Source organism: Acidobacteriota bacterium (genome assembly GCA_039030395.1).
Lineage (GTDB): Bacteria > Acidobacteriota > Thermoanaerobaculia > Multivoradales > JBCCEF01 > JBCCEF01.
Genome location: JBCCEF010000030.1, coordinates 1 through 47,916 on the forward strand (window position 1 = coordinate 1; position 47,916 = coordinate 47,916).

Consider the following 47,916-nt stretch of genomic DNA (forward strand, 5'->3'; position numbering starts at 1 on the left):
TCACCGTCTCCGGGCCCACCGGCACGCGGTTGCGCGGCGACATCATGTAGTTGATGCCCGGCCGCCGGGGGGAACGTAGATCGCCCTTCGCCCATGCCGCCGCCACCTGGCGATTCACCTCTTCGGCAGAGGCGCCGCCCATTTGCAGCTCACCGCGCATCAACACCTGCTGGAGCAGCGTTGCGGAGCCCTCGGCGTCGAAGCACTGGGGCTCGAACGCGTCTTTCTGACTGCGTTCGATGAGGCAGTGGAATTCGTTCTTGCTCTTCCGGACCAGTTCATAGCCATCGTCCGTCAACACGTAGACGCCGGCGCCGTCTCGGATCGAGTCCGGCGCGGCGGCGAGTGCCTCGGACATCTCGTCGGCGCGCTCGAGAGGCGTCGGTTTCCAGCCCTCCGGGGCGGCAGCGGCCAGGCCGGTGCCCGCGACCGACCCAAGAAGGCAAAGCATCACCACCAACGTCGGGAAGCACTTGCACTCAAGACATCGATTTCTCATCGGTATTCTCCTGGGAAGTTGGATGACACCCTATGAGTGGCGAGAATCGGCAAGAGGGTTCGGGGCCGCCGACCGAACCCTTCGCGGCACAGACCTCACCCAGGGATATGGAGCAAAATGAAGCGATGACCACCAGCCAAGAGGAGAAGCGAGCACTGGAGCACTTCGTCGCCGATGGCTCCGAGCATGCCTTTCGCCGGCTCTATCGGCGACATACGCCTTTTCTCTTCGCTCTCGCCTTGCGCCTGACCGGGGGCCATCGCGAGGAAGCCGAGGACGCTCTCCAGGAGGCGTGGATCCGGGCCGCTGAACGCCTGGTTGAATTCCGCGGCGCCTCGGCGCTTCGCACCTGGCTGGCAGGCTTCGTCGTCAACTGCTGCCGCGAGCGACGGCGCGGTCCTCACCGGGTGGTGGCCGGTCATCCGCCGCAGGACCCCGGTGCCGTGCCCGCCGCTCGCGGCGGCGACCGCCTTGACCTCGAACGCCAGATTGCTGCGCTGCCCCCGAAACAGCGCGAAGTGCTGGTGCTCTACGATCTCCAAGGCTTCACACACGAGGAGGTGGGATCGCTGCTCGCGATACCCGTCGGCACGTCCAAACGACGGCTGTTCGACGCCCGCCGCAACCTTCGACTGCGCCTCTCTTCCGCTTCGCCGAAGCTGCGCGCCGGAGACCGACTATGAACCGTCCTGTCGAGAACTCTTCTCCCCTTCGCGAACTGGAACGCCTCGCCGCCACCGAGACGCCGCCGCAGGAACTCGAAGAACGAGTCGTGGCAGAGCTGCGCGCGCGGCGGCTGATCGAACCGCCGGCGCGGCGAGGGATAGCGTCCGGATGGCTGGTGGCGGCCTGCCTGTTGGCGGCGATGGGAGGATGGCTGGCCCGCGGCGGGCTGAACTGGACGACCGGCGCCCCGCCGGAAGCGAGCGCGGCGATCGAAAGGGCGGTCGGCGGCGAGTACCTGTTGCTGCTCGTCGAGCCGCGACCGCTTCGCACCTCCAAGGCGATTCCGGTACTGGTGGATGAGTACCGCGCCTGGGCGGCCGGTGTTGCCGATCGAGGACAGCTCGTGTCGGCGGGTCACCTACGGCCCGGCGGCCCCTACCTGGCCGACAGCGCGGCGGAGCCGGCCGGAATCGATGCCGTGACGGGTTTCTTCATCGTCCGCGCCGGCAGCCTGGAGGAAGCCGAGCGGCTGGCCGGCACCTGCCCACACCGCACCTACGGCGGCGAGATCAGCATCCGACCGCTGGCCGGCACCAGCGACCCGCCGCAAGTCTGAGAGGACCCCACTATTCGAAGATGACCTCCCGCTCGGTCACCTTGCCCGTTTCGACGGTGACTTCGACGGACCGCTCTTTCTTCGACTCGAGGTTGCGGAGGTCCACCCGGTAGGAGCCGGCTAGCAGAGTGAAGTCCTTCACGCTGTCGTAGGTCCGGGCCGTCGAGATCGCCTGGCCGCCGTGTTGGTTGAAAACACGCACCGTGGCGTCCACCGGCTGGCCGCCGAGAGTGGCGCTCAACCGCAGCACGCCGGTGGCGAACTCGTGATCGCGACGCACGCTGCCGCCGGCCGCCACCTCGACCCCTTCAAAGACCACCTCCGGCCGGCCGGCGATTTCCACCGACTTCAGTTCCACGTCGTAGAGGCCGGGCGGAACGCGGAAGGAGCGCGGATTGCTGTCCGGCCGCCCGTAGGTCCGGCCGACGGTCTGCTGATTCCCCGAGGCGCTGTGGCGCACCCGCACCGTCGCATCGCTCAACTCGCCGTTGCGGGTTACCCCCACGGTCAGTTCGCCGGACGAAAAGTCGACCGACCGCTCCACCGTTTCACCGCTGACGATCACTACCGGCTCAAGGGTTCGCGAGGAGCTACCGTCGAGGGCCAGCGCCCGCACGGTCACCTCTAAGGTGCCGGCCGGCAAGGGAATCCGGCTGGGATTGGTCTCGGTCTGGGTGTAGGTGCGTGCCGTGGCCACCACCTCGCCGTCGGCGTCGCGCACCCGCACGCTGACGTCCGTCAGCTCACCGTCGGCGGTCGCTCCGAGGCTCAGATAACCGCCGTCGAAATCCGCCGGCAACTCGACCACCCGGCCGAGGGCAGCGGACAGCTCAGCGCCGTTCTGCGCGTCGAAATACAGGCCGCCGCCGGCCTGGGCGGCGCATTCGAGCTGAGACACGTCGTCTTCTTCAATGCCGAAGCCCACCACATGCACCACCAGGCTGGCCCCTTGCCGGGCCGCCACCGCCTTGCAGGGATCGCCGCCACAGGTCTCGAGCCCATCGCTGATCAGCAGCACCGTGGCCCCCTCGGGTGCCATCTCGAAGGCCTTTTCGAGGGCGTCGGTGATCGGCGTCTTGCCCTTCGGGGCAATGCCCTGGACCCGCTCCCGCAGAGCCGCCTTGTCGAGCGGACCCAGGGGGACCAGGGCTTCGATGTCGGCGCAGTCGCCCTCACGCCGATGGCCGTAGGCGATCAGACCTACTCGGTCGCTGCCGGGCAGATCCGCAATCAGCTCGTCGAGGGCCTCCCGGGCAAGGACGATCTTATTCGTGCCGTCGATCTGCCCCCACATCGAACCGGAGGCATCGAGCACCAGCACCAAGTCACCGGCGCCGGCGGGAAGGGCCAGCCAGCCGGCCAGCATGACGAGGCAAAGCCTGTTCCAGATTCCACTTTTCATCGCAACTCCTCCCGAGGGTCGAAAGACATTCCAGTGGCGCGAGGGGTCTCTACTTCCTCGACCACGCCGCGGCGCCTCGCGCGAACTTCAATCTAGGTATCCTAGTGGACGGGCGGGGAGAAGATTTATTTTAAGTTTTCCTGTAGCATTGTCCTTGGCGTCCGAATTCCGATCGGAAATCCACTCCTCCAGGGGTCCTGTCGGATGTCGCCGGACAGCCTGCGCTGAATCACCGAAAAAGCTTGCCAGTAGGTACTTTTTTCATTCGTCGCGGGGGTTCTGCGGGCCGTCCGATTAAGACGCTGTCCTGATAGACTGAAGTCGTTTGGTGAGCGGGAAGTTTCTTCTTCCGGCTCTGCCAATTTTCAATGTAATGATTGAACTTGCCGTCACGGCCGTTCGGAGGCCTCGGTACCTTGCACTTCAGAGATCGTAAATCGCGGGGTAAGAAGCGGACTTCGCTCCTTACCATCGCCGAACTCGTCGCTGAAAGCGGCGTCCCTTTCCCGCGCGTGTTGCGCTTACTCGACCGCTTTCCGGAGCGAATTCCGACCAGCGGCAAGGATGCGATGCACCGCTTTCCGCCGCGGGCCGTCAAGATCGTGCAGCGCCTTGACGAGAACGAACCGAGCGCGGCCCCGGACACCGGGCGCCGGCTGATGAGCATCACCGCGCAACGCCGAGCGGCCGATGACTCCGCCGGCGAATCAGGAGCCCAGGGTCGCGAATCGAAGGGATGCCGGCCCAAAGGCTCGGCGAGGCGATCCGGCCGACCTGCCCAGGGTCGGGCTCCCAAGAGCCGACCCCCTGGGCATCGGTCCGCCGAGGCACCACCGCGCGATGGGACGCCCAACGGGCCACCTCGCAGCCCTCAACCTCCGCCGGCACGGACCCCGGTTCGACAACAGGCACTCACGACGACGGACGACCCTATGAGAAAGAAAACCAAAGCAGGCAAAAGTTCATCGGACGCGAAGACCTCTCGTCAGGGGAGCGGGCGCACGGCCAAGAGCACCCCCGCCCAGGGCGGAAAGAAAACCGCTGCTCAAGAGCAGATGGAACGCTACCGCCAGGCGATGGAGGCGCCAAAAAGGAAGGTCGAGAACAACGAGACGCTCTACTCCCTGCTCAGCCTGTCGGCACGGCTGGGCATCGACTACCCCACCCTGCGGCAGTACGCGGAAGAGCACGCCGACCGCATCCCCACCCAGGGCCGCAAGCGGCAGCGCTTCCCGGAAGCGGCCATCGCGGTACTGGAGGAGATCCATCGCGAGCGGAGCGGACGGTCTGGCGCCAAGGCTACGGCAGCGAAGAAGCAGGCGGCCTCGGGTCCTGCGCGGCCCACTACCCGACGCATCCGCCGCCGGAAGGACAGCGAGGTTGGAGGTGCTTCGGATCGCGAGGCGCTGCTGGCGGCGAAGCTGTCGGAACGCCGAGCGGCCGGCCGGCGAGCAGCGGTTCAGGCGGCCCGGGCGGCGGCCAATGAAGCCGCCCGCAAAGAGGGCAAGGGCCGCAACACCGGCGCCCGGCGCCCGGCCCAGAGCCGGGAAGGGGAAACCGACGAAAGTGCTCCGGGCGGGCCACGCCCCACCCTAGCGCCCCGCCTCAACGCACTGGAGGCGTCCCAGAAACGTTTGGAGGAGGAGATCCGCAGCCATCTGGAGCTCCTGCGCTCTCCCCTTTCGGGGGTGGCCGAAGAGTAGCCGCCGCCACCGGCGGATGGGTCAAGCCCGGCTATCCCACAGGGGCTCGGCGACTCCCTTGACCCGGTTCTCGTAGCGGGACATGGTAAACAGCAGATCCGACAGGCGATTCAGGTAGCGGACATTTTCCGCCGCCACCGTCTCCAGGCGCGCGAGGGTGACCACCCGCCGCTCCGCCCGTCGGCAAACGGTACGCGCCAGGTGGAGTTGCGCCGCCGCCGCCGTTCCCCCGGGAAGCACGAAGTTCGACAGCGGTTCGAGGGCCTCCGCCAGGCGGTCCTGGCACTCCTCGAGGGCGTCGACGTGGCGGCCCTCGATGCGGGGTCCCGGAAAGCGCTCCTTGTCTTCTTCCGGGATGCAGAGATCCGCCCCCAGGTGGAACAAGTCGTTTTGCACCCCGGCCAGAAAGGTGCGGATCTCATCGTCCACGTCACTCGCCACCACCACTCCGATGACCGCGTTCAGTTCGTCGACGGTGCCGTAGGCGCTGGTGCGCGGCGAGTCCTTCGACACCCGCTGGCCACTTCCCAGGCTGGTTTCTCCGGCATCGCCTTTCTTGGTGGTGACCTTGGTGATTCTGGGCATCTTTCTCGGCTTTCTCGTAGTGACGTCACGAGGCCAGAACCGACGGCAATAGCCGGGCCACCGGTTCGGACCAGGGGATATCGTGATGGGCATTGGCGGCGAACTGCCGAACGATGAGAATGGAGCGCGGCTGCTCGATCAACTCTTCGATCCGCCGATCGGCGCGCAGGTAGGTGGTGTGAAAGTAGGCGTCGTCCGTCCAAACGAAGGCCCGCCCCGGCCGCAGTAGCGGAATGTCATCGGCAAAGGGCAGCAGGCCCTCGCGCATCTGGGGCTGCACTGCATCGATCTCGGAGTCGCTCATTTGCCGGAAGTCCAGGTTCTGCTGCTGAAAGAGGTGGCGGTACTCCCCGGCGACCCGACCCGCCTCGTCCAGCAGGGCGGCGCGGCGCACGAAGTGAACGTTCAACACCTCGGCGCTGCGCTCCAGCCCGAGATCCCACACCGTGCGGTAGCTCGACGGCACGTCCCGGTCGCGATCGATCTCGTCGACGGACGAGTGCGAGTCGCGATGGAAGAAGCGCGGGAAGGTGCGGTCCTTGCGCACCGAAGGGACCACCGACAGCAGGATCTCTTCGTTCCCCTGACGGGTGGCCTCGGCGAGGGTGGTGGCGGCGGCCAGGAAGGTCCCGAGCAGCGGCCGGTTCTCGACCACCACCGGCACCGCCCCCTCGCCCTCCGCCGTGCCCCAATTGAACAACGCGCCGCCGGACCCCACCAGGAGCTGGCTATAGGAATCTACGTGCCGGTCGAGGTGCGCCGCCTGCAGTTCGGTGATCTCGTCGAGCAAGGCGCCGGCGCCGGCCGCATCGAACAATTCGACCTGCAACAGCTCACCGGACCGCAGGCGGGTCGCGGCGCGGGCCGCGGTCGACGGTTGGAGGGGCTGGTGGATCAGGTCGAGGGTGTGCACGGTCGGCGCCGAAGCGGTGGAGGTGGCGATGAATCGCTATTCGAAGGTGCGACTCTACCCCATGGCCGAGAACCGGGAGACCGGACCCGGCGGAGCATCCTTTGCTAGACTCCCGACCGGCCGTTCCGAAGTACCTCCCCTTGGTTGACGAAAATCTTCACGAGCCCAACCGCGATGTTGCCGACCGCCCCTTTCTCCGTCCGAATGACCCACAACCAGGCAGCGAAACGGTTCCGGGCGGCGGTCCAACACGCCTTCCTCACGGCGCTTTTCCTGGCATCGCCGCCCGCCGCGGCGACGGCCGCGGAAACGCCCGACATTCTCCTGGTGACCGTCGATACGCTGCGGGCGGATCGCCTCTCCGGCTACGGCTATTCGCGACCGACGAGCCCCAACCTCGACCGTCTGATGGCCACCGGAGCGCGGTTCACGGAGGCCCGCACCGTCGAGCCGCTGACCAATCCCGCGCTTACCTCGCTGGTCACCTCGTTGTATCCCCACGAGCATGGCGCCACGCGCAACGGCTTGCGCATGCGGCCGGAACTTCAGTCCTTGCCAAAGGTGCTCGACGAGCGCGGCTACCGCACCGCGGCCTTCGTCTCGAACTGGACCTTGAAGGACTCCATTTCCGGCCTGTCGGAACATTTCGAACGCTACGAAGAGGTGCTCACCAAGAAGCGTTGGTTCGGCTTCTTCAAGGGCGAGGCGACGGCCGAAGACGTCAACGAGGCGGCCCTCACTTGGCTCTCCGAAACGGCCGGCCGCCGGCGCCCGGTGTTCGCCTGGGTCCACTACACGGAGCCGCACGCTCCGTACCTCCATCAGCGCGACCAAGGGAAGCGCCTCGGCATCGACGGATCGACCAAGGAAAACCGCTACGACTCCGAAATCGGATTCGTCGACGAGAAGATCGGCGACCTGCTCGAGGCCCTGCCGCGCTCCCGCCGCGGCACCCTGGTGGTCTTCACTTCGGACCACGGCGAGAGCCTCGGCGAGCACGACTACTGGGGCCACGGCCGGAACCTCTACGAACCGGGCCTGCACGTACCGCTGTCCATTTCGTGGCCGGGAGTGATCGACCCGGCAAAGATCACCGCTCCAGCACTGCTGACGGACATCGCCCCGACGGTCCTGGGCCTCCTCGGCCTGGACATCCCACAGAGTTTCCGGGGCTACGACTGGAGCGCTGTGTTGCGCCACGGGCAAGCACCGCCGGAGCAACGCACCTCGCTCTTCCAGGCCCACAAGGGGGCGGTCCTCTCCAACCAGGAGGCGGGCAACGCCCGGCGAGCGGGCCTCCTCGAAGTGGGCATCCTGCGGGACGGCAACAAGGAAGTGCTGCGCCTGACCAATGATCGCCATCGGCTGTTCGACTTGGCTGAGGATCCGGGGGAACGGTCCAACCTGAGCGAGGAAGGCATCGATGAGTCCGAGGCGCTCCGCCAGTGGCGGGACCTAGTGATCTCGGGCCTCGAGCGCACCGAGGGGCTGCCGCCGGCGGATGTCGATCCGGAAAGCGTCGAGAAGCTGAAGGCCTTGGGCTACATCAACTAGCAGGGTGCTGAATCGGCTTCGCCGATGATTTCAGCACACTTGCCAACTAATTCGTCTCTAGGGGGCTGGGCACCCCCTCGCCCGAAGAGATGAACTCTTCGGGCTCACCCCATCCTCGGCGGGGGCGCCCAGCCCCTTCGGGCTCGGGATCGCTTGATTGACACTCTCTTCGCACTCCACCAAGGTTTACCTTTCCTGTCGCTGTACCCGAATCGGCAGGGTGGCGGCAAAGTGCGGCAGGAGCGATCGCTCGCCAAAGGGTCCCTCGCGGTCCTCGTCGACCAGTTCCGGCGCCTCGAGAAGCCACAGATAGCCGTTCGGTGCGTGCTGCTCGTCGACCTGCGCAAGCCACGGCTGCCCCTCGGAACTCTGGCCGGGCAGCGGAATCTGCACCCCGCGCAGGATCCGCTCCCCCACCCGCCGAGGAGACGCGAAGCGCTCCGACGGCGGGAGGGCCCGCAACCGATCCTCCGCCTCGCCGAGGACGGCGCGCATGTCGAGAGGCGCCGCATCGCCGGCCCCCGCCGCCAGATCGTTAGGAATTCCCTTCCGCACCAGATCATCCAGGCGCGCCCAGACGTAGGGCACCGTGTCGTAGGGATTGACCACCCGGTAGCTCGCCGCACCGATCGTTTCCTCGACCCAGTCTTCGAAGACCTGGTTGCCGATACTCGGTGCCCCGAAGGCCCAGGAGGTGATCTCGCGCTCTGGGTCCCCTTCGTGCCGGGCCCATTCGAGGTGCAACAGAATCGCCACCGCGCCGCTCAATCCATGGCCGGTCGCCACCCACGGAACGTCGCTCTGACGCTCCACGAATTCCATCAAGGCGCCGCGGCGGGGGTCCCGCATGGCTAAGAGTTGGTGCAACCCCTGCAGGGCGCCGCGCGACACCCGGGCGCCGGCCGGCCCGTGCGGGTAGGGCACCGTTTCGATCCACTCGCGGTCCGTCAGGTGAGCCAATAAGCTCCAGCGGGGGCTGCGCAGGGCAACCGCCAGGCCACCTTCTGCGTCGGTACCTTCATCGTCCTCCGGCCGGCGGCGGGCCGCATAGGCCATGATGCCGGCGGCGTTGTCCGGCGGTGGGTTTTCGCGCGACAAGCCCGGCCCCCACACCCGCTGCCAAACCCCACCGGTGGCGTAGGCCTTCCTTCCGAGCTGTTCGTCAACACCCTCCCGCACGAAATCCCGCGGCTCGCCGGGACGCACCGAGGCGATTCCTGCCAGAGTCAACACCTCGGCAGCACGGGCCTTCTCACCCGGCTTCCACTGCCCTGCAGCCATCGTCTTCTCCCAAAACCCCAACGTCCACACCAAAACAGACGGCCAGCAATAACCCAAAGATTCGAAAATATTAACGCATCCGAGGGAACAGGCAACCTTCCGTTGGAAAGTGCCGCGGCAAGAGGCAAACGTTTCAGATAGCGTGGAGCGATGCTCGAACCGGTGACGGTCCAGTGCCCCTACTGCTTTGAGACGGTCGAAATCCTCCTCGACCCGGAGAGTCGCGGCGAGATGGTCCACGATTGCGATGTGTGCTGCAATCCGTGGCTGCTGAGGGTGGCCGGCGACGGGACGGACGGCCTGTCGGTCACCGCCGACCGGGCACAGTAGACGCTCTCTAGAAGTCGAGGCGGCCGATCCGCACGTGGAGCGGCCAGCGGATCGTCCGCGCCGCGTCCGGATCGCCCCAGGCGATTTCGAGGTCGCCGCGGATCCGGTCGAGAGGGTCGGTGCCCTCGGCAGTGCGGTAGCGAGTGGTGGCGGACCAGGTGCCGAGATAGCCGACGAGTTGCTCCAGGGTCCAGTTCTCGCTCATCTCGAAGTCCGGCACGTCCTCTTCGTCGAAGGGAAACGGCACCGTCCGATAGCCGGCCTCCAACAGGCGCCGCTCCGGCGGCCAGTAGGGGCCGACAACTTGGCTGTAGTAGCGGTTGACGACGGCGTTGATGCGCGGCTCGACCTGCAACATGTTGTAGCACCAGCAGGCCAGAGCGCCGCCCGGCGCCAGTACCCGCTGGACCTCACGATAGAAACCTTCGAGTTCCAGCCAGTGCAGGGCTTGGGCCACCGTCACCAGATCGACGGAGGAATCTTCCAGGCTGCGTTCGTCGGCAGCCACCGCCCGGTATTCGACCCTGGGGTGAGCGATAGCCTTGGCGATCTGACTGGCGGAGAGGTCCGTCGCCACCACCTGATCGAAGTGCTCCGCCAGCTCCACCGCCGCTTGGCCGTTGCCGGTAGCGCAGTCCCAGGCCAGGCGCCGCCGCGAACCTAGATCCGCCAGGTAACCAAAGAGCGCCGGCGGATAGCCCGGCCGATAGCGGGCATAGCCATCGGCCACAGCCGAGAAGTGATCCGATCGAGACATTGTGAAAGTGGGATTCTACTCGCTTCCCACTTCGGCCGGTTCGGCGAGCAGCCTCCAGGCGCCGGCCACCCGCTCGCCGGTTTCCGCCAGCCAACGTCGCGCCTGCTCCACCTGCCGGCGAACCGGCGCCGGATCGAGCGCCCCGGGTGCGCCGAGGTGGGTGCGCAGGCGCCAGCTCTCCGCCGGATCGCCATCGACGGCGCCTTCCGGGTCCTGGGCGACCGCCTGGTAGGCGCTGCGGAAGGGTTCGCCGCGGCCGACTCGCCGGAACACCTCGTCCGTTGCGCCGATGGAGCGTTGGAAGGCGGCGCGGCAGCGCTCTTCGTCGACGGTCAACGTTTCGAGTACCGGCAACATCGCGGCCAACAGATCGCCCGCCCCCACCATCCCTTCCAGGAAAGGCTCCTTGGTGAGCTGCAGGTCTCGGTGGTAGCCGGACACCAGCGGCCCGACGACGGCGGCGACCTCCGCCTGCCGTGCCCGCAGCCGAGCGGAGCCGGCCCGCACCAACTCCAGCACGTCCGGATTGCGCTTCTGCGGCATGATGCTGGAGCCGGTGGTGACGCTTTCATCGAGGCGCAGGTAGCGCAACTCGTCGCTGGCGAACCAGATCAGATCCGCCGCCAGGCGCCCCAAGTCGAGCACCGGTCCGAGGATCGCCCCGAGCACCAGAAACTCCGTCTTGCCGCGCTCGTTCTGCACCGCCAGGGTATTGCCCTGCACTTCACCGAAGGCCAGGCGGCGCGCCACGTCTTCGCGCGCCAGGGGCAAGGGCACGCCGTAGCCGGCGGCGCTGCCGAGGGGTGAACGGTCGAGGTGTTCGAAGGCAGTGCGGAGCCACGGCACCGCCGCCGCCAACCCTTCCGCGTGGGCGACAAAGAGGAACCCCAGGGTCGAGGGCACTGCTTGCCGGGCGTGGGTGTAGCCCGGAACGGAAACCTCGCGGTGGCGCTCCGCCAACGCCACCAGGCGGTCGGTCAGGGTGAGGAGGGTGTCCATCTGATCAAGGAGCGCCTCACGCCCGAACAGCCGGGTGGCGGCGATCACTTGATCGTTGCGACTGCGGCCGGTGTGGATGCGCTTGCCGGCATCCCCCAGACGTGCGACCAGGCGGTTTTCGATCGCCGTGTGGCCGTCCTCTTCGTCGCCGGTGATCGCGAAGCGGCCGGCCCGGACGTCGTCGGCGATGGCCGCCAGTTCCCGGCGCAAGGCCTGGAAATCGCCCTCCGAGAGCAGCCCGATGGAGACGAGGCCAGCCGCATGGGCGGCACTCGCCAGGGCATCGTAGGGCACCAGGCGGAGGTCGAGTTCCGGATCGCGGCCGACGGTGAAGCGGTGGATCCGCTCGTCGATCCGCTGACCGCGGTCCCACAGCCGGGTCATCGCTGCTTCGCCCCGCCGATGATCACCTTGTGGGCGCCCAAGCGCAGAGCGTTGATGCGGATGAAGCCGCGGGCATCCTTCTGGTCGTAGCCGCCCTCGACGTCCATCGACGACAGCTCCTGATCGTAGAGGGAGCTGGGAGACTCCCGGCCGCGGACATGCACCGCACCCTTGAAGAGATCGAGCCGCACGGTACCGTCGATCAGCTTTTCCGCCTGGGCGAAAGCGGCGCGCACGAAGTCCATCTCCGGCGAAAACCAGAAGCCGTTGTAGATCAGCTCCGAGAACTTCGGCGACAGGGAGTCGCGCAGGCGCAGCACTTCGCGGTCCATGGCAATGCCTTCGAGGTCGCGCAAGGCGTGGTGCAGTACGGTGCCCGCCGGGGTTTCGTAGACGCCGCGCGACTTGATACCGACGAAGCGGTTCTCGACCATGTCCACTCGTCCGACGGCGTGCTCACCGGCGAGATCGTTCAACGATAGATACAGCTCCAGCGGCTCGCTCCAGGACTCGCCGGAATCCCGATCCGTCACCCGTACCGGTGTGGCGTCTTTGAATTCCACCTCCAGCCGCGCCGCAAGATCCGGCGCCGCCACCGGCGAGCGGGTCAGCCGGAAGATGTCCTCCGGCGGCGTGAAGGCCGGATCTTCTAAGTCTCCGGCCTCGTAGCTCTTGTGCATCAGGTTCTCATCGGAGCTGTAGGGCTTGGAGGCCGTGGCCTCGACCGGAATGCCGCGCTCGGCGGCAAAGTCGAGGAGATCCTTGCGACCCTTGAAGCGCTCCAGGAAGCCTTCTTCCTTCCACGGAGCGATGATCTCGAGATCCGGAGCCAGAGCGGCGAAGGCCAGCTCGAAGCGCACCTGATCGTTCCCCTTGCCGGTGGCCCCGTGAGCGATCGCCGTCGCTCCTTCGGCGCGCGCGATCTCGACGTGGCGCTGGGCGATCAGCGGCCGGGCGAGGGCGGTGCCGAGCAGATAGCGGTTCTCGTAGATGGCGTTGCCGGCAATCGCCGGGAAAATGAAGTCCGTGACGAATTCGCGACGCAGATCCTCCACGAAGACCTTCGAGGCGCCGGTGGCCAGGGCGCGTCGCTCGACGTCGTCAAAATCTTCCTGCTGGCCGACGTCGGCCACGTAGGCGATCACCTCGTAGCCGCGTTCCTGCAGAACCTTCAGAATGCAAGCGGTATCCAAGCCGCCGCTGTAGGCCAGTACCACCTTCTGTTGCGCCATCGAGAGACTCCCCGGGGGTGAAGAAATGAGCGCCGATCCTAGCAGTCCAAAGTGAACAGGAAGCAACGAAAAAACCGCCGCCCGAAGGCGGCGGTTCGGTCGGTCACGAGTCGGCGCCGGTCGCTACCCAGAGCCACCTACGGTCATCAAGACTCCCCAGGCATCGGGCCGGCTAGGAGGCGCCTGATTCCAGTCGCCGAAGGCATGGCTGCCGTCGGTCTTGTAGTGCACCGTGTAGCGACCCACCGGCAGGGTGACACTGCCGCGAAACATTCGGTTCTTCGAAGCGCCGCCGGCCGGCTCCGTGTCGTCGTAATCCATCTCCCACACCCGCTCGCCCGCCGGCCGGGTCTCGATCCAGGCGTAGTCGTACATCCTCCCGGAGCGGCCCTCGCCGATCACCACCAAATGCAGCCGCGTCTCCTGCTCCAGGGCAAAGTCTTTGGAGGAATGGGCGCGGCTTCCCACCCGCTGGATCTGGGCCACCACCCCTTCACCGCCCTCCACCTGCCGCTGCCGGCGAAAGACGCCGCGGTCGAAACCTTCGTCCGGCGCCAGCAGGGTCAAGCCCCAGCGCTCCGGATTCGGCGGCGGTCCGGCGTTCCAGCTCCCCATCGAGTGGGAACCGTCGGTGGTGAAGTAAGCCGTGTAGCGACCCGCCGGGAGCGCCAGCACCTCGTCCGAGCGGCGGTTCTTGGCAGCGCCGCCGGCGGCGACGGTGGTCTCGAAGCGCTGTTCCCACACCCGTTCGCCGGTCACCTGATCGATCATCCAGCCGTAGTCGTACATCTGGCCGGAGACCCCTTCGCCCACCGCCTGCACCCGCAGGGACGCACCGCGGCTGAGAACAAAGGACAGGTCCCGCGTTTCGCTCGTCGCGTCGCCGGGAAGGCGGGCCAGCGTACGTTCCTCGAACAGCGAGGCGGGATCGAACTCGGTGATCTTGGCGCGGTCCTCGGGCGAGTCCGCGGCGAGGACCAGACCCCAGCCGGTCGGATCCCACGGCGGCGGCGCGTTCCAGGCGTCCGTCGCATGGCTGTCGTCGCTGACGAAGGCGGCGATGTAGCGGCCCGCCGGAAGGTCCACTGAGCCGTCGAAACGGCGATTCTTGTCGGCACCTCCGCCTTGCCTGGAGGCCGCCCGATCGAGCATCCAGTACACCTCGCCGGAATCCGCGTCGGCCACCCAGCCGAAGTCGTAGAGACCGCGATCGGTCACTTCGCCGATCGCTTGGAGGCGCAGAGTCACGGGCTCCGAAACCTCGAGGCCGCGACGCCTGTGCTGTTTGTCCTCCACGCCGGTGAAGTCGACCACCCTCGAGGCACGGCGCTCTTCGGCCCAGCGCTCCCGCTCGACGGCGGAAAGGGACTCTCCGGGACCGGTCAGCCGCACATCGATCACCTCGACGGCCTTTTCGTGGGCCTCCAAACCGAACATCCAGCGCGCCGCCTGATCGACCCAGGAGTCGGAGTTCGGGTTGTCCCAGTTGCGCTCCGCAACGGTCGCCACCCAGATTTCGTAACGCCCGGCCTGGAGGGTGATGTCCTCCGTCACCTCGAATCGGTTGCGGCTGGTGTCGTCGGCGTCCTCCTGGCGCAACACCCATACCGGTTGGCGGGTCTCGGCATCGAGGATCCAGGCGGCCGCCGCCTCGCCGAAGCGGATAGACTTCGCCGGCATCACCGCCTCGATTCGCACCTCGCCGACCGTCGAAAGACGGAACCCTTCGGAGGCGGTGGCACCGGCTTCGAGATTCCGCAGCCGGGCCAACTCTTCCGCCGCCGCGGCACCGGCCATCCAGCATCCGATGCCGGCGATGGTGAACACCCACAGGGCCTTGCCGACCCGAGAATTCCCCTTGGTCTTCATGACACTCCTCATCGGTAATGGTGGTCTTCGCGCATCTGAGACGAGGTTTTCCCCCGATCGGACTGCCCTACGAGTCTGGAGCCACCGAAGTTTCACCGCTCGCCCGGACGCCCCGCGGCGCCCCTGCCGCGGATGACATTTGTCACGACCGATCGGTGACAGACCTCACTGGCGAAAGCGGCCCACCGGGGCGCAAGATTCGTTCATGATGAGAAAAAAACCGGACGGAACGAGACTCGCACCGGCGACCGCCGGACCCCCAGCCCACCCGATCGTCGAAGCGCGGCAGGCGACCAAGCGCTACGGCGACGTGACCGCCGTCGACGCCGTGGACTTCTGCGCCCAATCGGGCGAAATCGTCGCCCTCCTCGGCCCCAACGGCGCCGGCAAGACGACTCTGGTGAGCCTACTCCTCGGCCTCGACCGGCCGGACGGCGGCACCGCCCGGCTGTTCGGCCTGGAGCCGGCGTCCCGCGCCGCCCGCCAGCGCACCGGCGCGATGCTTCAGATTTCCGGGTTGCCGGAGACGCTGCGGGTGGCGGAACACATCCATCTCTTTTCAAGCTACTACGAGCGGCCCCTGAGCCTCGACGAGACCCTCCACCTCGCCGGTCTCGAAGCCCTCCGCGATCGGCCCTTCGCGCGGCTGTCCGGCGGCGAGAAACAGCGGCTGATGTTCGCCCTGGCGATCTGCGGCGACCCGGAACTGCTCTTCCTCGACGAACCCACCACCGGCCTCGATGTCGAGTCCCGGCGCGGTCTGTGGCGGCGCATCCGGCACCTCGCGGAGCAGGGCCGCACCGTCGTCTTGACGACCCACTACCTGGAGGAGGCGGATGCCCTGGCGGACCGCGTGCTGGTGCTCGATGGCGGCCGCTTTATCGCCGATGGCACCTCCGACGAGATCAAGGCGCGGGTCGGGGTGAAGACCATCCGCTGCCGGACCGCCCTGCCGGAGGAGGCGCTGGCGGCGCTGCCGGGAGTGCAGTCCGTCCGGCTCCGAAAAGAAGCAGGCGACGGACGAGTAGAGCTGATCTCGAGCAGCGCCGAGGAAACCGTGCGGCAGCTCCTCGAACGAGACCCGCCGATGGCCGACCTGGAGATCCAGGGAGCCGCCCTGGAAGACGCTTTCCTCGCCCTGGTCGACGCCCAGCGGGCGGACACCGAAAGGAGTGCCGCATGAGCGTTCAAACCTTCGCCCTCGAAACGCGCTACGAACTGCTGAAGACCTTCCGCATGCCGGCCTTCGTGCTGCCGACCTTGGCCTTCCCCTGGATGTTCTACATCCTCTTCGGCCTGGCCTTCAAGGCACCCGGCGCTGCCCTGTCGATGCCCACCTATCTGCTTGCCACCTACGGGGTTTTCGGGGTGATGGGCGTGGCCCTGTTTGGCTTTGGCGTCACCACCGCTACGGAGCGCGGCCAGGGATGGCTGCGGCTCAAGCGAGCGAGCCCCATGCCGCCGGCCGCCAGCACCTTCGCCAAGACGGTTATGGCGACGGTCTTCGGCACCCTGGTCTACCTGGGCCTAGCGCTGCTCGCCGCCGGGGGCGGGGACGTTTCCTTGGGCGCCGGCAACTGGCTTCTCCTGGGCGGGGTGTTGATCGGCGCGATGCTGCCCTTTGTCGCCCTGGGGCTGACCTTCGGCTACCTGTGCGGTCCGCACGCGGCGCCGGCGGTGATCAACCTGATCTACCTGCCGATGGCGTTTCTTTCCGGCCTGTGGATGCCAATCAAAATCCTGCCGGGGTTCATCCAGAAGATCGCTACGTTTCTTCCGTCGTACTATGCGGCTCAACTCGCCCTTGGCGTTGTCGGAATGCCGATGCGGGAAACGGCGGTCCGCTCTGTGCTCGCCCTCGCCGCCTTTGCGGCGGTGTTCCTGACCACCGCTTGGCTCGCCCAGCGGCGGGACCGGAGCCGATCTTGAGCCCTTTGAGGAGAAGAACGACCATGGCCAGAATCATCCGCTCGCCGAGCTCCCTCGCCTTGTCGATCGCCCTGATCGTCTTCGCAGCGGCCGCCGTTGGCCAAGAGCTGCCGAAGGAGCGCTTCGCCATCACCGATGTCCGGGTGTTCGACGGCACCGGGATCATCGAGCAGACCACTGTGCTGGTGAACGGCGGAACCATCGCCGCCGTCGGGTCGGAGTTGCCGATTCCGGAAGGAACACCGGTGATCGAAGGCGCCGGCAAGACGTTGCTTCCGGGACTGATCGACTGCCACACCCACACCTGGGGTTCGGCTCTCACCCAGGCGTTGACCTTCGGCGTGACCACCAGCATCGACATGTTCACCCAGCCGGACTACGCGGCGGGGGTCTACGCCAAGCAAGCGGAGAACGGAAATCCCGGCGAAGCGGACCTCTACTCGGCGGGGATTTTGGCAACCGCTCCCGGCGGCCACGGCACCCAGTACGGATTCGAGATTCCCACCCTCACCCAGCCGGAGGACGCCGACGCTTTCGTCGCCGACCGGCTGGCCGAAGGGTCGAAGTTCATCAAGATCGTCCATGAGGACGGCAGCGGCTGGGGGCGCAGCATTCCGACCCTCGACCTTCCGACGGTCGAGGCCGTGGTCACCGCAACCCACGCCCGCGAGCATTTAGCGGTCGCCCATATCGGCACCCTGGACAGCGCCGAAAAGATCATCCCCACCGGCGTGGATGGACTGGTGCACCTGTTCACCGACCGGCCGCCGAGCGATCGCCTGATCGAGGCCGCCGGGGAAGCAGGTATCTTCGTCATCCCCACCCTCGCGGTGCTCGCCCAGAACGGCACGCCGGTACTCGAAGACGCGAATCTTTCTCCGTTCCTCGAAAGCGACCAGGTGCAGGGCCTCAAACGCAGCTTCGCCGGCGCAACGCCCCAGGAGAAGCTAAAGAACGCCTTCGACACCATCCGCCGCCTGCACGAGGCATCGGTACCGATCTTGGCCGGTACCGATGCCCCCAACCCCGGCACCGCCCACGGCGCCAGCATGCACCACGAACTGGCGCTGCTGGTGGCGGCGGGACTGACGCCGGCGGAGGCCCTCGCCGGCGCCACCGCCCACGCCGCCGAGGCCTTCCGGCTGCTGGACCGCGGCCGCATCGCGCCGGGCCGCCGGGCGGACCTGCTGCTGGTGGAGGGCAATCCGCTGGCGAACATTGCCGCCACTCGCGACATCGTGGGTGTGTGGAAGCTCGGCGTTCCGGCGGCGCGCCAGGAGGTCGCAGCGACGGAGACGCGACTCCCGCCGCTGGCGGCGACGACCATCTCCACCTTCGACACCGGCGACGGCGACGAGATTCCTTCCGCATTCGGCTTCGGCTGGCAACCGACGACGGATGAGATGGCGGGCGGCGCCTCGCAGGTGAACCTCGTCCTGGTGGAAGCGGGCGACGGCAAGGCCCTACAGGTCACCGGAGAGATCCTCACGGGCTTCGCCTTCCCCTGGGCCGGCGCCATGTTCTTCCCCGCCGACCAGCCAATGCAGCCGGCCAACCTTTCGCACCGCGCGGGCATTCGATTCCGCACCCAGGGCGATGGCGGGACCTACCGGCTGATGGTGTTCGCTCAGTCCCGCGGCGCCATGCCGGCACAGGCCACCTTCGAGGCGGGCGACGGCTGGCAGACCGAAGAACACACCTTCGAGAGTTTCGGCGTGGACGGGTCGGACCTGGTCGGCATTGCCTTCACCGGCGGTCCCGGACTCGGCACCTTCCGCTTCGAAATCGACGACGTGACCTTTTATTGATCCAGTGATCGATCGACCCCTAGGGCACCGTCCATGAGGCTCCGCCTATTCCCCGAGAACCCCACCATCGGCTGGACGCCCTACGCCTGGCTGATCTACCTGGGGTTTTACTGGGCCCGGCCGCTGGTGGTCGGCGATCCCTGGGACCTCGTGCGCACGGCGCTGGTGACGGCGGCCTTCCTGCCGCTCTACTTCCGCACCTACTGGGTGACCGGCAGGCAGGCGGTTCCGCCGGCCGTCGGCATCTTGGCGCTCGCCCTGGTGGCGGCGCCGGGCAACGGCGGCGCGGCCTGCTTCCCGATCTACGCGGCGGGGGCCGTCGGCCAGTCTCAAAAGCGCCGGGTAGTGGTCCTGTGGGTCGCCGGCATCGTCGCCATGGTGGCACTCCAGAGCTGGTTCTTCGACCTGCCGACGATCTACTGGGCGGTCGCCTCGGCGTTCTCGGTGGTGGTCGCCGCCATCACCTACCACTTCGCCGAAACCTCCCGCCAAGGCCGCGCCCTCGCCCGCTCCCAGGAGGAAATCGAACGCCTCGCCACCCAAGCGGAGCGCGAGCGCATCGCCCGCGACCTCCACGACCTGCTGGGGCACACCCTGTCCGTCGTCACCTTGAAGGCGGAACTCGCCAGCCGCCTGGTGGAGCAAGACCCGGCCCGGGCCGCCGAGGAGATGCGCGCCGTCGAGGGAATCTCCCGACGCGCCCTGCGGGAGGTCCGAGAGGCGGTCACCGGCTATCGCGCCACCAGCCTGGTGGAAGAGCTGGATCGCAGTTCGCCGGCCTTGCGCGCCGCCGAGATCGAGCTGATCCGCGAAGAACCCCTGGTCGAGCCGGACGATGGGCTGCGCCCGATCTTCAACCTCGCCCTGCGGGAAGCCCTCACCAACGTCGCCCGCCACTCCGCCGCACAGCGGTGCCGGGTGCGCTTTGAGCGCGTCGCCGACGATTGGCGCCTAGAGGTCGCGGACGACGGCCGCGGCGGCCAGGCACCGGAGGGCGCCGGCTTGCGCGGCATGCGCGAGCGGGTAGCGGCGGTCGGCGGCACGGTGGAGCGCAACGGCGCCGACGGCACCCGACTGGTGGTCACGGTGCCGGTCACCACAGCGCCGGTCGCCCAGGCCGCTGAACCGGTGGCGGCGAAGGGTCTCGAATCGTGATCCGGGTGCTGCTGGTGGAGGATCAGGCGATGGTGCGCGGCGCCCTGGCGGCGCTGCTCTCGCTGGAGGACGACCTCGAAGTGGTCGCCCAGGTCGACGACGGCCGCCAGGCCCTCGCGGCGCTCGACACGGCAGCGGTGGACGTGGTGCTGACGGACATCGAGATGCCCGGGATGACCGGTCTCGAGCTAGCCGGCGAGATCCTGCGGCGCAGCGAAGAAGACCGCGAGCCGGATTGGGGTGGAGGACCGCGAGTGGTGATTCTCACCACCTTCGCCCGCCGCGGCTATCTGCGCCGCGCCCTCGACGCCGGCGCCGCCGGCTACCTGCTCAAAGACGCCCCGTCCAGCCAGCTCGCCGACGCCATCCGCCGGGTGCACGACGGCCGGCGCGCCATCGACCCGGAACTCGCCTCCGCCGCCTGGGGCGAGCCGGATCCGCTAACCGACCGCGAGCGGCAAGTCCTCCGCCTAGCCGGCGAAGGCAAACCCACCGCCGCCATCGCCACCACCCTCCACCTGTCGGAGGGCACGGTGCGCAACTACCTTTCGGAAGCGATCAGCAAACTGGACGCTTCCAACCGCACCGAGGCGGCCCGCATCGCCCGGCAGCAGGGTTGGTTGTAGAAGGTTTCGACGACCGAGGCTGTCAGCCGGCGGCGAGGGTGGCTTCGAGGTGATCGGCGATGGCCTTGGCGATCACCAGCTTGCCTTCCATGCGCAGCGGCTCGGCGCTGTCGTGGGTCAGCCAGGCGACCTGCTCACCGTCCGGCCCACGCTCTTCGCCGCGGTTGGCGATCACCGTCTGGTAGCCGCGGCGGCGACGATCGGCGGCGATCTCCATCAATTCATCGTGACCGATGTCTTCTTGGTACTTGAAGGTGACCATGTGGAGCTTCGGATCGCGCTCGCGCACCAGCTCCACCACCTTCTCCGTCGGCACCAGGTCAATGCGGGCGAGGGCGCCGCCGCTGGGAGTCTTGCCGGCCAGCACCTTCTTCGCCCGGTAGTCCGCCACGGCGGCGGTGAAAATCGCCGCCCGGGGGTGGTTCTCGGACACCTCCTCGAGCACCGCCTGGCGGTACTCGTCGTAATCCATCACCAGTTTCCAGGGCAGATGCTCCGGCGGCATGTAGGCGCCGGCGCCGTGGATCAGCAGCACATCGGCGCCGCGCCAGTACAGCTCCTCGGCCACCCGGCAACCCAATTCGCCGCGGAACTTGTTGGTCAACCGGCGCACCGCATCGATCGCCACCGGAGTGGGTCCGCCGGTAACCATCAAGCGCACGCCCTTGAGGGGCGAGCGGCTGACCGCCCGGCACACCTCCGCCACCAGCACCTCCTCCGCCGGTAGGTTGTGCTTGCCGTAGCCCGGCCGCGGCGGAATCACCCGCACCCCGAGGCGGTCCAGCCGTTCGAGGGACTCGGTGAGGATGCGGTTGTGCAGGGTGCCGTGCATGGTCGGCGCCACCAGCACCTCAGTTTCGCCCCGTTCCTGCCGACCGAGGGCGGACGCCAGGGTCGAGGTGATCACGCCGTCGGCGACGCCCAAAGAGAACTTGTTGAGGCTGTTGTAGGTGGCCGGCGCCAGCAAATAGGCGTCGAACGGTTGATCGTCGCTCAGGTGCTCCGCCGCCGGGGTCAGCTCCTTGACCACCGGCCGGACGGTGCTCCAGGCCAGGGTCTCCTCGGTGACGTAGCGCAATCCCTCGCGCGAGGCGAAGGCGGTGACCGCGGCCCCCTGGCGGCGCAGGGCACGGGCCACCAGCGGCGCTTTCATGGCGGCGATGCCGCCGGTGACCAGCAGTGCGACGTGCCGCCCGGCGAGCTGATCGCCCAGGCGCGGCACATCGTGGTCACCCAAATCGGAAGGCTCCGGCGGCGTAAAGTCCCATTCCCCAGAAGGCTTGTCGGGCAACGAAGCTACCCTCGCTGACGCCGGCGCATGGAGCGATAGCGCTCCAGGATCTCCGAGCGTTCCGGACGCGGTCTCCGCTGCGCCTTGGCCGACGGCCCAGGTGAGGCCGCTTGAGGTGCAGACGGCTGAGGCGGGACCGCCTGAGGTGCGGCCGGCCGAGGTGCGGCCGGCCGAGGTGGGGTTGGTTCGGACGATTCTGCTTTGGCCGGCGCCGGCTGGGGTGCAGACGGTTTGGGAGAAACCGGCCTGGCGGCAGCCGGCGCGGGTGGGGCCGCCTGAGGTGGGGCCGCCTGAGGTGCGGCCGATCGAAGCGTAGCCGGCTTCGGTGCAGGCGGCGGCGAGGCCGGCTGAGGCGCGGCCGGCTGAGGCGCGGCCGGCCGCAGCGGAACCTTATCCCCGCGCCGCCAGGCACAGCGCTTGGCGAAGCGGTAGAGCACCTCGGTGCGATCGTCCGTCGCCGGTTCCACCGGCGCGATCTCCGCCTCCCGCGCCTCGGCGGGTACCTCGTTGTCGAAGTTCCCGGAGGCGAGCGACGGCGCCGGCGTCTCCGCCGCCAGTGGCGCAGACGGCTGCGGGGTGGGCGGCGAGGCCGCAGTCTTCGGTGTCGACGGCCGGGGCTTCGGCGCAACGGGCTCGGCGGCGGACACCGGAACCGGAGGCTTCGCTACGGCCTTCGGCGCCGGCGGATCGTCGAGCTTCGAACGACCCTTGTCGTAGTCGAAATCTTCCACTTGGATGCGCGGCAGCTTGGAGCGGATCGCCCGCTCGATGGCGTGCAGATCCGCCAGCTCGCGCGCCGCCACGAAGGTCATCGCGTCACCCGTCGCCTGCTGGCGTCCGGTGCGGCCGATGCGGTGGATGTAGTCCTCCGGCTGTGCCGGCACGTCCACGTTGATCACGTGGGACAGCCCCTCCACGTCGATGCCGCGGGCCGCCACGTCCGTTGCCACCAGCACCCGGAACTTGCCCTTCTTGAAGGCCTCCAGAGCACGGGTGCGCTGCACCTGTGAGCGGTCGCCATGAATCGCCGTCACCTTGACGCCGTGGTTCGAAAGGTAGCTCGCCAGGCGGTCCGCCCGGTCCTTGGTGCGGGTGAAGGCGAGGGCGTTGTCGATCCCGCCGTGGCGCAGCAGGTGCAGCAGCAGCGCCGGCTTGTAGGCGTGGCGCACGAAGTAGGCGGCCTGAGTGATGCCCGTCGCCGGCGCCGCCTTGCGCTCGATGTTGATGGTCGCCGGCTCGCGCAGCAGTTCGCGCGACAGCGAAGCGATGGGCCCCGGCATGGTGGCCGAGAACAGCATCGTCTGGCGGCGGGCGGGCATCTTGCCGAGGATACGGCGAACGTCCGGAATGAAACCCATGTCGAGCATCCGGTCCGCCTCGTCGAGCACTAGGAACTCCACCTCGTCGAGGTGGCCGTAGGGCCGCCGCAGATGGTCCAGCAGCCGCCCCGGGGTGGCGATGATCATGTCGAAACCGCGCCGGATGGCGCGCTCCTGGGGCTCGAAGGCGACGCCACCGTGGATCACTGCGGCGGTCAGATCGGTGTATTTGCCGAGATCCTGTAGATGTTGCTCGACCTGCGCCGCCAGCTCGCGGGTGGGGGTGAGCACCAGGCCGCGGGTCACTCCCCGGCGCCGGGCCAGGAGCTGCTGCAGGATCGGCAGCAGGAAAGCCGCCGTCTTACCGCTGCCGGTCATCGCGGCGCCGAGTACGTCGCGGCCCTCCATCGCCGGCGGGATGGCGTCCGCCTGGATCGGCGTGGGCTGCGTGAAGCCGAGATCGTCGACCGCCTGCAACAGTTCCGGTTCGAGACCGAGATAGCCGAAACCGACGGGTTTCTCCGGCTCCGGTTCCGCCGCCGGCGTGGGGATGTTCACGTCTTCACGGCCTGGATAGTCTTTGTTGTCGTCAAGGGGCATGCGAGATCTCCCGGCTCCCCATCACCCGGCAACGACACCGAGGCGCGCGCCGCCGAGGCTCGACCATGAGCATGGAGGCGGGCGACTCCCGGCGCCGGAGACCGCACGGCACTCGAAACGCGGGAGCGAATCCTTCGTTCAGGGGAGCCCGAGTCGGGCCGAAGGTTCGAGCGATTGTATCTCGAAACGGCTGGAAAGAAAGGGGTCCCGGCGATTTCGGCGCGGCGGCCGGAAGACTCTCCAGGGCGGCCTGTGGTCACCGCGGGCAGTGGCCCCAACCACAACCCCGGCAATGGCTCTGGCAACGGGCCTTCGATCTATGGTACAAGCGGCCAAGAACTTTGACCGACGACACGGAGACTTTTCACCCATGACCACTGCCCCCATCCAGACCGCGCCCGGCCTCAGCAGCACCGAATTGATTGCCCTCGAAGACCACTACGGAGCCCACAACTACCACCCCTTGGATGTCGTCATCACCCGCGCCGAGGGCATCTGGGTGTGGGACGTCGAAGGCCAAAAGTTCATGGACTTCCTGGCCTCCTATTCGGCCGTCAACCAGGGCCACTGCCATCCCAAGATCGTCGCCGCCCTGGTCGAACAGGCGAGCCGCGTGGCGCTCACCTCGCGCGCCTTCCGCAACGACCAGCTCGGCTTGTTCTACAAAGACCTTTGCGAGCTGACCGGCTACGCCAAGGTGCTGCCGATGAATAGCGGCGCCGAGGCGGTGGAAACGGCGATCAAGGCGGCTCGCAAGTGGGCCTACACGGTGAAGGGCGTCGAACAGGACCAGGCGGAAATCCTCGTCTTCGACCAAAACTTCCACGGCCGCACCACCACCATCGTCGGCTTCTCCTCAGAAGACCAGTACAAGGAAGGCTTCGGCCCCTTCACCCCGGGCTTCAAGATCCTGCCCTACGGCGATATCGACGCCGTGCGCCAGGCGATTGGCCCAAACACCGCCGCCGTAATGATCGAGCCGATCCAGGGCGAAGGCGGCATCATCGTTCCGCCGGAAGGCTTCCTGCGCGAGCTGCGGGAGGTCACCTCCCAGCACAACGTGCTGCTGATGGCCGATGAGATCCAGTCCGGCCTCGGCCGCACCGGCAAGATGTTCTGCTTCGAGCACGAAGGCATCCGGCCAGACGTGGTGATCATCGGCAAGGCCCTCTCCGGTGGCCTCTACCCGGTGTCCGCGATGCTCTCGGACGACGAAGTGATGGGCGTCTTCCACCCCGGCGACCACGGCTCCACCTACGGCGGCAACCCGGTGGCCGCCGCCGTCGCCCGCACCGCCCTCCAGGTGTTGGTGGACGAAGACCTGATCGAAAACTCCGCCCGCCTGGGCCGGTACCTGATGGATCGGCTGCGGGCCATGAACTCACCGCACGTGCACGAAATCCGCGGCAAGGGCCTGTGGGTGGGCATCGAACTCACCCCAGCCGCCGGCGGCGCCCGCAAGTTCTGCGAAGCACTCCAGAACCGCGGCGTACTGTGCAAAGAGACGCACGAAAACGTCATCCGCATCGCCCCCCCGCTCACCATCACCCAGGAAGAGTTGGATTGGGCCTTGGAGCGGATCGAGGCGGTTCTGGCGTAGGTTTTCCTTCCAGCATGAAACCCGGCTCATGGGGCACTCCCCGTGGGCCGGGCACCCAAGAAAGCGACCCCAGATCGGCGGATCGCCTCAAGCTCTGACATCGAGCTGTGACAAGCTGTGACATCGAGCTGTGACAAGCTGTGACATACGAGCGGTGGGTTCTCGCATCGTTGATAGCCCACGACTGGATGAAGCACGAGCCGGCAACCCACCATGAGCAGCTTTTCCCCCAGGTTCACGATCACCAACGCCATCACCCAAGGGCTGACGTCGATCGAGCGGGCTCGCGGCTTCCTGGAAGCGGCAACGCTCTCGGAAGAGTGGGTGCGGCGCATGAGCCAGCGGGCGCTGCTGCTCGAAGCCCACCACACCACCCACATCGAAGGCACCGAATTGACCCTCGACGAAGCCGAGCGCCTGTGGAGCGGCGGCGAGGTCGCCTTGGCGAAGCAGGACGACGCGCGCGAGCTGCTCAACTACCGGGACGCCTTTGCCCTGGTTTCCGACTACCTCGGCAGCGGCGAGCCAATCACCGAGGGCCTCATCCGGGAAATCCACAAGCGGCTGGTCGAAGGGGTACGGGGCGGCGAGGGAGGCCCCGGCGCCTACCGGACAATCCAGAACTACGTCGTCAACAGCACCACCCGCGAAGTGATCTACACCCCCCCGCCACCTTCGGAGGTCGCCCCGGCCATGGCCGAGTTGGTGCGCTGGCTGCGGAAAGAAGAGGCCGTTCACCCGGTCCTCGTAGCGGGCATCGCCCAGTTCCAACTGGTGCACATCCACCCGTTCCTGGACGGCAACGGACGTACCTCCCGGCTGCTCTCCACCCTCTGCCTGTACCGCTCCGGCTACGACTTCAAGCGCCTGTTCACCCTGAGCGAGTTCTACGACCGCGACCGCACCGCCTTCTACCAGGCGCTCCAAGGCGTGCGCGAACAAGGAATGGACCTGACCGGCTGGCTCGGCTACTTCGTCGAAGGGCTGGCAACCCAGCTCGCCGAAGTCAGAGCGCGCGGCGAGGCGGCCATCCGCACCGATGTGATCGCAGCGGAGCGCGGCCTCAACGCCCGCCAGGTCGCGGCCTTGGACCAGGTTCTGGCGAACCAGCGCCTGACCGTGGGCTATCTCGAGAAACTGTTTCCGGAAACCAGTCGCCGGACTATACAGCGCGATCTCAGGGGGTTGGTCGAGAAAGGGATTCTGCGAGAAGTTGCGACGGGACCGACGGATCCCAATCGGCACTATGTTCTTGGGGAGCTGTGAAACCTTGCCCCATCCGAGGACTAGCCCTTGGATGATCTCCACAATTCGACAGCTTCCTTCAAAAGAAATGGTAGCTCTTCACGAGCAAAGAGGTAGTCGCTATGGGAGGCTCCCAGGTCCCGCAGATATGGGCCTCGGAGGGTAAGATCCATCGTTTCCCGGAATTCTGCCACCGCTTCCTCGGCCGCTTTCGTATGCCCCCGAGACGCCTTTCGGTAGGCTTCCAGTCCGAGTTCATACAGCCAAGGAAAGTCATCTTTGACAAGGCTTGCCACAATTAGAATTCCTATCGGCCCACCGGGGCCACGCGATCTCCCTTGAGTAAGATGCGCAAGCTCACGAATCGCTCCTGGATACAAACGATGTTTGCGCCGAAGCCTTCCCACCTCGCCAAATTCCTGAATCCGCTCAGGAAGCTCACTGAGGCTGAATTGGATCTGTTCGAGCACCCCATCTTCATCACCCGCACCGAGTTTCGCTTCTACCTTGGCAAGCCCACTACGAACTTCTGTCAACACACTCACCAGCTCCGCTAGGGAGCGTTCTTCAGGATCCTCACTTTGCCGAAGCATCTGTAGGTCCAAAGAAACGGAGATGGGGGTTTCCAATTCCGTCGGATCCGCTTCGAGCGACTTGACTTGCGCCACAATCTCCTTTCTTGCGGCATCCACACTGTCAAGATCGTGGTGATCTACCTGGACCGTCCTTTGATTGGCTACATCGAAGGGTATCCGCTCTCCCTTCTTAATAATTTGCACCAGCGGCTTCCGAATCGCGTGCCTGATCGCGAGTTCGTAGAAGACGTTCGGGTTCCGATCAGTGAGATCAGCAATCACAAGTGGGTCGCTCACAACGCGCTGAATTACCTGACTGGTAATCAGGCCAGGACGATCGATCTCATCCGCCCGGACGGCGCTATATCCGCATTCTTCAACTGCTGGCCTAATAATGTGTTTAAGGACCTGATCCGAACGCTTGCGGATGCTCGATTCCGAGTCGCCAATCGGTGCGATGACGAAACACGGCTTTGTATCAGTCAAGAATATCCCTCCTTCAGACGCCTACAGCTCAGTAATACGAAGGTCTCAGTGCATCCTTCGCCGATGCGGCAACATCTTATAGCCTTCTAACTGTACCAATCACGCCTGTCAACTCCCGCACAGACGGCTCACAGCAACGACTAGTCAGCCGAATTCAGAAGAACGCCGAAGCCGTCTGTAGATGCAAGGAAGCGGGTTCCGAGGCACCGCAGGCGTACAGGTAGTACGCCGAGGATGACTCGGGTTCCGAAGACGCCGCAGATGCGGGCAGATCCGGCGCTTCTTTCAGCTTTAGGGTAGGCCGAGGAAGAACCGGCTCCACCGGGGCCGCCGGCTCCGCTCTGGATCGAGCGAGAACACCACCGCCGTCGCTTCGCCGACGATCAGGTTGCGGTCCACCACGCCGAAGCTGCGGGAGTCGCTGCTGTTGTCGCGGTTGTCGCCCATCACCCAGTACTGGCCTTCGGGGATGATGTTCGGCCCGAAGTTGCGCTGTTGGGGACTGCCGGGGGCTTGACGCCAGATGACCGGGTGGCGGTCGAGGTCTTCCATGGACTCCCACAGGACGCGCCCGTCGGCGACCAGCGCTCCGACTTCGAGGCCGAGGGCGCCTTCGTGGTCTTCTGGCGCGAAGCGCTGGTAGGAGGCCACTTCGCCGTTGATGCGCAAGCGCCCGCGGACCATCGACACCTCGTCGCCGGGTACGCCGATCACCCGCTTGACCAGCCGCTTGCGTTCGCCCTTGGGCGAGTAGAGGACCACCACGTCGCCGCGCTGGGGATCGCTCCACTCGGCGAGGCGGACGCGGGTGAAAGGGATCTTCAGGTCGTAGGCCAACTTGTTGACGAAGATCCGCTCCCCTTCGAGGATGGTCGGCCGCATGGAGCCGGTGGGTACGTCGTTCCAGTCGGCGACCGCCGAGCGGAAGGAGAACACCACCAACAGGACGATCAGAAAGGGCTTGACCCACTCGTGCCAGAAGCCGCGGGCGCCGGAGGCCTTGGGCTTCTCGCCGGCTTCTGCGGTCGGCGCCGCCGGTTCGGGAAGGTCGGAGGTTTGGGCCTGGGTGTCGGTCATGGGTTCGGATCGTTGACGGTCGAAAACCGAGAAAGGGACGGCGGCTCAGTCATCAAGATATACGACGCCCAGGGGGAACGGTTTCGCCGTGAGGAGCAACCTAGCCCCCGGCACGGATGCCCCCTCAGGCACGGGCATGGTACCCCACGGAGAAGACAACCCGGCACCCTCCGCCAATCTTCCCGCGGGCTCACCGCTGGTAGCATCCCCCCGACTCGAACCACTGAGGAGAACCCTTTGATGAATCGAATTCTCACCGGCCACCTTGGCCTGCGTTGGACTCTCTATCTCCCGCCGTTGGCGATGGCCCTGCTGCTCGGCGCAGGCTGCGGCGGCAGCGCCGCGGACGACTCGAGCGATGACTACGCTGCCCGCATGGCCCAAGAGCACGACGGCGACACTCCGGTCGCCGGTGACGCGGGCCGCGCGGCGGACACGACCCGGAAGATCACCACCACCCAGCCGGTGTATGCGACGGTCGACGGCACCGAGGTAACCGGCTACTTCGCCGAGCCGCTGGGCGCCGCGGACGACACGCCCGGCCTGCTGGTGATCCACGAGTGGTGGGGCCTCAACGACAACATCGAGACGATGGCCCGAATGTTCGCCCAGCAGGGCTATCGCGCCCTGGCGGTGGACCTCTACGGCGGTCAGATGGCGGAGGACCCGGAGGGCGCCCGGGCGCTGATGCAGGCGGCGATGGAGTCGCCGGAGCGGGCGCAGGAGAACCTGCGCCAGGCGCACGCCTTTTTGACCGGCCGCGGCGCCGGGCGCACCGGCTCCATCGGCTGGTGTTTCGGTGGCGCCTGGTCTCTCGAAAGCGCCCTGCTGCTGCCCGGCGAGCTGGACGCGGCGGTGATCTACTACGGCCGCCTGGTGACCGACAAGAAACGACTGGCGCCGCTCACCGCTCCGATCCTCGGCATCTTCGGGTCCGAAGACCGGGGCATCCCGGTGGCCCAGGTCGAAGCTTTCGAGGCAGCCCTCGACGAGCTGGGAAAGGTCGCCGAGATCCACCTCTATGAAGGCGCGAACCACGCCTTCGCCAACCCTTCCGGCAGCCGCTACGCGCCGCAGGCGGCGAAGGACGCCTGGGAGAAGACCCTCGCCTTTTTCGACGCCCACTTGAGCGACGATGAGAGCGATTCCGACCAGAACGAGGCGGACGAGAGCTAGCCCCCGGTGCTTCTCGCCGCCGCCACGTCCGCCGATCCGGCGAGCGCCGTGACCGAGAGCGGTGCCGCCGTTGCCGCCTTCGTGCTGTATCTGACGGCGGTCGTCGTCATCGGCGCCTTCTCATCGCGTTTCTCCTCCGCCGGCATCTCGGAGTTCTTTGTCGGCGGGCGGCGCATGAACCGCTATGTGGTGGCGCTGTCGGCGGTGGTCTCCGGCCGCAGCGCCTGGCTGCTCCTGGGGATGACCGGCCTGGCTTATGTGCGCGGCGCTTCGGCACTGTGGGCGGTGGTGGGCTATATCAGCGTGGAGCTGTTCCTGTTCCTCTCTTATGGCCGGCGGCTGCGGCAATTCAGCGAGGTGCACGACTGCGTCACCCTGCCGGATTTCTTCGCTGCCCGGCTGGAGGACCGGAGCGGCCTCCTCCGCCTGCTGCTGGTCGCCATCATCCTGATCTTCCTGGTCAGTTACGTCGCCGCCCAGTTCGTCGCCGGCGGCAAGGCCTTCTCGGCCGGTTTCGGCCTGGAGCCGACCCAGGGGGTGCTGTTGACCGCCGTCATCATCTTGCTGTACACGGTGCTCGGGGGCTTCCTGGCGGTCAGCCTGACGGATCTGATGCAGGCGGTGTTGATGCTGCTGGCGCTGGTGGTGCTGCCGGTCCTGGCGGTGGCCGAAGCGGGAGGCCTGGGGGCAGTGCTCGACCAGCTCCGGGCGATCGACCCGGCGCTGACGGATCCCACGGCGATCGCCGTCGGCACCCTGCTGGGCTTTCTCGGCATCGGCCTCGGTTCGCCGGGCAACCCGCACATCCTCACCCGCTTCATGTCCATCGACGACGCCGAGCAGCTACGCACGGCGGCGGTGGTGGGCACCCTGTGGAACGTGTTGATGGCCGGCGGCGCGATCTTCATCGGCCTCGCCGGTCGGGTGTACTTCCCCAGGGCCGAAATGCTGGTGGCCGGCGACACGGAGAACCTCTACCCGGCCCTCGCCCAGCAGCTTCTCCACCCGTTCCTCTTCGGCCTGGTGATCGCCTCGATCTTCGCGGCGATCATGTCGACGGCGGACTCCCAGCTCCTGGTGGCCGCTTCCGGGGTGGTGCGCGATGGCTACGAGAAGGTGCTCCAGCGCGGCCATCAGGTGCCCCAGAAACGGCTGGTCCAGATGTCCCGCGCGGTGGTACTCCTGCTGGTGGTGCTGGCCCTGGTACTCGGGCTGCTGGCTCGGGACCTGGTGTTCTGGTTTGTGCTATTCTCCTGGGCCGGCCTGGGGGCGGCCCTCGGACCGACGTCCATCCTCGCGCTGTACTGGCGGCGCACCACTCGCGCCGGAGTCATCGCCGGACTGGTCGTCGGCACCGCGGTGACCATCGTCTGGAAGTTGACCGCCCCCCTCGGCGGCTTCTACGAATTGATTCCGGCCTTTTTCTCAAGCCTCGCCGTCACGATGGCGGTGAGCTTGACGACTCGCCCACCGGAGCGCGTCGAGGCCCTGATGGCAGATTGCAGATCGTCAGAATCCTTGCGACTGTAGCGTTTCTACTGTTTTTGACAAACCGGACCAAAACGGTACAGAATATCTCCATGCTTATTGAGAAGTAATCTCAATAGAGAGAAGGCGCCCAACGGGTGCACCCGAGCACGACCCCAAAGGCCTTCGAACTCGACGATCCACGGACGGATTGGAAATACCAACTACCCAGTCTTCGGCGCACGGAATGCTGTCGTTCTCACTGACCTCCACCTGCGAGGGTCCGTCGCCTGTTTGCCGATAGGAGTTATAGCCATGAATTACACCGGCCCCAAAGTCCGCCTCTCCAGAGCGCTGGGAATCGCCATCACCCCGAAGGCAGCGCGCATTATGGAGCGCAAGCCATACCCTCCCGGCCAACACGGTGCGGGCCCTCGCCGACGCAGGGTCAGCGGCTACAAGGCACAGTTGCTCGAAAAGCAGCGCCTGCGCGCCCAGTACAACGTCAGCGAGAAGCAGATGCGGCGATATTTCGCCCGCGCAATGCGGGCGAAGGGCAACCCGGCGGACCGCCTGGTGTCCCTGCTCGAGGTGCGGATGGACGCCCTGGTGCTGCGAGGCAATCTCGCGCGCACGATCTACTCCGCTCGTCAGTACGTCGCCCACGGACATCTCGAGGTCAACGGCCGGCCGTCGAACCGGCCCGGCCATGCTCTGCGTCCCGGAGACGTGATCCGAGTGCGTCAGCGCAGCCAGCGCATGCTGTGCATCCGCGAAGCGCTGCAAAGCGGCGGTACGACCCCTGACTACATCACCGTCGACCCCGACGGCCTATCCATCCAGTTGGAACGCTTCCCTCAGCGGGAGGAGATTCCAGTGATGTGCGACGTGCAGCAGGTCATCGAGTTTTACTCGCGCTAGCGCCGATCGCGCTTTTCGTCCAGCGTTACTGCGCACCCAATTAAACCGCCTGCAAGGAAATCGAATCATGATGACCTCGCACGTCTGCCGGCTATTTCTCGCCGGTTCGATCGTTCTCGCCTGTTCTCCCATCCCTCTCCTCGCTGAAGCGATCGAGGAAACGGCGAGCGAGGAGGTTGAGGCCGCCGAAGCAAAGAAGGACGAAACAGCGCCAAAGCCAGCCGTGGAAGACGCCATCTTGGTCACCGGCCAACTGCTAGCGGACACCCTTCAGGACACGCCCGAGAGCGTCGCCGTCTGGCGGTCGGACGATCTGACGGATGCCGGCATGGAGCAGCTCGAGGATGTCTTCAACCAGACGGCCAACGCCTACCAGATCGCCAACGGCGAAGGCTTTGGCATCCGCGGCATCAACCACAACAGCGTCGGCACCGGCGGGTCCGGTGAACTGGGCAGCTACTACGTGGACGGCGTGGCCCTGACCGGTTTCGCCAAGCGCTTCGGTCCGATGGATCTGTGGGACGTCAGCCAGATCGAGATTCTGCGCGGTCCGCAAACCACCAATGTCGGCCGCAATGCCCTGGCCGGTGCCGTGGTTTTGCGAACCCAAGAACCGGTGAACTTCCGCCAGAGCCGCTGGCGCTTGGGTCTCGGCGAAGAGGCCACCTGGAGCGTGGCGGGAATGGTCAACGAGCCGCTGAGCGAGAACTCGTCGCTGCGCATCACCGCCGAGTCATGGAACTCGGACGGCTTCGTCAACAACCCCACCCGCGGCGAGGACGATTTCGACGCGCGGGAGAACTTGACCCTGCGCGGCAAGTACCTCTACCGCCCGACCGGGCGCCAGGATGTCTCGTGGCTGCTAACGGCTCAGTACGGCGAGACCCGGCGCGGCAACGACATCGTCGATCTCTCCCGCATCGACGAGCGGCTCAACTTCTCGAATCTCGAAGACTTTGAAGAGAACGACTCGGTGGTGCTCTCATCGGACCTGAGCTGGAGTCTCGGTGATCGCTGGAGCGTGCGCTCGATCACCTCCTTCCTGGACGCTGAGTACCGCAGGTTCGACGATGACGACCAGAGCGCCGGCGGCGACAACGCTTTCCGCGGCCGCGACTCGACGGACCGCAATTGGGCGCAGGACGTGCGATTCGAATACTCCGGCGGCGCCGTGCGGGGAGTGAGCGGGGTGTACTACACCGAAGTCGACAGCGACGGACAGACTCTAGGCGAGGTTTCCCTGGCGCCGGCCATCCTCGGCATTCCCTCGATCTTGTTGCCTTTCTATCCCGAGATCATCGGCGTTGGACTGCAGAGTCCCTTCGACATCCAGACCACCAACTTTGCCGCCTTCACCCGTTGGGATCGACAGTTCGGTGACCGCTGGTCCGTCTTCGGTGGCGTGCGCTACGATCTCGAAGAGCAGACTTCCGACCAGACCACCGGCACCTCGCTGCTGACGCCCCTGCCGGACACCAGCGGCCTGCCGCCGCAGATCGCCGGCGCCATCGAAGCGGTGAACGCGGTGCTGCTGGCGCAGGTCGGCACCAGCACCGCCCAGACGGACACCGAGTACGACGCCTTCCTGCCGGAATTTGGTTTCAGCTATGACTGGAGCGAGGCGGTGACCACCGGCCTATTCTACAAGCGCGGCTACCGCGCCGGCGGCGCCGAACTCAGCCTCACCGGCCGCCAGAACGAATACGACCCGGAAACTCTCGATCTGATCGAGGCATCGCTGCGCTCTCTTCTGGCGGATGGCCGGCTGGTATTCAACGCCAATCTCTACTACGGCGACTGGACGGATCAGCAGGTCAACGTGCAGCAAAGTGACAATGCCTTCGACTTTCTGACGGAGAACGCCGGGGAATCGAAGATCTACGGCGCCGAGGCGGACCTGCGCTACCGTGCCCGGGGCAGTTGGGACGTCTACGGTTCCCTCGGCTACGCCTACACCGAATTCACGGAGTTCGAGAGCGCTTCCGAAGGCGTGCTGAGCGGCAATCGCTTCTCCCTCGCGCCGGAGTGGACGGCGGCGGCGGGAGCCAACTATCGATTCCTCGACGGGTGGTTCGTCCACGGCGACGTGAATTATCAGTCGGAAGCGTTCTCGAGCGTGGAGAACGATCCGGATCTGGTCGCCGATAGCCGCACTTTGGTGAATCTGCGAGGCGGCTACGAGACGGCCCGCTTCTCGGTGCTCGCGAGCCTCGAGAACGTCACCGACGAGACTTTTGCCATCACCGCCTTTCGCAACGTCGACGGCCGCACTCTGGGAAAGGTCGGCAACCCGCGCCAGGGGCTGCTCCAGCTCATTCTGCGTTTCTGAGCGGGTAGCCAATGTTTGAGCTTCCGGTTCTCGCCTGCGTTTTGGCCGCGGCCTGCTGCCTGTGGGCGAGCCGCGTGCGGGGTGATGGTGGGCCGGCTCTGGGATGGTCGGGCGCGGCGCTCTTCGCCCTGACGGTCGTCGGCTTCATCCTCGGCTACGGCTGGGAAGTGGGGTTGGGATGGTTCGTCATTCTCCTAACCCTGGTCGCCATCGGTACGACGGCGCTGGTGAGCTGGCGGCCCACCTTCGCGTCCTGGGCGTCGGCTGCACTCCTCGGAGGCGCTGCGATATTGTGGCTCCTGTGACGGCGCTCTGACTGCCGCACGAACGGAAGAGAAGTCGGAGATGGCAGACATGGACACGTCTCACGCAGTCAACAGCAGCCACCCGGCCGACCCAGGCAACGGGTCGGCGGCCGAGGCCGGAAAGAAGCGGCGGCCTGCGCCGCGGAGCGCGGGCGAAGCTGGTGAGAGCGGATGGCTAGGGAGGATCACCGCCGGGGTGATCGGCGGCACCCTTCTCGCCTTTGCCGCCAGCGTCGCCGTGACGATCTATGTGCCCGGCCACGACGGCCTCGACCAAGCATTCTTGGGCGGCATGGTGCTCACCCTGATCTGGCCGCTGTCGATCCTGTGGATTCTCTTCGCCCAGAGCGGCCTACGCGCCTGGGCGAGAGCACTCATTCCGTTCGCTCTGTTCCTGACCCTCGACGTGATGGGGCTGCTATCGTGAAGCGTCACGGCCCCTTCCGCCTAAGCCGCCGGGCCGTCCGCCTGTTCTACGACATCCACTCCTGGCTCGGTATTCTGGCGGGATTGGCCCTCTTCGTGTGCTGCTTCAGCGGCACCCTGGCCCTCTTCGAGATCGAGCTGGTCGACTGGGAGCGTCCCTCGGCTCGCTCGCAAGGAGCCGGTACCGCGAACGTCGATCTGGATGACACCCTGAGCCGCGTCTTCGAGCATCTCGGAGACGAGCGCGACTTCTTCATCCTGCTGCCGACGGCGCGCAGCACCTCCATCGAAGCACGAGCCTTTGGCGACGGTCATGTCGACCGTATCTACATCGATCCCGCCGACGGCACGATCACCGAAGCCGAGGGCGAAACCGCTTTCGCCTTCCTGACCCACTTGCACACGGATCTGCACCTGCCGCGGCCCTTCGGCCGCTATCTGGTCGGCTTCTTGGGGATCTTCCTCATGCTGTCGCTGATTTCCGGCGCCATGGCTCACCCCAAGTTGATCAAAGAGCTGTTTCTCTTGCGCTGGCGGCCCAGCTTGCGCCTGACCTTCAGCGACATCCACAAGCAGCTCGGGGTGTGGAGCCTGATCTTCGGTCTGTTCATGGCCTTCACCGGCGCGGTCATCGGACTCCTGGGATTGTTCGCGCCGGTGATGGTCCTGAGCGCCTTCGGCGGCGATGTCGAACAGGCGACGGAGGCCTTTTCCGGACCGCACTTCGAAGCCACCGGGGTCGAGGCGCCGATGCTGCCCGTCGCGCCGCTCATCGCGGAACTCGAAGCCGCAAAACCGGGATTTACCACCCGCAGTTTCCTGATCAGTCATTGGGGCGACGAAACGGCGGAACTCAGCGTCAATCTGGAGCGCACTCCCTACCGCCACCTCGCGGCCGGTGAGTCGCACCGCCTCAGTCTGGTGGACGGCCGCACCATCCACGTCGGCAGCTTCACCGAACGCGGCCTCGGAACGCGACTCTTCGGATCGGTGCAGCCCCTCCACTACGGCCTGTTTGGCGGCATCGCCCTCAAGGTGATTTACCTGATCGCCGGCCTCGCCCTGTCCCTCGGCATCTTCAGCGGTACCATGCTGTGGCACGCTCGCAGGCGCACCGCCGCGGTCCCCGGAAGCTGGCGCGAGAGGCTGTACATTCGCCTTGGCCGAGCACACCTCGGAGTCGGCCTCGGCCTGGTGGTCGCTTCGTGTTTCGCCATCGCCGCGAGCCGGCTGGATTTGGCAGCCGTCGCGCCGGTCTTCTGGACCACCTGGGTCGTGGTGCTGCTGGTCGCCCTAGTGGTGCCGGACGGGCTCGCCCTCGCGCGCCTGGGCGGCTTCGCCGTCGCCGTTTCCCTCGGCGCCGCGGCGTCGGTGGACCTGTTCACCTCGCCGGTGACGACGCCTTCCACCGTCGCCGTGGATCTGGTGTTCCTGGCCTTGGGCCTCCTCGCCGCCGCCGCTTCCTCCCTGACCCCGCGCACCATCTTCCGGTTCCGTGCCGCCCGCCGCCCGTCCGCCGACGCGGCCGGCGTGGCCTGAGAAACCGTCAAGCGCCCACCAGCGCCGGCAGGTCGACGAACCAGCGCCGCACCCCGGATACCGACCCAGACATCGGTCCAGACGCCGGCCACACCCGTGCTGCCGGCGGGCAGTCGGGAGCCTCGGGCCGGGCGGCGAGCACCCGGCGGAGGGCCGGCGCCTTGCCTTCCCCGGTGACCAGAAAGACTATCCCTCGACTGCGCCGGAGGGCCTCCAGGGTGAGGGTGATGCGCGCCCGCGGCGCGGCCGGAGCTTCCGCCTGCGCTACCAGATGGTGATCCTCCGGCGGCAAGGCGCCGGGAAACAGCGAAGCCGTATGGCCGTCCGCGCCGAGACCCAGCAGAGTCACGTCGAAGGGTCGATTCCACCGCCGCAGCAGATCCTCATAGCGCTGGACGGAAAATGCGCCATCCGGTGACTGCGCTTCCTTCGGCAGCACCATCGGATGGACCGCCACCGGCCTTTCCGGCAGGCCGCCGAGCAGGGCTTCGCGCGCTGAGCGGTAGTTGCTGTGGGGGTCGTCCGGCGGCACGAAGCGCTCATCGCCGAACCACAGGGTGACCTGCCGCCAGGGCACTGATTCTTCGGCAGCGATAGAGCGGTAGAGGGGCAGCGGAGTGCTGCCGCCGGCGAGCACCCAGGAGGCTTCGCCGCGCTCTGCAACCGCTCGGCGCAGGTGCTCCGCGATGTGCACTGCGGCGGCCCGGGCAGCGGCCGCCGCATCTTTTGCGAGAACGATGCGGTCGATCATCGGCTGGGAGGCGGAGTCCGCCCGATGGCTCAAGAGACGGCTGTGCCGGCGGTCTCGGCCTCCGCCAGGACTTCCCGCAGACTTCGCAGGGCAGCGACGGCGTCGGCCCCGAGATCCGCCCGCAGCACTCGCCGGTTGCGGTGGCGCAGCGCCGCCGCGTCGCCGTCCGCCTGGCCGCGGACGAGGCGGGCGAGATCGAAGTCCGTGCCGGGCACCGGCAGGTCGACGGCCGGTTGGTCGACCAACTGCAGGTAGCGCCCCCGCTCAGGGCCACCTTTGTGGAGCTGCCCGGTGGAGTGGAGGAAGCGTGGCCCCCAGCCGACGGTCACCGGCCGCCCGAAGCGCTTCGCCAGCAGCTCCCGCAGTCGGCTCACCTCCTGAGCCACGTCGTCCGTCGGCGCCAAGAAGGCCTGGATCACCAGGTGGTCCCCGCCGGAGAGGAAGCTCTCCACCTCCGAGCGCCGGCTCGCCGCGTCGCCGGTCAGGGTCGGCGGGTGATCGGCGACATCGCCGCCGCCGGCCATCGCCTGCTTCGCCATCTCCTTGGCGAGCTGGACGTCCGGCTGGTCGAAGGGCTGGACACCCAGGGCGGCTCCGGCGGCGGCCGTCGCCAACTCCCAGCGGAACAGCTCCGCTCCCAGGCCCGAGGCGTCGTCGAGACCGATGTGCAGTAACGGCGCGCCCTCGGGCACCTCGGGCTCGTCCTCATCGGCGAGGGAAAAGGCGATGAACAGACGATCGTCCGCCGCCTCGGGAGCGTTCTCGCCGGCCACCGGCAGGATGCCTTTTCCGTCCTTTCCAAGGCTTTCGGCGACGAGCTGCTCCAGCCAGTCCGGCAGCGAGGAAAGACCGGGGGAGGTGCGCAGGGTCAGCTTGTCGCGCCCCTCTTTATGGGCCACGACGAGGGCGGCAGCGAGGATCAAGGAGAGATTGTCAAACTCCGACCGATCCGGTCCCGAAGCCAGGGCCATCGCCCGCGCGCCGTCGAGCAGAGCGGCAATGTCCACTCCGATCAGCGCCGCCGGCACCAGACCGAAGGGGCTCAAGGCCGAGTAGCGGCCGCCGACATCCGGCGGGGACTCGAAGAGATGGCGGTAGCCGTGCGCCTTGGCCAGGGCGCCGAGGGACGAACCGGGATCGGTGATCGCCGCGAAGTGCATGCCGGGCGACCGGTCGCCTGGCGTCTGGACGGCCCGCTCGATGCGCTGCCACAGGATCCGGCGCAGCGAATCGGTCTCCAGAGTCGAACCGGACTTGCTCGACACCACCACCAGGGTTCGCGCCAGGTCGAGGGAGTCAAGGACGCTCTCCACCGCCCGCGGATGGGTGGAATCGAGCACCGTCAGGGCCGGCCAACGTTCCCCCCCGGAGCCGGCGTTACCGAACACCGACTGGAACATTTCCGGCGCCAAGCTAGAGCCGCCCATACCGAGAAGCAGAATGTGGCGGAAGCCTTCGGACCGGACCTCGTCGGCGAAGGCCGTGATCTCCGGCACCCGCGATCGCATGGAGTCCGGCAGCGCCAGCCAGCCGAGGCGATCGACCAGTTCCGGCGCCCAGTCCGTGCCAAAGACCGTCGGGTCGCGCAGCCACAGGCGACGGCCGAAACCTTCGTCCTGCCAGTCCTGCAACCGCCGGTGAAGGTGGCCCTGGGCGGTGCCGAGATCCAGGGCCATCACTGGAACCCGAGTAGCGAGCACCGCCCGGCGCTTGTGCTCGACGGCGGACAGCAAGTCGTCGAACGAGCGCGCGAAGGCGGCCACACCGTCCGCCTGAAGGCGATCGGTGACGGCATCGAGGTCGACGCCGAGAATCTTCAGCGCGGCGATCCGTTCCGCCGCCTGCTGGACGTCTTCGGACAACGTTTCCTGCGCTTCGCCGTGGTCACGGAAGGCCGCCAGGGTCTTCGGCGGCAGGGTGTTGACGGTGTCCGATCCGATCAACTGCTCGACGTAGAGCACGTCCCGGTAGGCCGGGTTCTTGGTGCTGGTGCTGGCCCACAGCACTCGCTGCGGCCGGGCACCGCGCGCCGCCAAAGCCGCAAAGGCGTCGCCGCGGAAGATCTCTTCGAAGCGCCGGTAGGCCAGCTTGGCGTTGCAGATGGCGGTGGTGCCGAGGAGCGCCCGGGCGGCTTCGCTCTTGGGATGGCCCGGCGCGCCTTGGGCCAGTGACTCGAGCTGGGCGTCGACCGCCGAGTCGACCCGGCTGACGAAGAACGAGGCGACGGAGGCCACCCGCTCCGGCGCAGTACAGCGCTCGAGACCGCGGACGTATGCCTGGGCCACCGCTTCGTAATCGGCGAGGGCGAAGAGCAGGGTGACGTTGATGTTGATGCCGTCGGCGGTCAGCGCCTCGATCGCCGGCACACCGGCGGCGGTGCCGGGCACCTTGACCATCAGGTTGGGCCGATCGACCGCCGCCCACAGCCGGCGCGCTTCTTCGAGGGTGGCTTCCGTGTCGTGCGCCAGGTAGGGCGACACCTCCAGGCTGACGTAGCCGTCGTCGCCGCCGGTTCCCTCGTACACCGGGAGCAGCAGATCCGCCGCCTGCCGAATGTCCTCGATCGCCAGAGCCTCGTACAGCCTTGTCGCCGTGGTGCTCGGCTCGGCGGTCAGGATCGTGGCGAGTTGCTCGTCGTAGTCGTCGCTACCGCCGATCGCCTGCTGGAAGATTGAAGGATTGCTGGTCATTCCCCGCAGACCGTCTTCCTTGACCAGCCGCGCCAGTTCGCCGTCTTGCAGCATCTTGCGCCGGATGAAGTCCAGCCAGACCGCTTGTCCGAGTTCCGTGAGCTGTCGCAACGGATTCATCCTTGTACACCTCCGCCGCTAGCAGAGCGCTGAACTGCGCATCGCGCATGATTTCAGCGATCGCGCTAGCTGATTTTCGTTAGGGGGCTGGGCGCCCGCCCGCGGTCCGCCCCTCGCTCTTCGGGCTCAACCCATCCACGGCAGCTATGCTGCCGCCTCACCCTTCGGGTTCGGAAGCGGGGTGCTGACCCGTTTTGTGGGCCACCGAAAGCGAGGATCCGCAAAGAATGGCCGCAACTTCACCTCATCCTCTCACAAACTTCACCGCGAACTGGACCCTCTGGACAGCCGCTAAGGGAATCCCGAAATGGTACGATCAGCGCTCGAAAGGGCCTCATCCCAGACCACTTTCACGCGCTCCGGAATCGCCCATGAAACGCTCTTTGCTGGTCGTCGCTAGCTGCCTTTTCGCCCTCTTCGCCATCGCCTGTGGACCGGATGAGCCGGAGGCCGCGGACTCGTCGTCGCAGCGGCGAGAGATCTATCAGGTACGCGGCGAGATTCGCTCCATGCCCGGCCAGAGCGAAGTGGCCTCGGCCCTCTATTTGCGCCACGAGGCGATTCCGGACTTCGTTGGCATCGAGGGCGACGTGGTGGGCATGCCGACCATGACCATGCCCTTTCCGGTGGCCGAGTCTGTGAACCTCGACGCCTTCCAGCGCGGCGACAGGGTGAGTGCCACCCTTGAGGTGACCTGGGACGGCGATCCGCCCTTCCAGCTCATTGCCATCGAGGCGCTGCCGGCGGACACGCAACTCGACTTCGAAGCCGACTGAGAGCGACTGACTCCGAAGGAATTCGCCCCATCGCGACCGACCTTTCCCCCGCCGACGCCATCGTCGTCGGCGGCGGCATCTCCGGCCTCACCGCCGCCTTTCGCCTGCAGCAAGCCGGCCGGCGGGTCGTGCTGCTCGAAGCCGCCGAGAGGGTCGGCGGCACCTTCGAGACCCTGCACCACGAGGGCTGGTGCTGCGAGCAGGGTCCGAACACCCTGCTGGAGAGCGACCCCGCCGTCGCCTCCCTGTTGCGGGATACCGGGCTGGCGACAGAACGGCTCGCCGCGGACCCCACCGCCCGACGTCGCTACCTGTGGCTCGACGGCGGATTGGTCGCTGTTCCCGGCCACCCGCTGGGCCTGCTGCGCAGCTCCGTTCTGAGCCGCGCCGCCAAGTTTCGCCTGCTGCGCGAGCCGTGGGCCCCCACCCCGCCGGATATTGGGGAGCCTGATGAATCGGTAGCGGATTTCGTTCGCCGGCGCCTCGGGAGCGAAATTCTGGAACGGGTCGTCGAGCCGTTCCTTTCAGGCATCTACGCCGGCGATCCGGAGCGCCTGGCGGTGCGCTGGGCGCTGCCCAAGGTCTTTCGCCTGGAGCGCGACCAAGGCAGCCTGGTGAAAGGCCTGATGGCGGCGCGGAGCGGCGGCGCCGGATCGCGTCACCCGATCAGCTTCGCCGGTGGCCTCGAGGCCCTGACGGAACGCCTGGCGGAACGCCTCGGAGACGCCGTGCGACGCCGCCACCGGGTGCTCACCATCGAGCGCCGCGCCTCCGGCTTCCGGGTGCGGGGAGAGGCGGACGGCTGCGCCTTCGCCATCGCGGCCGAACACGTCCTACTGGCCCTGCCGGCCAGCCCCACCGCCGACCTGCTCGAACCCATCCCCGGCGCGGACGCCGCCGCCCTGCGGGAGATTCCCCACAGCTCCGTGGCGGTGATCTCCTTCGGCTTCGCGCGGCGCCACGTCGACCACGCTCTGGACGGCTTCGGCTTTCTCGCCCCACGGAACGGCGACCTGAGGATACTCGGCTGCCTGTTCCCGTCGAGCGTTTTTCCGCACCGGGCGCCGACGGGGCATGTAGCGCTCTCCTGCTTCATCGGCGGACGGACAGACCCGGCGGCCGTCGAGCTCTCGGACTCCGAGCTGCTCGAGCGCAGCGCGGCGGATCTCGACCGGGTCCTCGGCATCGGCGCCGCACCGGCCTTCTCGCGAGTGCGCCGCTGGCGGCCGGGTATTCCGCAGTACGAACTCGGCCACCAGCGCTTTCTGCAGGTGGCCGATGGGGTCGAAAGAGACGTCCCGAATCTTCATCTCCTCGGCAACTGGCGCTCCGGCGTGTCCATTGCCGACTGCATCCGAACGGCAGCCGAGCGGGCCGAAGGGATCCGCGCCGGGGCGGACTAGATTTGCATCGGTATACTCCTGGCGAGTTTTTCGCTCGATTCCCCGGAGAGGCACGATATGGACTTCGATGACATGGGACCCGCGCGCCGGCCTCGAATGAGGGGGCCGCTGCTCGTGACCACCAGCGAGGACCGCCGGGTCCTGATCACCGGCGCCGCCGGCCAGCTCGGCTCAGAGCTGGTTCCCGCCCTACGCCGGCGGTACGGCGCCGACGCGGTGTTGGCGACGGACATCCGCACCCTCTCCGGCGCCGCCGTCGACGGCCCGAACCGACGCCTCGACGGCACCGACCTGGAACGCTTCGGAAGGATCGCCCGGGAGCACCGGGCGACGGTCATCTATCACCTGGTGGCGGTGCTCTCGGCCACCGGCGAGAAGGACCCGCAACGCGCCTGGAACATCAACATCGGTACCCTCACCAATGCCCTGGAGGTGGCGCGGGCGACGGGCGCCGCCCTCTTCGTGCCCAGCTCCATCGCCGCCTTCGGACCGTCGACGCCGCCGGATCCCACCCCCCAGGACACCCTGCAGCGGCCTACCTCCATCTACGGCGTCAGCAAGGTGGCCGGCGAACTGCTGTGCGACTACTACGTCCAGCGCTACGGCCTCGACGTGCGCGGCGTCCGCTACCCGGGGTTGATCTCCTGGGCCGCCGACCCCGGCGGCGGCACCACCGACTACGCGGTGGAGATCTTCCACCAGGCCCTCACCCACAATCGCTACGAGTGCTTTCTGCGCGCTGGCACTCAACTGGACATGATGTATATGCCGGACGCCGTGCGGGCGGCCATTGAGCTGATGGAAACACCCTCCGAGCGGCTGACCCACCGCAACGCCTTCAACATCACCGCAATGCAGTTGACGCCGGAAGTGCTGGCGGCGGAGATCCGGCGCCACCGCCCAGACTTCGAGCTGAGCTACCGGGTGAACGAGCGCAAGCAGACCATCGCCGACTCCTGGCCGCGCCGCCTCGACGACAGCGCGGCGCGCGACGAGTGGGGCTGGCAACCGCGATGGGACCTCGAAGCGATGACCGCCGACATGCTCGAACATCTCGCCGCGAGGTTGTCCGCGCCCGCCGCGAACACCCGATAGATCTCAGTCCGCCCTTATTCCCGACCTCAGGAGACCGTTCATGCCCCTCGATCGACTATCCCAAGCCCTCGACCAGCACGTTGCCGGCCTCGCCGAAGCGGGTACCGCCAAGGGCGCCGAGACGGTGGTGGTGGACGTCCTGCCGGCGGTCGGCGAGCACGGACCGAGGTTCTTGCTCGAAGGTGAGGGGGACCGGCCGTTCCTGCGCATGAATTCAAACTCCTACCTCGGCCTTTCCCTCGACCCCGAGGTGATGGCGGCGGAGGAAGAGGCGACCCGCCGCTTCGGCGCCGGTCCCGGAGCGGTGCGCTTCATTAGCGGCACCTACCGACCGCACCTCGAACTCGAAGCGCGCCTGGCTCGCTTCCACGGCCGCGAGGCGGCAATGATCTTCAGCTCCGCCTACGCCACGGTGGTCGGCGTGCTGGTGCCGTTGACCACTCCGGGCACCTTCATCGTCAGCGACGAGCTGAACCACAACTGCATCATCAACGGCATGCGCATGGCCCGCCCGAAGGGCAAAGCGATCTACGCCCACAACGACATGGAGGACCTCGAGCGCGCCCTCGAGAAGGCCGCCGGGGCCGAAGCCGAGCGGGTGCTGCTGGTGACCGACGGCATCTTCTCGATGCGCGGCGACCACGCACCGCTGGCCGAGATCGTCGCGCTGGCGCGGCGCTTCGACGAGCGTTTTCCGGAGAACGTGGTGGTGGTGGTGGACGACAGCCACGGCGCCGGCGCCTTCGGCGAGACCGGCCGCGGCACCGAGGAATACGCCGACGCCCGGGCGGACGTCCTGATCGCCACCCTCGGCAAGGCCTTCGGGGTGAACGGCGGCTATGTCACGGCGAACGAGGCGGTCGTCGGCTTTCTGCGGGAGTCGGCGCCGCTCTACATTTACTCCAACCCGATCACCGTCGGCGAAGCCCAGGCGGCAACCCGCTCCCTCGACATCCTGGACAGCGAACGGGGGCGAGCGCTGTTAAGCCACCTGCGCTCCCTCACCGAGCGCTTCGAGCGTGGGCTGGTGGGCCTCGGCTTCGAGGTGATCCCCGGCCCTCACCCGGTGGTGCCGCTGCTGGTGCGGGACACGGTGCGTACCGGCGAGCTAGTGCGCCACCTCTATGACCACGGCGTGCTCGCCACCGGCCTGGCCTATCCGGTGGTTCCGCGCGGCGAAGAGGAGATTCGCTTCCAGGTGTGCGCCGACCACACGGTGGCCGACATCGATCAAGTGTTGGGCCACTTACGCATATTCAGAGAACGCCCTTGCAAATTACCTCGCTCTTTCAAATGCCAAGACATCCCTGAAAGCCAAAGAAAAAGAAGTAGTAAACCTCGCTGTAAGTGAAGTTAACGCTTGTGATTATTGTTTAGCCGCCCATACCGCTATAGGGAAAATGAACGGATTTACAGACGAGCAAGTGCTTGAACTAAGAGCTGGTGCAGCATCTTTTGACAATAAACTTGACGCTCTGGCCAGACTGGCAAGAAACCTTACCCAAAACAGGGGAGCTGCAAGCCAGGACGTATTGGATAACTTCTTTGCAGCCGGTTGGACCAAGGAAAACCTTATCGATACTATCGTATTGGTTGGAGATAAGACCATCTCTAACTACCTACATAAAACTACCCAGGTACCCGTTGACTTTCCAGCGGCGCAACCACTTGAATCTGTAGAAGCATAATTATAAACTATCTAAATATCTAAAAATGAAAAAAGTATTAGCAGTATTGGTATTGGCTCTTGGAGCGCTGGTAAGCGGAAATGCCCAGGACAAAATGATGAAGGATGCCAAAATGATGAAAGACAAGGCAGAGGTGATCAGCCTTGAGCAAACCCCCGGTGAGTTCACTCAAAAACAGCTTACTGTAAAGGCTGGCACCTATGTCTTCGAGATCCACAATAACAATGTGGGACATGATGTTGGATTTGTTCTGGTAGAAAAAGGAAAAGACATCAGCAAGCCGGAGAATCATATCCAGACGGCCTATGTGACAGAAGCTGTTGCTACTGGAAAGACTCAAAGGTCTAAGCCAACAAATTTGGAAAAAGGAGAGTATGTATATTTCTGTCCTTTAAACCCAACGGCTACTGATAATACACTTGTAGTTGAGTAAGCACCCATAATATGTAGAAAATTGAAGGCCTTGATGATGAGGCAGGCCTTCTAAAAATCAAATTTTAATTGAATGGAAACCGAATCTTCTTTAGGTTCGGTTTTCTTTTTTTCTGTATTCAGATTGGCCAGCGAAATTCCAAGCAACCTAACCGAATTCTGAAGGTTTTCCTGATAAAGGAGTTCTTTGGTCATTTGCAGGATGAGATTTTTATCTGACACAAAATAGGGCAGGGTTTTGCTGCGTGTCTTGACGATATTCTTGTAGAAGCCTTCGCTACCGTGCGTGAAGCAAGTAAACGGGTTTACGGTATGCGTCACTTCGACGTGCAGATGCTAGGCGGTCAAGTACTTCACCAAGGTAAAATTTCAGAAATGCGCACGGGTGAAGGTAAGACGCTAACTGCTACCTTGCCAACTTACCTTAATGCTTTGTCTGGCAAAGGGGTTCACGTTGTTACTGTGAATGATTACCTTGCTCGTCGTGATGCTGAGTGGAGTAACCAGTTATTTACTTACCTAGGTATGCGTGTGGGCTGTAACGTGCCTGGTATGTCGCCGCAGCAAAAGCGTGAAGCTTATCAAGCTGACGTAACCTATGGTACGAACAACGAATTTGGTTTTGACTACCTTCGTGACAATATGGCATTTAGCCCACAAGACCGCGTACAGCGCCCGCTTAACTATGCGGTAGTGGATGAAGTTGACTCAATTCTTATCGACGAAGCCCGTACACCACTTATTATTTCTGGTCAGGCCGAAGATAGCTCAGAGCTATATCGCCGCATCAACACCATTATTCCTAAACTTGTTCAGCAAGAAAAAGAGGATGAAGAAGGCCAAGAGGGCGATGGTGACTACACGATTGACCTTAAGGCAAAACAAATTCATCTTACCGAGCGCGGTCAAATTCACGTTGAGGAAATTCTTCAACAAGAGGGCATGCTGCCTGAAGGCGAGTCGCTGTTTGCTGCAGGTAATATTTCACTGCTTCATCATATTAACGCTGCGCTTCGTGCACACAAGTTGTTTGCTAAAGACGTAGACTACATCGTTAAAGAAGACCAAATCGTTATTGTTGACGAGCATACGGGTCGTACGATGGAAGGCCGTCGCTGGTCTGAAGGTCTGCACCAAGCTGTAGAAGCGAAAGAAGGGGTTCGTATTCAAAACGAAAACCAAACCCTTGCGTCAATTACCTTCCAGAATTACTTCCGCTTGTATAACAAGCTTGCGGGTATGACAGGTACTGCCGATACAGAAGCATTCGAATTTAACCATATTTACGGCTTAGAAACGGTAGTTATCCCGACAAACCGTCCTATGCAGCGTAAAGATATGGCTGACCTCATCTACCTAACGGCAGAAGAAAAATACGAAGCCATTGTTGAAGACATTAAAGAGTGCGTTAAACGCGGTCAACCTACACTTGTGGGTACTGTGTCTATCGAGAATTCAGAACTCATTTCTCGTATTCTTAAGAAATCGAAGATTCCTCATAAAGTGCTTAACGCTAAGTTCCACGAACACGAAGCTGATATCGTTGCCCAAGCTGGTAAGCCAGGCGCGGTTACGATTGCGACTAACATGGCAGGTCGTGGTACCGATATCGTGTTAGGTGGTAACTGGCAGGCAGAAGTAGAAAAGATTGAAAATCCAACTGAAGAGCAAATTAAAAAGATTAAGGCTGAGTGGAAAGAAAGACACGATGCCGTGCTTGCATCAGGTGGCTTACATATTATTGGTACAGAGCGTCACGAGTCTCGCCGTATTGATAACCAGCTTCGCGGTCGTTCGGGTCGTCAGGGTGACCCGGGTTCAAGCCGTTTCTACCTTTCATTAGACGACGCACTTATGCGTATCTTTGCCTCTGAAAAAATGGGCAACATGATGAAGCGTTTAGGTATGGAGCGCGGTGAAGCCATTGAGCATCCGTGGGTAACTCGCGCCATCGAGAATGCACAGCGCAAAGTAGAAGGTCGTAACTTCGACATTCGTAAGCAGTTGCTTGAATACGATGATGTGGCTAACGACCAGCGTAAAGTTATCTACGAACAGCGTAATGAGCTTCTTGATGAAGGCGATATTAGCGAGACTATCGCGGCTATTCGTGAAGACGTTATTTCAAGTGTTGTCGATGAGTACATTCCGCCACAGTCTCTTGAAGAAATGTGGGACGTAAGCGGACTTGAAGAGCGCATGCGTGCCGATTTCGCCGTAGACTTGCCAATCAAGACCTGGCTTGAAAATGACGACAAACTTTACGAAGAGAAGCTTCGCGAGCGCATTCTTGGCGA

The 47,916-nt window shown here is 65.6% G+C and carries 39 protein-coding genes and 3 pseudogenes; 26 read left to right on the forward strand and 16 right to left on the reverse strand.

From position 1 onward, the window contains the following. Positions 1-499: hypothetical protein (locus tag AAF481_18885; GenBank protein ID MEM7483237.1), on the reverse strand; the 499-nt coding region annotated here is incomplete at its 3' end. 125 nt (positions 500-624) lie between these two features. On the opposite strand from AAF481_18885, the gene AAF481_18890 reads away from it, so the two are divergent. Continuing rightward, entirely contained in the window at positions 625-1,182 is a 558-nt protein-coding gene (locus tag AAF481_18890; protein ID MEM7483238.1) for a sigma-70 family RNA polymerase sigma factor, read from the forward strand. Beyond that, positions 1,179-1,781 carry a hypothetical protein gene (locus AAF481_18895; GenBank protein ID MEM7483239.1) on the forward strand — a complete coding sequence of 201 codons (603 nt, stop codon included), beginning with the start codon at positions 1,179-1,181 and terminating at the stop codon, positions 1,779-1,781. Before AAF481_18890 ends, AAF481_18895 begins: the two co-directional genes overlap by 4 nt. A 10-nt stretch (positions 1,782-1,791) precedes the next feature. Here AAF481_18895 and AAF481_18900 read toward each other — a convergent pair whose 3' ends face one another. Beyond that, positions 1,792-3,183 carry a VWA domain-containing protein gene (locus AAF481_18900; protein MEM7483240.1) on the reverse strand — a complete coding sequence of 464 codons (1,392 nt, stop codon included), beginning with the start codon at positions 3,181-3,183 and terminating at the stop codon, positions 1,792-1,794. A gap of 1,055 nt (positions 3,184-4,238) precedes the next feature. Between AAF481_18900 and AAF481_18905 the strand changes: the two genes are divergently transcribed. Further along, positions 4,239-4,886 carry a hypothetical protein gene (locus tag AAF481_18905; GenBank protein ID MEM7483241.1) on the forward strand — a complete coding sequence of 216 codons (648 nt, stop codon included), beginning with the start codon at positions 4,239-4,241 and terminating at the stop codon, positions 4,884-4,886. A 21-nt stretch (positions 4,887-4,907) separates the two neighbouring features. Here AAF481_18905 and AAF481_18910 read toward each other — a convergent pair whose 3' ends face one another. Then, positions 4,908-5,471, reverse strand: a complete 564-nt coding sequence (locus AAF481_18910; GenBank protein ID MEM7483242.1) for a cob(I)yrinic acid a,c-diamide adenosyltransferase — start codon at positions 5,469-5,471, stop codon at positions 4,908-4,910. Between the two features lie 25 nt (positions 5,472-5,496). Beyond that, complete coding sequence (locus AAF481_18915; protein MEM7483243.1) at positions 5,497-6,384, reverse strand: hypothetical protein; 888 nt, start codon at positions 6,382-6,384, stop codon at positions 5,497-5,499. Between the two features lie 174 nt (positions 6,385-6,558). Here AAF481_18915 and AAF481_18920 point away from each other — a divergent pair, with 174 nt between their 5' ends. Continuing rightward, positions 6,559-7,938 carry a sulfatase gene (locus AAF481_18920; protein ID MEM7483244.1) on the forward strand — a complete coding sequence of 460 codons (1,380 nt, stop codon included), beginning with the start codon at positions 6,559-6,561 and terminating at the stop codon, positions 7,936-7,938. Between the two features lie 186 nt (positions 7,939-8,124). On the opposite strand, the gene AAF481_18925 is transcribed toward AAF481_18920, so the two are convergent. After that, positions 8,125-9,219, reverse strand: coding sequence for a hypothetical protein (locus tag AAF481_18925; GenBank protein ID MEM7483245.1), 1,095 nt, complete (start codon positions 9,217-9,219; stop codon positions 8,125-8,127). A gap of 150 nt (positions 9,220-9,369) precedes the next feature. Here AAF481_18925 and AAF481_18930 point away from each other — a divergent pair, with 150 nt between their 5' ends. Next, positions 9,370-9,549 carry a CPXCG motif-containing cysteine-rich protein gene (locus AAF481_18930; GenBank protein ID MEM7483246.1) on the forward strand — a complete coding sequence of 60 codons (180 nt, stop codon included), beginning with the start codon at positions 9,370-9,372 and terminating at the stop codon, positions 9,547-9,549. 7 nt (positions 9,550-9,556) lie between these two features. Here AAF481_18930 and AAF481_18935 read toward each other — a convergent pair whose 3' ends face one another. The 4 genes from AAF481_18935 to AAF481_18950 all read right to left on the reverse strand — a co-directional run bounded on the left by AAF481_18935 (position 9,557) and on the right by AAF481_18950 (position 14,790). After that, positions 9,557-10,306: a class I SAM-dependent methyltransferase gene (locus AAF481_18935; GenBank protein MEM7483247.1), complete on the reverse strand. Its 750-nt coding sequence runs from the start codon at positions 10,304-10,306 to the stop codon at positions 9,557-9,559. Between the two features lie 15 nt (positions 10,307-10,321). Then, positions 10,322-11,689 carry a lyase family protein gene (locus AAF481_18940; GenBank protein MEM7483248.1) on the reverse strand — a complete coding sequence of 456 codons (1,368 nt, stop codon included), beginning with the start codon at positions 11,687-11,689 and terminating at the stop codon, positions 10,322-10,324. Beyond that, the gene (locus AAF481_18945) at positions 11,686-12,921 is read right to left on the reverse strand and encodes an argininosuccinate synthase (protein ID MEM7483249.1); all 1,236 of its coding nucleotides are present in this window, start codon (positions 12,919-12,921) and stop codon (positions 11,686-11,688) included. Before AAF481_18945 ends, AAF481_18940 begins: the two co-directional genes overlap by 4 nt. Positions 12,922-13,044: 123 nt before the next feature. Then, positions 13,045-14,790, reverse strand: coding sequence for a hypothetical protein (locus tag AAF481_18950; GenBank protein MEM7483250.1), 1,746 nt, complete (start codon positions 14,788-14,790; stop codon positions 13,045-13,047). Positions 14,791-14,995: 205 nt separating this feature from the next. Here AAF481_18950 and AAF481_18955 point away from each other — a divergent pair, with 205 nt between their 5' ends. The 5 genes from AAF481_18955 to AAF481_18975 are packed head-to-tail and all read left to right on the forward strand — an operon-like array spanning position 14,996 to position 20,308. After that, positions 14,996-15,973 carry an ABC transporter ATP-binding protein gene (locus tag AAF481_18955; GenBank protein MEM7483251.1) on the forward strand — a complete coding sequence of 326 codons (978 nt, stop codon included), beginning with the start codon at positions 14,996-14,998 and terminating at the stop codon, positions 15,971-15,973. Then, complete coding sequence (locus AAF481_18960) at positions 15,970-16,719, forward strand: ABC transporter permease (GenBank protein ID MEM7483252.1); 750 nt, start codon at positions 15,970-15,972, stop codon at positions 16,717-16,719. The genes AAF481_18955 and AAF481_18960 overlap by 4 nt, the downstream gene beginning before the upstream one ends. A gap of 23 nt (positions 16,720-16,742) precedes the next feature. Beyond that, positions 16,743-18,527, forward strand: a complete 1,785-nt coding sequence (locus AAF481_18965) for a CIA30 family protein (GenBank protein ID MEM7483253.1) — start codon at positions 16,743-16,745, stop codon at positions 18,525-18,527. 33 nt (positions 18,528-18,560) lie between these two features. Next, complete coding sequence (locus tag AAF481_18970; GenBank protein MEM7483254.1) at positions 18,561-19,682, forward strand: sensor histidine kinase; 1,122 nt, start codon at positions 18,561-18,563, stop codon at positions 19,680-19,682. Then, positions 19,679-20,308 carry a response regulator transcription factor gene (locus AAF481_18975; GenBank protein MEM7483255.1) on the forward strand — a complete coding sequence of 210 codons (630 nt, stop codon included), beginning with the start codon at positions 19,679-19,681 and terminating at the stop codon, positions 20,306-20,308. Before AAF481_18970 ends, AAF481_18975 begins: the two co-directional genes overlap by 4 nt. Before the next feature lie 22 nt (positions 20,309-20,330). Here the strand turns inward: AAF481_18975 and AAF481_18980 are convergent, their stop codons facing one another. Both AAF481_18980 and AAF481_18985 read right to left on the reverse strand, forming a co-directional pair. Next, the gene (locus tag AAF481_18980; protein MEM7483256.1) at positions 20,331-21,545 is read right to left on the reverse strand and encodes a phosphopantothenoylcysteine decarboxylase; all 1,215 of its coding nucleotides are present in this window, start codon (positions 21,543-21,545) and stop codon (positions 20,331-20,333) included. Between the two features lie 59 nt (positions 21,546-21,604). After that, positions 21,605-23,518, reverse strand: a complete 1,914-nt coding sequence (locus AAF481_18985) for a DEAD/DEAH box helicase (GenBank protein ID MEM7483257.1) — start codon at positions 23,516-23,518, stop codon at positions 21,605-21,607. 370 nt (positions 23,519-23,888) lie between these two features. Here AAF481_18985 and rocD point away from each other — a divergent pair, with 370 nt between their 5' ends. Both rocD and AAF481_18995 read left to right on the forward strand, forming a co-directional pair. Further along, entirely contained in the window at positions 23,889-25,118 is a 1,230-nt protein-coding gene (gene rocD / locus AAF481_18990) for an ornithine--oxo-acid transaminase (protein ID MEM7483258.1), read from the forward strand. 213 nt (positions 25,119-25,331) lie between these two features. Then, complete coding sequence (locus AAF481_18995; protein ID MEM7483259.1) at positions 25,332-26,384, forward strand: Fic family protein; 1,053 nt, start codon at positions 25,332-25,334, stop codon at positions 26,382-26,384. A gap of 20 nt (positions 26,385-26,404) precedes the next feature. Here the strand turns inward: AAF481_18995 and AAF481_19000 are convergent, their stop codons facing one another. Together AAF481_19000 and lepB are read right to left on the reverse strand one after the other, a co-directional pair. After that, complete coding sequence (locus AAF481_19000) at positions 26,405-27,424, reverse strand: hypothetical protein (protein MEM7483260.1); 1,020 nt, start codon at positions 27,422-27,424, stop codon at positions 26,405-26,407. Positions 27,425-27,715: 291 nt separating this feature from the next. Beyond that, the gene (gene lepB, locus AAF481_19005; GenBank protein MEM7483261.1) at positions 27,716-28,501 is read right to left on the reverse strand and encodes a signal peptidase I; all 786 of its coding nucleotides are present in this window, start codon (positions 28,499-28,501) and stop codon (positions 27,716-27,718) included. A gap of 240 nt (positions 28,502-28,741) precedes the next feature. Between lepB and AAF481_19010 the strand changes: the two genes are divergently transcribed. The 7 genes from AAF481_19010 to AAF481_19040 all read left to right on the forward strand — a co-directional run bounded on the left by AAF481_19010 (position 28,742) and on the right by AAF481_19040 (position 36,664). After that, a complete protein-coding gene (locus tag AAF481_19010) occupies positions 28,742-29,677 on the forward strand; it encodes a dienelactone hydrolase family protein (GenBank protein MEM7483262.1) in 936 nt (311 codons plus the stop codon). A gap of 6 nt (positions 29,678-29,683) precedes the next feature. Next, on the forward strand, positions 29,684-31,207 hold the full coding sequence (locus AAF481_19015; GenBank protein ID MEM7483263.1) for a sodium/proline symporter: 1,524 nt from the start codon (positions 29,684-29,686) through the stop codon (positions 31,205-31,207). Between the two features lie 252 nt (positions 31,208-31,459). Continuing rightward, the gene (rpsD, locus tag AAF481_19020; protein MEM7483264.1) at positions 31,460-32,065 is read left to right on the forward strand and encodes a 30S ribosomal protein S4; all 606 of its coding nucleotides are present in this window, start codon (positions 31,460-31,462) and stop codon (positions 32,063-32,065) included. A 67-nt stretch (positions 32,066-32,132) separates the two neighbouring features. Next, a complete protein-coding gene (locus tag AAF481_19025; GenBank protein ID MEM7483265.1) occupies positions 32,133-34,394 on the forward strand; it encodes a TonB-dependent receptor in 2,262 nt (753 codons plus the stop codon). 11 nt (positions 34,395-34,405) lie between these two features. Then, positions 34,406-34,699, forward strand: coding sequence for a hypothetical protein (locus AAF481_19030; GenBank protein MEM7483266.1), 294 nt, complete (start codon positions 34,406-34,408; stop codon positions 34,697-34,699). Positions 34,700-34,748: 49 nt separating this feature from the next. Continuing rightward, positions 34,749-35,126: a hypothetical protein gene (locus AAF481_19035; GenBank protein MEM7483267.1), complete on the forward strand. Its 378-nt coding sequence runs from the start codon at positions 34,749-34,751 to the stop codon at positions 35,124-35,126. After that, entirely contained in the window at positions 35,123-36,664 is a 1,542-nt protein-coding gene (locus AAF481_19040) for a PepSY-associated TM helix domain-containing protein (GenBank protein MEM7483268.1), read from the forward strand. Before AAF481_19035 ends, AAF481_19040 begins: the two co-directional genes overlap by 4 nt. Positions 36,665-36,671: 7 nt before the next feature. Here the strand turns inward: AAF481_19040 and pgl are convergent, their stop codons facing one another. After that, positions 36,672-37,448 carry a 6-phosphogluconolactonase gene (pgl, locus tag AAF481_19045; GenBank protein MEM7483269.1) on the reverse strand — a complete coding sequence of 259 codons (777 nt, stop codon included), beginning with the start codon at positions 37,446-37,448 and terminating at the stop codon, positions 36,672-36,674. Then, entirely contained in the window at positions 37,445-40,225 is a 2,781-nt protein-coding gene (locus AAF481_19050) for a bifunctional transaldolase/phosoglucose isomerase (GenBank protein MEM7483270.1), read from the reverse strand. The genes pgl and AAF481_19050 overlap by 4 nt, the downstream gene beginning before the upstream one ends. A gap of 371 nt (positions 40,226-40,596) precedes the next feature. Between AAF481_19050 and AAF481_19055 the strand changes: the two genes are divergently transcribed. From AAF481_19055 to AAF481_19080, 6 genes and pseudogenes are all read left to right on the forward strand, one after another. Next, on the forward strand, positions 40,597-41,001 hold the full coding sequence (locus AAF481_19055; GenBank protein ID MEM7483271.1) for a copper-binding protein: 405 nt from the start codon (positions 40,597-40,599) through the stop codon (positions 40,999-41,001). Between the two features lie 59 nt (positions 41,002-41,060). Then, positions 41,061-42,404, forward strand: a complete 1,344-nt coding sequence (gene hemG / locus AAF481_19060) for a protoporphyrinogen oxidase (GenBank protein MEM7483272.1) — start codon at positions 41,061-41,063, stop codon at positions 42,402-42,404. 114 nt (positions 42,405-42,518) lie between these two features. Then, positions 42,519-43,499, forward strand: coding sequence for an NAD-dependent epimerase/dehydratase family protein (locus AAF481_19065; protein MEM7483273.1), 981 nt, complete (start codon positions 42,519-42,521; stop codon positions 43,497-43,499). Positions 43,500-43,539: 40 nt separating this feature from the next. Next, a complete protein-coding gene (locus AAF481_19070; protein MEM7483274.1) occupies positions 43,540-44,850 on the forward strand; it encodes an aminotransferase class I/II-fold pyridoxal phosphate-dependent enzyme in 1,311 nt (436 codons plus the stop codon). After that, positions 44,738-45,187, forward strand: a pseudogene (locus AAF481_19075) (carboxymuconolactone decarboxylase family protein). The gene AAF481_19070 and the pseudogene AAF481_19075 overlap by 113 nt, the downstream one beginning before the upstream one ends. 25 nt (positions 45,188-45,212) lie before the next feature. Further along, positions 45,213-45,620: a cupredoxin domain-containing protein gene (locus tag AAF481_19080; GenBank protein MEM7483275.1), complete on the forward strand. Its 408-nt coding sequence runs from the start codon at positions 45,213-45,215 to the stop codon at positions 45,618-45,620. Between the two features lie 50 nt (positions 45,621-45,670). Here the strand turns inward: AAF481_19080 and AAF481_19085 are convergent. Next, positions 45,671-45,874, reverse strand: a pseudogene (locus AAF481_19085) (DNA polymerase IV). On the opposite strand from AAF481_19085, the pseudogene secA reads away from it, so the two are divergent. Continuing rightward, positions 45,842-47,916: pseudogene (secA, locus tag AAF481_19090) on the forward strand (preprotein translocase subunit SecA). The pseudogenes AAF481_19085 and secA overlap by 33 nt on opposite strands.

Coding starts and splice junctions, on each gene's coding strand:
- AAF481_18890 (MEM7483238.1), top strand. CDS start 625: ATGACCACCAGCCAAGAGGAGAAGCGAGCACTGGAGCACTTCGTCGCC.
- AAF481_18895 (MEM7483239.1), top strand. CDS start 1,179: ATGAACCGTCCTGTCGAGAACTCTTCTCCCCTTCGCGAACTGGAACGC.
- AAF481_18900 (MEM7483240.1), bottom strand. CDS start 3,183: ATGAAAAGTGGAATCTGGAACAGGCTTTGCCTCGTCATGCTGGCCGGC.
- AAF481_18905 (MEM7483241.1), top strand. CDS start 4,239: ATGGAACGCTACCGCCAGGCGATGGAGGCGCCAAAAAGGAAGGTCGAG.
- AAF481_18910 (MEM7483242.1), bottom strand. CDS start 5,471: ATGCCCAGAATCACCAAGGTCACCACCAAGAAAGGCGATGCCGGAGAA.
- AAF481_18920 (MEM7483244.1), top strand. CDS start 6,559: ATGTTGCCGACCGCCCCTTTCTCCGTCCGAATGACCCACAACCAGGCA.
- AAF481_18925 (MEM7483245.1), bottom strand. CDS start 9,219: ATGGCTGCAGGGCAGTGGAAGCCGGGTGAGAAGGCCCGTGCTGCCGAG.
- AAF481_18930 (MEM7483246.1), top strand. CDS start 9,370: ATGCTCGAACCGGTGACGGTCCAGTGCCCCTACTGCTTTGAGACGGTC.
- AAF481_18935 (MEM7483247.1), bottom strand. CDS start 10,306: ATGTCTCGATCGGATCACTTCTCGGCTGTGGCCGATGGCTATGCCCGC.
- AAF481_18940 (MEM7483248.1), bottom strand. CDS start 11,689: ATGACCCGGCTGTGGGACCGCGGTCAGCGGATCGACGAGCGGATCCAC.
- AAF481_18945 (MEM7483249.1), bottom strand. CDS start 12,921: ATGGCGCAACAGAAGGTGGTACTGGCCTACAGCGGCGGCTTGGATACC.
- AAF481_18950 (MEM7483250.1), bottom strand. CDS start 14,790: ATGAAGACCAAGGGGAATTCTCGGGTCGGCAAGGCCCTGTGGGTGTTC.
- AAF481_18955 (MEM7483251.1), top strand. CDS start 14,996: ATGATGAGAAAAAAACCGGACGGAACGAGACTCGCACCGGCGACCGCC.
- AAF481_18960 (MEM7483252.1), top strand. CDS start 15,970: ATGAGCGTTCAAACCTTCGCCCTCGAAACGCGCTACGAACTGCTGAAG.
- AAF481_18965 (MEM7483253.1), top strand. CDS start 16,743: ATGGCCAGAATCATCCGCTCGCCGAGCTCCCTCGCCTTGTCGATCGCC.
- AAF481_18970 (MEM7483254.1), top strand. CDS start 18,561: ATGAGGCTCCGCCTATTCCCCGAGAACCCCACCATCGGCTGGACGCCC.
- AAF481_18985 (MEM7483257.1), bottom strand. CDS start 23,518: ATGCCCCTTGACGACAACAAAGACTATCCAGGCCGTGAAGACGTGAAC.
- rocD (MEM7483258.1), top strand. CDS start 23,889: ATGACCACTGCCCCCATCCAGACCGCGCCCGGCCTCAGCAGCACCGAA.
- AAF481_18995 (MEM7483259.1), top strand. CDS start 25,332: ATGAGCAGCTTTTCCCCCAGGTTCACGATCACCAACGCCATCACCCAA.
- lepB (MEM7483261.1), bottom strand. CDS start 28,501: ATGACCGACACCCAGGCCCAAACCTCCGACCTTCCCGAACCGGCGGCG.
- AAF481_19010 (MEM7483262.1), top strand. CDS start 28,742: ATGAATCGAATTCTCACCGGCCACCTTGGCCTGCGTTGGACTCTCTAT.
- rpsD (MEM7483264.1), top strand. CDS start 31,460: ATGAATTACACCGGCCCCAAAGTCCGCCTCTCCAGAGCGCTGGGAATC.
- AAF481_19025 (MEM7483265.1), top strand. CDS start 32,133: ATGATGACCTCGCACGTCTGCCGGCTATTTCTCGCCGGTTCGATCGTT.
- AAF481_19030 (MEM7483266.1), top strand. CDS start 34,406: ATGTTTGAGCTTCCGGTTCTCGCCTGCGTTTTGGCCGCGGCCTGCTGC.
- AAF481_19035 (MEM7483267.1), top strand. CDS start 34,749: ATGGACACGTCTCACGCAGTCAACAGCAGCCACCCGGCCGACCCAGGC.
- AAF481_19050 (MEM7483270.1), bottom strand. CDS start 40,225: ATGAATCCGTTGCGACAGCTCACGGAACTCGGACAAGCGGTCTGGCTG.
- AAF481_19055 (MEM7483271.1), top strand. CDS start 40,597: ATGAAACGCTCTTTGCTGGTCGTCGCTAGCTGCCTTTTCGCCCTCTTC.
- AAF481_19070 (MEM7483274.1), top strand. CDS start 43,540: ATGCCCCTCGATCGACTATCCCAAGCCCTCGACCAGCACGTTGCCGGC.
- AAF481_19080 (MEM7483275.1), top strand. CDS start 45,213: ATGAAAAAAGTATTAGCAGTATTGGTATTGGCTCTTGGAGCGCTGGTA.